Source organism: Peribacillus sp. SIMBA_075 (assembly GCF_046534585.1).
In genome coordinates, this window is record NZ_JAWRYN010000024.1 from 1 (window position 1) to 57,671 (window position 57,671).

Here is a 57,671-nt window from a genome sequence, read left to right on the forward strand (position 1 = left end):
AAAAAAGGTAGATTTCCTCAGAATAAACTGAGAAAATCTACCTCTATTGGCCCGGAAGGGACTTTTTCAGTGCCCTCCTCTTAATTGAGAGGTTTTTTTAGGTTGAAATGTGGAGGTGTGAATTGGTTTTATTTACTTTACTTTGGGCTATGTTGATTCAGCTAAGTAAAAAGCTAGGCCGTAATTGCCATAAAGGAATGAATATTGGATTGTTCGATGGGAATATAAGCTAGTTTGGTCTCCTGGCAAGAACAAGATTGATGACCCTAGGCGTGTGCTATCATGTATAGTTCAATCCTACTTTTGATAAGATTCTCTATAAGACAAAATACTAGTTTTGAGAGCAGCATAGTTGCCTATGCTTGCATAGCCATAAAACCAGCCCATGAAAATTCCTGCAACCAAATGGTGTCGATGGCTGATGAAAATGGAAATGAATAAGCCTAGAACCAAAGCGATGGCAGGGATGAATTTTGGAGGAATTGGAAACATGACCTTAATAAGTTGAGTAAGTGTCATGATGGTAGGAATGGCTATCACTGCATCCCAAAAGTTTGTATGGATGGTTGGGAAGTCCATAATGTCACCACCTTAGAAGTTTTCACAATTAATTTTTACCATTTACAAAGGATTTATACCATATTAATTAATGCAATATAAACGATTGATCAATGAAAGTTGATACAACAAGTTTCGAAGACTTTCAGAGTTCAATGTGAAGCCGCTCAATGTATGCTGGCTCTTTTTTGATCATAGTGAAGACAATTAACCAAATATCAGTACCTTTTTTGCTGGACATGCTGTCACCCTTTTCATGGTTTAGAATACGATATGAATGAAGATAACCAGTTAAGAAAGTGAGTCCTAATGATGGAGGTTCTAATGAGCAAGGAAACGTTTATTAAGGAAATTGCTCCATATGCCCTGAAAATTCAAAAGGAATTTAAAATTTTGCCTTCTGTGATCATTGCACAAGCTTGTTTGGAGAGTGGATATGGGACAAGCTTTTTAGCAAATCAAGGAAAGAATATATTCGGTACAAAAGGTGATTTTAAGGGCGAGTCAGTCATTATACAAACAATTGAATACGTCAACGGTGCACCCGTTCAAGTATGGAACAAATTCAGAAAATACCCAACATGGGAAGAAAGTCTAAGAGATCTTGCCAATCTATATGTAAAGGGAACTTCATGGAATAGAAGTTTGTATACAGCCGTCATTGGAGAACAAGATTACAAAAAAGCACTCAAAGCAATATTCGATGCGGGTTACGCCTCGGATCCGAAATATATAGAAAAACTGGCGAACCTAATCGAAACAAGCGATTTAACTAAATATGATGAAAGCATCGAAGAGGTCTATCATATCGTCAAAAAAGGGGATTCCGTATCTGCGCTTGCAAAAGCATATGGTTCTACGCAAATGCAGATTCAACAGTGGAATGGATTGGTCGATCTTAACCTTATTAAAGTGAACCAAAGATTAAGAGTGAAATGAACATTTACAGGGAGCGGGGTTTTATCTCGCTCTTTATTAATTTTATGGTTTCATATTTTTCCTAAAGTACATATATCCAGAAAGCGATACCTTGCCTATCAACCGCCATAAATGAATAATGTTTAAATACTCCTATGAAAACACGCTTCTATTAAAAAAATATTTCAAACCTAGTCTTCCAAATGCATAATGATAGAATTTCGGACATAAATTAAACAAACAAAAAAAAGCGCATTTAGCGCTTTTAATGTATTTGTCTATATAAGCCAATTACTTTTCCAAGTATCGAAACATCTCTTAAAATAATTGGTTCCATATTTGAGTTCTCAGGCTGAAGCCTTATGTAATCCGGTTCCTTAAAGAATCGTTTTACAGTGGCTTCATCATCTTCCGTCATGGCCACGACGATATCTCCATTATTGGCACTGCTTTGTTGTTTCACGATGACATAATCTCCATCATGGATTCCTGCTTCAATCATACTTTCGCCCATGATTTCTAGCATGAAAACATGGTCATCATGTGGAACCATGCTTTCGGGAAGCGGAAAGTATTCTTCTATGTTCTCAATTGCAGTTATCGGCATGCCCGCGGTTACTTTACCAAGTAACGGCACGTTCACGACACTAGCTTTGGGGATATTATTCGCTTCCTCCAAGTTCAGTATTTCAATGGCCCTCGGCTTGGTTGGGTCACGTCTTATCAGACCTTTACTTTCCAGGCGGGATAAATGTCCGTGTACTGTTGAACTTGATGCAAGTCCCACTGCTTCGCCAATCTCCCGGACGGAAGGTGGATACCCTTTTTGGCGGACCTCTTCTTTAATGAAATCAAGGATATCTTGCTGCCGTTTTGATAGTTTAGTCATATGTGCACCTCTTCTCCAATGTTCTTTGCCCCATTATAGCATGGCCCCCAATTCTATACAAACATAAGTTCGAATTTAGTTGTTGACTGAAACAAACGTTCGTATTATAATTTTGACATAACATACGAACGAACATTCGCTTTGGAGGGTTATTTATGAAAAAAATATACAAAAATTATGTATATACGATTCTGTTAGCTGGATCAGTATTCATCTTTTCAATTTTATTCTCTTGTACATTGGACAATGATCAAAAAAAGGATTTCCTTTCTATAGAAGTAGGTGAAGGCGACACCCTATGGGGAATTGCCGAAAAATATGATGAAGCTGATTTGACAAAAAAAGAATTCATTGGTTGGATAGAAGAGCATAATGGAGTCAGGGCAGATTCGATTAAACCTGGTCAAGTCATTGTCATACCGGTTAAAGGGGAAGAACTTGTTCAGAATTTGGCAAGTCAGCAGTAAGCAGTGAAGGTAGGGTATTATGAAGGCAATAATCTATTGTAGGGTCAGCACAGAAAAAGAGTCACAGGAGACATCATTGGCAAGGCAGGAAGATGAATTAGTCAAATTGGCCGAAAAGTTGGATATGGAAGTTGTTTCCATAATAAAGGAACAGGAAAGCGGTTATGAGTTAAACCGGGATGGCATTTTTGACATGATCGAACTATTTAAAGCCAAAGAAGCCGAAGTTCTATTAATCCAGGACGAAACAAGACTAGGAAGAGGGAATGCCAAAATAGCCCTTTTCCATGTCATCCTTAAAGAAGACGTGAAAATCTATACGCTCTCACACGATGGGGAAATAGAGTTATCGGATTCGGATGCCATGGTCATCCAGATAGTCGGTATTGTAGAGGAATATCAAAGGAAATTACATAACTTAAAAATAAAACGCGGGATGATAAGAGCCGTTGAAAAAGGCTACCGCCCTCAAAACAATCTTCAGAACCAAAGGAATTCTACTGGAAGGGAACGTATGGAAATTCCCATTGAAGAGATTATTAAACTCCGGGCCAATGGATTGACATTTGCAGAAATCGCAGCCACTTTAAGGGGCTTTGGATACAATGTATCCAAAGCTACGGTGAACAGGCGTTTTCTCGAACATCAACTAAATATACAGGAAAGTCAATCATAGAACTTGTAATTTCGCTTTTTTTTTAATACCATGACAATATCCGCAGATTACGAAGGAGCGAAATTATGCTATCAAAAGAAAAAATAGCCCGTATTAATGAACTTTCTAAAAAGGCAAAGGCTGAAGGTTTAACGGAAGTCGAGGCGAAAGAGCAAACCCAATTAAGAAGTGAGTATTTAGAAACATTCAGACGGTCCATGTCCGATACGTTGGAGCACGTGAAAGTCGTTGATCCAGAAGGAAATGACGTCACTCCTCAAAAGATAAAGAATATTAAAGAAAAAAGAAACTTACATTAATGCTTGGACTATTATCATGAAACACCCCATTTTAAGCTTTAATGATTAAAAAGGGAGTGCATTCATGTATGTATTCTCCTATTTAGCTTAATCTAAATAGGGGACTTCTTTAATTTCCAGAAAATATTGTAATATCGGGGTTGTAAATAGTGTTTTTAGTTGTGATATTATGCTGGTCACTATAATATAAAGAGGTACATTACAGGAAGGGATGTTTTACGATATGTTAGATAAATTAGATGCACTTTCTATCAATACGATTCGTACATTATCGATTGACGCAATTGAAAAGGCTAATTCCGGCCATCCAGGCATGCCCATGGGTGCAGCGCCGATGGCGTACAAATTATGGACTGAATATATGAATCATAACCCGAAAAATCCAGATTGGTTTAATAGAGATCGCTTCGTTCTTTCAGCTGGTCATGGATCTATGCTGTTATACAGCCTTCTTCATTTATCGGGCTATGGCTTATCTATCGATGATTTGAAAAGCTTCCGCCAATGGGGCAGTAAAACTCCAGGACATCCCGAATTCGGACATACCGCTGGGGTAGATGCAACGACAGGTCCTCTTGGACAAGGTATTGCAATGGCAGTCGGAATGGCAATGGCAGAACGCCACTTGGCAGAAAGCTATAACCGTGAATCTTATAATGTGGTCGATCATTATACATATAGCATTTGTGGGGATGGAGATTTAATGGAAGGTGTTTCTGCAGAAGCGGCTTCATTAGCAGGACATCTGCAACTTGGAAGACTTGTCGTTTTATATGATTCTAATGATATATCCCTTGACGGCGACTTAAGTCAATCATTTAGTGAAAGCGTAGCAAACCGGTTCAAATCTTATGGATGGCAATATGTCCGCGTTGAGGACGGGAACGATCTTCAGGAAATTGCCAAAGCGATTGAAGAAGCGAAAACCGATGAGGCACGTCCAACATTAATCGAAGTGAAAACGGTTATTGGTTACGGTTCACCAAACCGTTCAGGTAAATCTGCTGTTCACGGCGCTCCGCTTGGTGCAGATGAGCTGAAGTTGACTAAGGAAGCTTATAAATGGACATTCGAAGAGGATTTCCATGTTCCAGAAGAAGTTTATTCTCACTTCAATGAATCTGTTGTAGAGGCAGGCGCCCAAAAAGAAGAAGCTTGGAATGAAATGTTCAAAAATTACAAAGAAGCACACCCTGAGTTAGCCGAGCAATTGGAGCTGGCAATCAAAGGTGAACTGCCTGCTGAGTGGGATCAGGAAATTCCGGTTTATGAAGAAGGAAAAACATTAGCTTCCCGTGCTTCAAGCGGAGAAGTATTGAATGCAATTGCCAAAAAGGTCCCTAGCTTCATTGGTGGTTCTGCAGATTTAGCAGGATCTAATAATACTGCCATCAAAGGTGAGACAGACCTATTACCTGGTAATTACAGTGGCCGTAATATATGGTTCGGTGTACGTGAATTCGCTATGGGTGCGGCTTTAAATGGAATGACCCTTCATGGTGGATTAAAAGTGTACGGAGGTACATTCTTCGTATTCTCTGATTATTTGCGTCCTGCCATAAGAATGGCAGCACTGATGGGACTACCTGTAACGTATGTCTTCACCCACGATAGCATTGCTGTAGGGGAAGACGGACCGACACATGAGCCAATCGAACAATTAGCATCATTGCGGGCAATGCCCAACCTAGGGGTAATCCGTCCAGCTGATGGCAATGAAACGGCAGCAGCTTGGAAAGTGGCTATGGAGTCTACAAATAAACCGACTGCCCTTGTACTGACTCGTCAAGGGTTGCCAACAATAAAAGATACTTCCGAAACTGCTTATGAAGGTGTTTCAAAAGGGGCTTACATCATATCCGCTGCTAAGAAAGAAGAAGCGGATGCATTACTACTTGCGACTGGTTCTGAAGTGAACTTGGCTGTGGAAGCACAGAAAGCTTTAGCGAACGATGGAATTGATGTTTCGGTAATCAGCATGCCATCATGGGATCGATTTGAAACTCAATCTAAAGAATATAAACAAAGTGTAATCAATCCAGCAGTGAAAAAACGTCTAGCTATCGAAGTGGCTTCACCGTTTGGCTGGGATCGTTATGCAGGTGATGAGGGTGAAATATTGGCCATCAATCATTTTGGAGCTTCTGCACCAGGCGGTAAGATCATGGAGGAATTTGGTTTCACTGTAGAAAATGTAGTTGCTCGTGTTAAAGAAATGCTTAAATAATAGTAATGGGGAACTGACACCAACTAGTTTGGTGTCAGTTTTTTTATCGAACCTTCTAATTGTATGTTGAAAGTGCTCTTATTCTCTGGGATAGCATCCATTCGACAAAAAAAGAAAAAAATTTCTCCAGCAAACAACATATCTTTTTAGTTTGTCAATATATAATGAGAATAAATAATTTTCGTTTAAATGTGTCAGTTAAAGGGGAAAGTCATCAAGGGTAGGAAATAATGGAAGGTCCTGATGGTAAGTTGTTCTGGTGACCAAAATAGGAATGCTAGGAGGCGTTGGCTGATGAGAACCTATCAAATCTTTTTAATCGAAGATGAATTTGCCCATCATTATTATGGAAGAGAAAAGCTATTTTTCAATTTGTTTTTGGAGTATATTCAAGCAAGGGGCAGACTGAAGAGTATTTTGCAAAAACAAATCGAATTTGTCACCAAAACAGTCCCCATTATCCAGTTGCAGGTAGCAATTGAACAACGTTTACAAAAAAAGATGAATTTTTGGTCTCAAAATGGAAAATACTATTTAGAAAAAACAAACGGATCAAGTAAAGCCGTGTTAATCATCCAGGATGAGTCCATTACGCTTAAAGCTGAAGGAGACTATGAAGCGGAGACGGCTTTCTTTGAATGCATTCGAAAATATGAAGCGAGTTTTCTAGCCATTGATTTTGAACACGAAAAATACGGTTGGTTAAAACCGATAAAAGAAAGAAAATTTGTCTAAATGGGGGACTTTTCGGTAGCGGGTATTGTATAATAACCTTTGGTCTAGTACACTGATGTTAGACAACACGAAGGAGGAAATAGTATGTGGGTTTACATTCTAGTTGGCGTACTGGCATTGATTGCTGGAGTAGTGCTGGGATTTTTCATCGCTCGTAAATACATGATGGATTACTTAAAGAAAAATCCGCCAATTAACGAACAGATGCTGAAAATGATGATGATGCAAATGGGTATGAAACCATCCCAAAAGAAAATTAATCAAATGATGAGCGCCATGAATAAACAACAAACAAAATAATAAGCATGAAATACCGCTATTATAACCTTGTTTTTATAAAAAGATAGGATAAATGTAAAGTTATAACGATAAACCACGTAAGGATCGAACCTTCAATTGATTTAAGTGATAATTAAGTTTATCTTCCTTTTTAAACGTAAAGCCACTTTTCCTGGACGAGTTTCAGGAAAAGTGGCTTTTATTTTCGAGTTTGAATATCATTGGTAACAATTTTTAGAATCGGAAGCAATAAAGGTTTTGAAACTAGAGTAGAAGCAATAGTCGCCATGAACTTGTGAACAAAAATAGCTTGAACAACAATACCTGGAGTCAATAAATTCAGTAACCTACAAAATATCACTGCTAGTCAGGGCTTCAGCACCACTTTAATGCATCCGTCTGTCCTTGTATCGAATACTTGATAACCATGTTTAGCTTGATCGATTGGAAGTACATGGGTTACGACATCGCCAGGATCAACCTTTCCTTCAGATATAAGGTTATAGAGATAGGGCATATAAGGGATAACAGGAGCTTGTCCGGTCTTGATATCCACGTTTCTTTGAAATATATCCCCTAACGGAAATCCGTTATAACGCCCTCCGTAAACACCTGTTATTTATTTGAATGGTTCCAGCTTTACGCACGGCTTGCGAGGCAATTACAAGACCACCCATGGCACCTCCATGCAGCTTAAGGCCAGTTGCTAGATATTCCATAGGAGTCATTTTACCGCTCATGCCAGAACAGTCAATTACGATGTCGGCTCCGCCTTTGGTTATTTCTTTGAGATATTCCCCTACGTTTTCATATTGTTCGAAATTAACGATTTCGACTTTATTTGTCCGTTTAGCATGTTCCAAACGATAGTTGAGATGATCGAAGGCAATGACCCTTTTCGCTCCTTTGAACCAAGCGAATTTTTGAGCGAGTAATCCAACGGAACCGCAGCCCAAAATGATAACTGTATCACCAGGTTTAACTCCTGCATGGTCAACGCTCCAAAATGCAGTTGAAGCTGCATCTGCGAGTAATACCAATTTTTCATCTTCTACCTCACAATCTTCCGGAATCTTAAAAGGTGTGAAATTTCAATAAGGAACCCGCATGTATTCTGCTTGTCCTCCCGCATACCCACCAGTTGTTTCTGAATATCCCAAAAAACCACCCATTTCGCCATGAGGGTTTGAGTTATCGCACTGACTTGTAAGGTCGTTCTCGCAATACCAGCAGCTTCCGCAGCTAACGTTAAAGGGGATGATAACACGATCTCCCTTTTTTAACTTATTTACACCTGGACCGACTTCCTCGACAATTCCCATTGGCTCGTGGCCAATAACATAATCAGTTGGCATATTTGGAATCATTTGATGAATCAAGTGCAAATCCGAACCGCAAATGGCTGAAGTTGTAACTTTTACGATAATATCATCTGAATTTTTGATATGGGGGTCTTTAACATCTTTGACCTGCACGTTTTTATTGCCCTGGTAAGTTACGGCTTTCATAAAACTTCCTCCTCTATTTATTTGGCGTTGCGAACATCCCGAGTCTATCTGTATCGTTAGGAAATAACCTCATCCGAGCGATGCTGATTGCCATTTCTGCTGATTTCAAATCCAATTCAACTTGCTTTCCTATATCATTTGGATAAAGCCAGCCTTTACTTATCATTAAATCGGATATTTCGGCATGTAAATCAATGGATTGCTCCATTTGCCGGTATAGGGCTTGTCTCAATTCTGGACTCATTGTTTCCGTTATAGCTATTGCATACGTATGAATCCCGCTTTTGATTGACAGTAGGAAATCGAGGGCAAAAGAAGAATCAGCCATTTCAGGCATATGTTCAGCGCCTTGGGGATCTAAATAATCCATTTCCATAACGTTCACCTCATTGTATATAGTTTGTTCGGGCACCTTGGTAAAAACTTTTCAGTTCATTAATGGCTATTATGGATTGCTGTACGTCTTTTTCCATTAGTGCCTTTAAATCATTATCGAAACAAATTCCTTGCATTAATTTGGATTTCATCAAGCTTATTGTTTTAAAATTTATTATTTCATGCGTCTCCATGGTCTCATGAAAGGCCAGTTTTTCATTTTCCATCCAATCACCCCTTAAGTGTATGTAACAAAAGTAATTTTCCCTATTCAACTCATTGGTATACAGGGGGTCTAGGTTTTACCTTCTTTAAGAAACAATGAATAAGACCATTTGAACAACGAAAGATAAGTAAGTGAATGTAAATGAAAGGAGAGATACTTTTAATGGGAAAGTTAGGACTGCATGAAACGTTAGAGTTGCATGAAATATTGAATTTCAAAAGCCTTTGTCTATCCAAAAGTTCTATAATGAACGGATTAGTTCGAGATACGGAATTAAAAAACATTCTATTACAAGACATCAGCAGCGGCAGAGAGCAAATTCAAAGATTACAGGAAATTCTGGTTAATCAAGGAGAGGGGAAATAATGACCAACTTTTTGCAAAATATGGCGGGTATGAGTGGAATGACCGATCAGGTGATTGCAACTGACTTTCTGATTTCTGCCAAATCAGGAATTAGAAATGCGGCATTCGCTATAACTGAAACAGCTTCACCTGAACTGAGGGCTGCATTACGGGAACAGCTAAAGTCCGCTGTAGAAACACATGGGATCATAAGTGATTATATGGTTTCAAAAGGTTATTATCACCCTCAGGATATGGATGAGCAAGCACAGGTGAATCTTAAAACGGCTAATACGGCATTGGATCTTTCTCAACAATAAGATTTTGACGAGCTTTTGGATGGTTCCACTTTCCAAAAGCTAACTGATGAAGTGCCCTCTATCTTTTGATAGGGGGAAATTTCATTGCGATAATAAACATATCAACAAAAGTTGAGTTTTTTGTGTTGACTTTATCAACTGTAAATATTAAAATTACAGTAATCTCCTTGAGGAGGATGCAAAAAGTGAATAGTGATTTTACAATAGCTGTGCATAGTTTGGTCTATTTAGCTTATCTACCAGATCATATGGCTAGCAGTGAGTCTATCGCAGAAAACGTTTGTACAAATTCGGCAAGGATTCGGAAAATGATGAGCTGCTTACGGAATAAAGGATTTGTTAAGACTAAAGAAGGTGTGGGCGGAGGCTATATTCTGGACTGTAACCCTGAAGAGGTGAGTTTGGCAGATATTTATATAACGGTCTCGCATGGAACCTTGAAGCCAAAGTGGTGTACAGGTAATCCGGAGAAAAAATGTGTCATATCTTCCAATACCCAGGTAGTCATGGATCAAATCTTCGATGAAGCTGAGTTATATTTTGAAAAATATTTAGAAGATATTACTCTCAGCACTTTTTTGGAAAAAATTAAACAATGTCCGTGATGTTGATTTAGTTTTTTCTTTTGTCTTTACTGTACATTTTATTTTTACAGTTAATAATTGATAACAATAGAATATAAAAGGGGTGTTAAAAATGGCCGGAAATAATCAGTTAAATAATGGGGATTGGGTGCAGGGAAGATCAAGAGATGGAGAACTTATCCATGGTTACATTGAAACGGTAAGCGCGAATCGAGAAATCGTTAAAGTGAATGTGGTGGAAAGTGACAATGAAAAAGCGGTCGGGAAATCGATTTGGATTCCGAGTAAATGGACTGAAAAGCTGCCTGATCTAGAAATCAGTAACGAAAGTCATCTTTTGGCATTAATTGATTTGGCTTTACTATCTAAGGATGAAACATGGTTTATGGAGTTATCCGGTAAATTGGAATCGATTAAAATCCATCCGAAAATAAATATCAGGAAATCCGAGTTTCTTATCCCGGGAAATAGAATCGGGAAACTTGATTTAAATAGATGATGAGTCAAAAACCATAATATATCGGATAATACAAGGAGGACATGATCATGACAATAGAACATGTAACAGATGATAATTTTGCTAGTGAAGTCAAGGAAGGTTTAGTACTGGTTGATTTTTGGGCACCGTGGTGCGGACCATGTAAAATGATTGCCCCAATCCTTAATGAAATTGATGTTGAAATGGGTGATCGGGTTAAGATCGTAAAATTGAATGTGGATGAAAATTCAGCTACGACAAGCGATTATGGAGTGATGGGAATTCCGGCCCTTATTCTTTTCAAAGATGGAGAAAAAGTAGATCAGGCAATTGGCTTACAGCCTAAAGAAGCCATTGCGGCATTGATTGAAAAGCATGCATGAGTAGTATGTGTTAAATAAAGGCTCTTTTCGTAAAGATTGTTGTTTTTAAAACGAAACTATTTAAGGTTGATTGGAGCGGAAGTGCGAGACTCCTGCGGGAGCAGCGGGACAGGTGAGACCCCACAGGCGTTTACGCCGAGGAGGCTCACCGCCCGCTCCAAGGAAAGCGAGCATCTGGAGGGGAAATCAACCACAACTCACTACCTGGTAAATAGCAACAAAGTATGTGAAAACAGCCTAAATAAAAAAAGGACTTATACCGACCAATACCTGTAAAGGGTTGGTAACAAAATGGAGGATTACTAAATGAATTCTAAATTTACACCATTATTTGATTCGTTCAATCTAGGAAAAGGGATGGAAGTGAAAAATCGGTTGGTGATGGCGCCTATGACAAATTTCTCTTCGAATCCTGACGGGACTGTAACCGATGCAGAAGTTAACTATTATGAACGTCGGTCTGGCGGGGTAGGCATGGTAATAACAGCTTGCACATACGTGACGGCCAATGGTAAAGGTTTTCATGGTGAATTTGGCGGAGATACGGATGAAATGATTCCTAGTTTACATCGTTTGGCTTCTGCGATTAAAGCAAAAGGTGCAAAAGCAATTCTACAAATATTTCATGGCGGCCGTGAGGTTCCACCGGAATTAGTACCAAATGGTGATGTTGTAAGTGCAGGCAATATTCCGTCGGAAGGCGAAGGGAAACCTGTTCCACGTCCACTAACTGAAAGAGAAATTGAATCGATCATTCTCGATTTTGGTGAAACCACTCGACGAGCGATTGAAGCTGGATTTGATGGTGTTGAAATTCACGGTGCCAATGGTTATTTACTCCAGCAATTCTTTTCACCGCATTCAAACCGTCGTGAAGACAAGTGGGGCGGATCGCTTGAAAAACGTCTGACTTTCCCATTAGCGGTTGTGGACGAAGTGAAAAAGGCTGTTGCTGAATATGCCAAAAATCCGTTCATCGTAGGATATCGCTTTTCACCGGAGGAGCCTGAAACACCAGGAATCACCATGGATGATACACTTGCATTGATTGATGGGCTTGTATCAAAAAATATTGATTATCTCCATGTTTCATTAATGGATTTCTGGTCGAAAGCAAGACGGGGAGTCGAGGCTGACCGACCTCGGATAGAAATTATAAAAGAACGTGTCGGAGATCAAGTTCCTGTCATCGGCGTTGGTTCCATCTATACAGCGGATGATGCAATCAAAGCACTGCAATCAGGGGTTCCGTTAATCGCATTGGGCCGTGAACTTATAATCGACCCTGAGTGGGTACAAAAAGTGGAACAAGGCAGGGAAACTGAAATCGTGACAAAAATAAACAAGGATAATCAGCAGCAACTTGATATTCCAGATCCATTATGGCAAGCGATCATCCATTCTCCAGGATGGTTCCCGGGGATTGAATAGGAGTTGTCTCCGTATTAATTAAACGTTACTATTTTGTCACAAGAATTCGATAACACTCGGAAAAAGTGAACAACAAAAAGAAGACCCTGTCATTATGATGATCAGGTCTTCTTTTTGTTGACATTCACTTCCCCTGCAAGAGGATGCCGGGATGAAAAAAACACGGAGTGGGGCGAATCCACTCCATGTTTTCGTAATGATTAATTTTTCATCTTAAAATAGAAAGGTATCAAGTGAGTATGGTCCAGCTCCGGTTATCGCAACGCCAATCGCCACTGCAAGAATGGCAAGATTATATTCATAACCGTTTTGAGTTGCCCAGTAGCCATTGGCTCCATGGACTTTAACGATCGCAACGAGCATTGTAAGCGCAATTAATATACCTGCAAAGGGTGTAAGGAGACCTAAAGCAAATAAAGCTCCTCCAATAAACTCTGAAAGACCAGCAAATAGTGCCATCGTAACTCCTGGTTTCATCCCGATCGAATCAAACCAGCCTCCTGTGCCTCTCAAGCCATGACCGCCAAACCATCCAAACAATTTTTGAGCTCCATGTCCAACAAACGATAACCCGATTACTACACGTATAACTAATAAACCTATACCAATCATTTATGATGCCTCCTGAAATTTTATTTTGATTAAAGATATCTTTAATTCGAGATTTGATTTTAAAAAAAACATGGGTTTTTATCTCGAGTTAAAATATCTTTAATTAAAGATAATGTAATTTGAGTGTTTTGTCAACATAATTTTAATTTACATTTGAATGATTGCTGTGGGGAAAAGGGAACGAGGTTTCTATATTAAAGGGAGATGTGATTTAAGTAATTACTCGTGATTTTCACACTTTTACTCGTGATAAGTACATGGAATTCAATTTTATTTACGAGGGCGCCGACCTGAAAGTACAATTAAGGAATTATTTAAGAACACAGGCCGCTCATTACTTAAGATGTTTAAATAAGGCTGTTTTCACATACTTTGTTGCTATTTACCAGGTAGTGAGTTGTGGTTGATTTCCCCTCCAGATGCTCGCTTTCCTTGGTGCGGGCGGTGAGCCTCCTCGGCGTAAACGCCTGTGGGGTCTCACCTGTCCCGCTGCTCCCGCAGGAGTCTCGCACTTCCGCTCCAATCAACCTAAATAGTTTCGTTTTAAAAACAACAATCTTTACGAAAAGAGCCTTAAATAATGAACATTTGCAATATGATTGGTTTCCCTTATATTAAAGGGTGGAACTAAGGTAGGAAGTCTTTTGACTATTAATCCGGTTGGTGCTTCCATCTTAGCTGGATTTCCTATTGTTCCTGTTGTGACAAACTAGAACCGACACACGATGTTAATGTTGAAATGTGCATCCTTTTTAATGCAAAAACAGGCAGTGCGCCCGTAGCGTTTGCCTGTTTTTTATATAGAAAGAAAAGTTTATTCTTATGTATTCGAATGGAGAAAGAATCGAAAAAGGAGAGATTGACCGGTAAAATAAATCATATAATAACATGGGTGGTTATCAATGGGAGATGAACGGGATTAAAAACCTGTACCAGTTTTATAAAAAAGTTCATTATATTTATTTAATAATTGATCAAGTTGCTGGCTATATTCAACGGCAACATGGGAGTTTAAACCATCTTTAGCGACAATCTTGATAAGTTCATTTCTCTTTAATTCAATCTGTTCGAGAAATTCATTCTTTTTAGCCATTATATTTCCTTTCTGGCCCCAACATTTTTTCATGGTACCCTTTATTTATGTGTTCTGTTGTAAAATTTGTATGAATATAACAATTATATCGGCTCGGACTAATGAATTCAAATAAGTTAACTTAATGAAAATTAAGCAGTGGCCCCCTTCTCCTTTAAATGTTTGGCATTTAGTTGTCATTAAATATTCACAGTTCCATAAATGTATTTTTTTATCTTATTTGTTACAATGTTTATAGGTTGACATACATAGGAGTGAGCTCATTTGAATGATATTAATATGTTTTTAGCTTTTGGGGCGGGCTTCTTGAGTTTTATTTCGCCATGCTGCTTACCGCTCTATCCAGCCTTTTTATCTTATATCACTGGTATGAGTGTTGGTGAAATCAAATCCGAGAACGCCATGCTCCAAAGTAGAAGTATGCTGCATACTCTATTCTTCCTTCTTGGATTTTCTCTAGTTTTTATTGCAATTGGTTTTAGTACGACCTTTTTAGGTTCTTTTTTCTCGGAATACAAAGAACTGATTCGTCAGATTGGTGCGATCCTGATTATTATTTTTGGATTATTCATTGTAGGAATCTTTCAGCCGAAATCTTTGATGAAGGATAGTCGTTTTGAATTTAAAAACCGACCTGGCGGATATATAGGTTCGATTCTTATCGGACTTGCTTTTGCGGCTGGATGGACGCCTTGTGCTGGCCCACTATTGGGTGCTGTCATCTCTTTGGGTGCGACTAACTCTAGCGCTGCCATGAGTTATATGACTGCCTATATATTAGGCTTTGCCATCCCGTTTTTCATATTATCCTTCTTTGTCGGAAAATTGAAATGGATCAAAAAGTACAGCCAATACATCATGAAGATTGGCGGATATTTAATGATTGTAATGGGTGTGATTTTGTTTTTTAATTGGATGACCAAAATAATAGCAGTCCTGTCTAGACTATTCGGTGGCTTTACGGGGTTTTAGTCCATAATAAGTTATTTTTTCAAAATTATTCTAATGGGAGTTTCCTTGATTAGGTTTTATTGTGCTGTTCGAAATTTGATTCGAACTGGTGACGATGGATATTACCATGCCAATCATGAAGAAATTAAGAAGAAAATTTGGGCTGCAAAGGATATAATTATATGCTCGATGGGTCAGCAGAAAAATGGTTGTTGTAGCTTGGGCGAAAGATTTTTATCGTCAAGCCTTTTGTCGAGAGCAGGGTATTAAATGCCATCAATAGGTCGCTAAATTAAAAACACGCTCCTTGTTTATCTCAAATAGGTAATATATACTTTGTTTATTCATTGAAGTCATATATAATTTTTAATGGTACTTACCTATTTTTAATTAAAAGGGATGGTTTGATGATATATATATCAACAGGTATAGCGATTGTGATGGCTATGGGTGTTTTCATGTTACGGATGAAGGAAACGAAAAAACCAGTGAACGAAAAGAAAATCATCTTACCGCCGGTGTTTATGAGTACGGGTGCTTTGATGTTTATTTTTCCAATGTTCCGGGTCACTCGATATGAATTATTGGAGGCTCTTGTTGCAGGGATGTTGTTTTCCATCCTATTAATTAAAACATCCAAATTCGAAGTTAGAGATGAAAAAATTTATATCCTGCGCTCTAAAGCGTTTATATTCATATTGATTGGTCTCATGGTGATACGGCTGGTGGCGAAACTGATGCTGGGAAGCACGATTGAAGTCGGCGTCTTGAGTGGTATGTTTTTCTTACTTGCATTTGCTATGATCGTTCCATGGAGAATTGCCATGCTATATCAATACAAAAAAGTCAAAGCTGCCAGTTTAAGTGGAAGTAATATGGTGTGATACATGTAAAATAGGATCAAAGGGATAATCCAGGAAACCTGAGTCGATATCATAATGACTCAGGTTTTTTGAGCTTTTCGAGGCTGAATCATTGGCGCAGGAAGAACCCTAGTGATAACATGGCTTTAACCACATTTAAAGGAGATGTTGATAAAATGGTAGATGAGGTCATTTTAAATGATGTTCCACTGCATGTTACTGATTTTCTTACTGAAAATGTAAAGGATTCTGAAGGAAGAGAAATCAGAAAAGTCAGTTTTAATTTCAAGGTTACAAATAGTGAATATCATGATATTACAACACTGCTTTATCAAATGGTATTTGATTTAAAGATTCCTCAGTCAAACGAGGAATTTCGAGCAGAGATCTTTAACTATGCGACTTCGGTCACGAATCTATATGAAGAAAATGCCGTAGGGGATTTTTCACTGGTCTTGCTGGAAGTGAACGATCCGGAATGATTACATTGCCAGTCTTGTAAAGATATGGGTTACTGTCTATAATAATAGTGACGATCATTCTATACATATGAGGTGGTACTTTGCTTAGTGGATGGTTTTTATGGTTTATTCTATTTTGGGTAGCCCTTTTAATTATTTTGATGAGCATAGGTGGCTTTTTCATGTTTCGAAAGTTCCTGAAAAGATTCCCCAAAGAAGACGGGAAATCCGATATGGATTGGGAAGAATACTATTTGGACCAAACAAAGCACTTATGGTCAAATCAACAAAAGGAATTACTCGAAGATTTAGTGAGCCCTGTACCGGAACTTTTTCGTGATGTTGCACGCCATAAAATTGCGGGGAAAATCGGAGAGTTGGCGTTAAAGGAAAAAGTGGGCGATATTACGGAAGATCTAGTGATACGCGGCTATATCATTGCCACACCAAAACGTGACCATAAATTTTTACAAAAAAAATTAGCTGAAAGAAAAGTGAATATGGGTCCATATGAACACTTATTCAGCTAATGATGAAAAGGGCAGACTCTTTTGAGTTTGCCTTTTTTTATTCTGAATAATTGAAAAGAATGGGACAGTGTGGTAATAATTAGAACGTTTGTACCCAAGCCATGCTATTCTTTAAATTTTTGATATAATAATAGTAAGTAAAAGTGAGGACGGAGTGAAACTATGAAATTTATCCATACGGCTGATTGGCATTTAGGGAAAATCGTACACGGGGTACATATGACAGATGACCAAAGGCATGCCCTTTTGCAATTCATAGAAATTGTTGAAGAAGAAAAACCTGATGCGGTTGTGATTGCCGGTGACCTTTATGATCGTTCGGTTCCGCCGACTGAAGCTGTGGAGCTTCTTGATGAAATCCTTTATACGATTAATGTGAAAATGAATACACCAATCGTTGCAATATCGGGAAACCATGATTCTGCGGAAAGGCTTGCATTTGGTTCATCATGGTATCGTCATAGTCAGTTATACATTCATGGGAAATTGACAAAAACATTTGAGCCGGTTCGCATTAAGGGAGTGAATTTTTATTGTGTTCCATATGCAGAACCTGGAACGGTTCGCCATCTTTTTGAAGATGAAAGTATCCATTCCCATCAAGAAGCGATGAAGCGGATAACCGGAATGATTGCAGAGACTTTCAATAAGGATGAACCGAATGTCTTCGTAGGACATGCTTTTGTATTAGGCGGAAAAACGAGCGATTCAGAGCGAGTTTTGTCAGTAGGTGGTTCCGGATGTGTTTCATCAGACTTATTCGATGCGTTCGATTATACGGCACTTGGACATTTACATAGTCCTGACGCGATACGTCATCCAAAGGTGTTTTACTCTGGATCACTATTAAAATACTCTTTTTCTGAGGCCAAGCAAAATAAGTCGCTTTCCATTGTCGATATGCAAGAAGATGGTAGCTTCGATATACGCTATCGATCTTTGGCGCCCAAGCTGGATATGAGGGAAATATCCGGAACGATGGAAGAGTTACTAGATTCCGCTTTTTATCAATTGCAAAAAAAGGATGACTACTTGAAAATAACATTAAATGACGAGGGGTCACTCATCGATCCGATTAATCGTTTGCGCCAGATTTACCCGAATGTACTTCATCTGGAACGAAAATGGGATTTGACCGACCTTAGAAGAAAAAAATCCTTCTCTTCTGTAAAAGATGAACGGAAATCAGAATTGGACTTGTTCGAAACGTTTTATCAAGAAATGACAGATCGGGACTTTGATTCTCAAAAGCAAGATTTGATGGTTTCGGTAATTGAAGCCGTGAAGAAAGAGGAGGCTTTGAAATGAGACCCCATATTTTAACGATGCAGGCATTCGGACCATATGCAGGGAGGGAAACCATCGATTTTAATTCCCTTGGAGAACGGACCATGTTTGTCATCTCTGGAAAGACAGGCGCAGGGAAAACAACGATATTTGATGGGATCAGTTTTGCGATTTATGGAAAAGCCAGTGGTGAAGACCGAAGCGGGCAAGATTTACGGAGTCAGTTTGCTGAAGATGATGTGATGACGGAAGTCTCGCTGCAATTTACCCTGCGTGGGAAAACGTATTGGGTGACCCGGTCACCGCAGCAGGAACGAAAGAAAAAAGCAGGAGAAGGAACGACAACGGTTGGAGCAAAGGCTGAATTATATGAGATATTGGCTGAAGGAAAAAAATTGCTTGGTGCGAATGTGCGTGAGGTTGAGGAAAAAATCAAATTACTCATTGGACTTGATGCCAATCAATTCCGGCAAATCCTGATGATTCCACAAAATGAATTCCGAAAACTGTTAACTTCCGACAGCAAAGATAAAGAACAGATTCTCCAAAAATTATTTCATACTGAACTTTATAAACGAATCGAAGAAAAATTAAAAGAAGAGGCTACCATCCTTAGAAAGCAAAGTGAAAAAAGCGCTCAGAGGAGAATTGAATTAATGAAAGGCATCCAGCCTGGTAATCATGTAGAATTGCAGGCACAATTGGAAGCGGAGGTGCCTAACGAACAGCTGATCTTACCACTGTTACAGGAAGTCATTTTGGCAGCGGCAGAAAAAAATGAGGATGTAAATAAACAAATACAGGAAAAGCAAAAAGCTCGTGATCAAGTAAATCAAGAACTTTCAAAAGCTGTCGATTTATTAAATCGATTTTCGGAAAAAGAAAAACTTCGAAAAGAAAAAGAGGCCCTTGAAGAAAAGCTGCCAGAAATGGAACTAGTGAAAGTCCAAATGAAAATGGCACACAAAGCGGCATCACTTGAAAAGCAGGAACAATACTATTTGCGAATTGGCAAACAAGTGCAAGATGCGAATGCCGAACTTCAAAAGTTAAGCGAGCAGTCCGAGAAGTTACGAACTGAGCGCATTGAGAAGCAGGATTGCTATGATAAGGAAATGTTGAAGGAAAATGAAAGAGAGCAGGCAGTCCGAGCTGTTCATCAGCTTGAGCAGGTAAAAGAGGCTGTCATGACTTTTGCAAGCTTAAAAGCACAGGTTACCTTAGATGAAAAAGAGTGGCAAACTTGTAAACGACTTCGTGAAAAAACTGTTTCGGAACATCTGTCGGTCGAAGTGGAAGCTGAGAAAGTCGCTCAAGAAAAAACAGAAGCGGAAAAAGCGGCTGTTCTTTATCGTGATCAGGAAATTGAAGCAGAAAGAAATCATTCAGCTTTATCGAAAATTAAAAAGCTTCAAGAAGTTCTTTATGAAATCCAGAATACGAAACGAGTGCTGGATGAAAAGAATAATCGGTTCCAGGAGTTACAAAGAATACACATTCAGGAGAAGGAAAAACTGGAAACCCTGAACCGAAACTGGCGATCAGGCCAAGCGGGTATGCTTGCTTCCATGCTGCACTCTGGAGAAAATTGTCCTGTGTGCGGTTCACAAAGTCATCCAAAACCAGCACAGATGCATGAGCATATGCCGACGGATTTGGAGATGAAAGAGCAAGAAAACAAGCTGAAAACGGCGGAACAACAAAAAAGCCAAGCCGAAAGTGAATATTATCAGGCGAAATCCAAATATGACGCATTGTTGGAGTCTTCACAAGAGAAGCTAAGTGACTTACAAAATGACATGCCGGAGTTTAGGAATGAAGATATTAATGAGCATTTGCTGCAGTTTGTACAAAAAGGAAAAGTGCTGCAAGAACAGCTAAAAGAATTGATGCGGAAAAAGTCAGTATTAAATGATCTGGAAAAAAGGTTGCTGGATTTAAAAGAGAAAGCATCCGAGCTAAAGGAAAATCTGATTTCTTTAGAGAGAAAAGAGGACCAAGGGAAAACCAGGTATATTGAAAACTCGACAAAACTGACAGGATTAACCGATTCCCTGCCAGACGGAATACGGACAGAGGAAGAATATAATGTAGCTTATCTAATGGCTGTAAATACGCAGAAACGCTTACAATCGGCCTTGGAAAATGCACAAAAAAACCTTCAAATGGTGAAAGAAAAAGAATCGGCAATCAATGCAAAAAAAGAATCCCTAAGTGGAAATATAGAGGCATTAAATCAAGAATTGAAAGAGGAACGGGAAAAGTTAATTACGGATATGACCAATCAAGGCTTTTCCAATTATAAAGAATATACAGCAGCCAAAAAGTCGGAAGCGGCTCTTGGGAGTTTAGAGGACCAAGTGCTGCAGTATAATCAAAATTGGCAAAGTGTTTTAAGTCTGTTTCATGATTTGGAAATGAAGTTAAAAGATGTAGTCAAACCGGACCTTGAAGGATTGAAAAAGACATTTGATTTCATAGATGCAGAATTGGAGTCGCTACGCCAAAATCAGAATGAATTACATGCCGAAAAAAGGACTAATGAAGAAATCGAAAGGAAATTGGCGCATATCAGGGAAGATCAGAAAAATCTGGATGAAAGGTACAGTATCGTCGGTCATCTGTCTGAGATTTCCAAAGGTCAAAACTCCTTCAAAATAACTTTTGAACGTTATGTACTGGCAGCCTTTTTAGATGATATCTTAAAAGAAGCCAATTCAAGGCTGCTGAAAATGACAAGCGGAAGATATCAGTTATTGCGAAAGCTTGATCCTACACGAAGGAATATCCAGAGCGGTCTGGAGTTATCTGTGTATGATCAATATACAGGACAAGAGAGGCATGTCAAAACCCTTTCGGGAGGAGAGAGCTTTAAGGCATCCCTTGCACTTGCTTTGGGTCTTGCGGATGTCGTCCAGCAGAATGCAGGCGGGATCTCACTCGAAACGATGTTCATCGATGAAGGTTTCGGTACCCTCGACCCTGAATCTCTTGATCATGCGATTGAAGCATTAATGGATATACAAAGCACCGGGAGATTAGTCGGGATAATTTCTCATGTTCCAGAATTAAAAGAAAGAATAGATGCCCAGCTCCAAGTCATCTCGACACAAAAAGGGAGTCGTACGTCCTTCTATTTTGCTGGATAAATCAAGAAAAAAAGAATGGCTAAGGAGTGAAAGTGGCTCCCATGCCATTCTTTTTAATTTTTAGGAATGAACTACTCTATGTTAATATCATCAGCTGTTTTTCCGGGGGAAAACTTATGGATGCGAATCACCAATATTGGATTTGAGAATTCAGCGGTAATTCTTCGTGAGCAAATCGAAAAGGGGAAAGGGATTTTTCTCTGTGTGGGTATTGTATCCGCTTTTTTTTCAAGTAATGGCTTATGAGAATCATCAACGATGATCGATAGCTCATTATCACGTAAACAAACTTTAATATCTTTCACATCATGATTTTCCAAAACCGCTTCCACCATATACTCATCGTCACTTTCGTATATATCAATTGAAAAAAGTTGATGATCCAACGCACAAGTTTCCGGATCCAGAAAAAACTTTTTTACCCATTCATCAAACTTTTCAACCTCATTCATTTGCAATCCATGTTGATTGTCTTGCATGTTGATACCCCCGGTTTTCCTTTGTTGTATTATATGTTGAATTATGAATGTGGTGATTGATAAAGTGAAAATGGATGATGGAAAGATACAGGAAAACGTGGTTCAAAAAATGCAGGAATATCAATGTATAAAAAGTATCCAACGATTTTTAGAAAAGTAACCAAAGCACAGGAACGAGGGCTGTGTGTGTATTAACGGGAATCATAAAGTAGAAGGAAGCTAACAGTGATGAAAAATTCTAAATGAGTTGGTCATCTCTTTATTTACTTGATCATTTTGATCTATAACGCGTCACCTCCATCTTAATATTCAAAACTAGGCTTTACTGCTGTCGAAATGAACAAGCTCAATCCTTGTTAGTACAGTTATAAATATCATAAGGAATGTAATTTTTAAATAACTCACCGCCGCCTCGTATTGGAATCTTAATGAAGAAAATACGCCCTCTTATCACTTCCCGATATAGTGGAAATTGCTGTTGTTGCTGTAAAGGCACCATAACCCAAAAAGACGCTCTTTAAAGCGCCCGATTGCTTGCATTTAATGATTGAAAGAGATCACGATATTTGTAGATTAGCTTTTCATAGGATGTCGACTTCTTACTCTTTTTCTTCTGATTGGTCAAAATAGCAAACCTTACTTTAGGGTGAAAAAGGTGGAGGGGGGCGCTATTAATCGATCAAAGAAGTGTGGAAACAATTCCTCAATTGCTGCTTCTCTCCTTTTAATAAAACATGAGAATGGTAGCTTTATGGCACTCTTTTGCCTAGCGGCTTTTCCGTCCATCTTTCACCTGCTTCCAAGATGATTAATTCTCGAAAAGTAATAGGGCTTGGCAGCTGTTTCCCTGCGATGCTTCCTCCGATAATTATTGCTTTCTCCAATATGATTCGTCCCCCAATCCCGCTGCAAGTATTCGTGTTCTCTCGATAAAACTACTTTCCTTATAGGTGAACATCAAATGAAGTCCCATCCACCAATAATTCGTGAGACTCACCATCTGCTATATCGTCGGTAGTGAATGAAAAGGACTTGAGCCCGTCGATTTTTTCTTCGGAATCGATTAATAAGCCAATTGTGCCTTTTCTTGTTTCTCCTGGTTGGTAATCTAATCGACTTACTTTTTTTGTCCCCATAAAAGTATCCCCGGAGTGGATGAAATTTTTAGAAGGCACATTATATGTAAGGTCATCATTGAAAGTAACATGTTCCATGCTGAAGAACTGCAGTTCCTTGGGACCTTTATTTTCCACAGAATAAGTTATTTCAAAATAAGTTACCTCTTTGCCGATATCCGTTTTAGACCAGGCAGACTGCTGATCGATTTCCTCCATGGTTAAATTCTCTTTATAGTATATCGAATAGGCTTCTTCAAAACTCAATCCCGTATAGGATTTGAGCTCCTCCTTTACTTCATCTGTGAGTGAAGAAAATTGAATCATGCGGATATCCTTGATTGTGATGGCCATTGGAGCCAATTCAAATGACTCATTTATAGACTTCGTTTCTAGTAATGTGAGTGTTCCCCAATCTTTTTGGCGGACCTTATCGCCGACTCTTTCAAGATGGGTCCCGCCATATTCCTGTACCTCAGGAATTTTGGACTCCTTGGCTTCTGCATTTTTCCGTTTTTCGGTCTTATTATCGCTGCCGAAATAATTGAAGGCTATAACACTTGAAAAAATAAGCAATAATCCAGCAATTATTGAAATGGTCCATCTTTTACGAATATTTCATCACTCCTTAAACTATCGATGCCATAAACTATAATATACCTTTTTTTCGCAAATGAAGGAAGAGTACCCATCTTGTTGCCGAAAATCGACACAGTTTGAGTTTGCATAAAAAATTAACTGCATTCATGTTGCAATATAATTATTTCTCTTTTTATTAAAGCATTGTTCTTTAATTAGACTACTGGGGCGTTATATCTTTTTATCAAAAGCGAAAACAATGTAAAAAGGAGAGAAAAACCAACAAGGGGCTTTTTGAGATATGTAGGGGACATAACGGGCCATCCTCTTAGCGGAAGCAACAGTCTTCATGAGCAACGGCTTTATTAATCTATGCGTAAACTTGCCGATCAGGAACTATTCTTCTTGTGCCGTCAGCGATTTTAGGCGTTTTTTTTGGAGGAATCCGGATTCCAGGGCATCTGACGACAAGATGGTCTCGCACAACATAATCTGGTGGGAAAAAAGAAAAAAGCCTTGGCAATTCACCTGGGGTACCATGGTCTTTCTGCCTTGATCTCTCCATCACCATCCTTTGGTGTGTTTTCGCGAGATTTCTCAGCTATAGTACAAGCGATTTTATATTAAAGTCATATCATATTACAAGGGAAAATCCTAAGAAACTGAGGACATGCTAGGTAATGGATCAATGGATGATGAAAATGGCTTAGGAACGAACAAATAGAAAGGTCTTTACTACCTGGATTTAATTTTTGCTTTAGTTTCCAATATAAACAGCCAGAACTAAATCTTTTGTTTAGGCTCTTTTCGTAAAGATTGTTGTTTTTAAAACGAAACTATTTAAGGTTGATTAGAGCGAAGTGCGAGACTCCTGCGGGAGCAGCGGGACAGGTGAGACCCCACAGGCGTTCTCACCGCCCGCCCCGCGGCAAGCGAGCATCTGGATGGGAAATCAACCACTCACTACCTGGTAAAAAACAGCCTTTGTTTATTATTGATTCTTCTATGTACTTGTTTTTTCATCTATCTGGAAATCCATCTCACTAGTCACAAATTTTTAAAAAAAGGAGACGCATATGGAATGTGGCCAATTAACAATGGTAAGGAAAGGATACATCAGCCGAATAAAAGAAAACTACTGTCCCAGCAAGAGATAAAAGCCATTGAGTCTTGGGTATCTCAAATGTGGACATACCAATTTTATAAAACCGCAAGACAAATAGTGTCTACTGCTAGTAAAACGCTAAAATTCAAGTATAAAATGATTGGGTATGGTTTAAACCGAGTTGTCTATGATTTAAATAATGGCTATATATTAAAAATTGCATTATCAGAAGTAGGCTTAATAAGCAATGCAAATGAGGCCTATATATATAATAACTGTAATAAGGAAGTCAAAAAGTATCTATGTCCGGTTAAAGAGTATGGGCTGGGCTGGATTATCATGAAGAAGGTGGACACGAAAGTGTCAATCAGGGAATATACGAAACTGATCAAGTTGGAATTGAAATTCCTGAGGTACGGTATCATTCCAATAGATTTGCGTTTAGATAATGTCGGATTTAATGAGAATAATGAAATGGTTGTCATTGATTACGGTCTATTCACCATGGATCTCATAAGTCCTTTTCTGCGAAGGTTAGTTTATCCAAGGGCAAATGATAGATAAATAATGGCTGCAAATGGCAGTATTTTTTGAGAATCCCAATGTGAATAATAAAAATTTCATTTACAAATTTAACCTATTTGAACCATTTCACCGCGAGCATATTAATGGGTATTAAATTAAACAAATTATAATATATTTAGGTAAAGACCTCGCTAGAATATTTAAATTGAAGTTTTCACAAGGAAGTGGTGGTCTTTAGATTTTGGGTAATAATCTTAAAAAGCTACACGAATTTGCTTACTTATCTTCACCAATAACAAAGTTGGGTGCTCCACATGTAGGGTTAGTTCTGCAAGTAAAGGTTCTGACAAGTGTTGTTTAATTACATTTGGATAGTTGTAATTTCACCTGGTAGAGAAACACAGGTATTTCGGAAAAGGGTACGCCAACACCTAAAATACTAGCTAAAACCATGCTAGTAAAACCATCAATTATTGAAAAAAGTCGTTACTCTTTAAAGTCATGTCAAGACAAGGAATTTCCTATAATCAAGCATACAAAACCACCTTAATCAAGTATTCATCTGAAAGGTGGTTTTGTTATGCCATTCTTAACCATTTTCCACTTAATGACCTATGTTTTCTAAATAAGGGAGTTCATTTTAAACTATAGCTAAATTGAATTTTCTTAGGTTCCATACAGTGAAAATGGAGAAAGTTGACTTATCAAGTTGTACCAACAAATGCCCGCTTGAATTCCGGTCGAGCGATTCGTGCCGATACAAACAAGCACTAAAGGGTCTTGCTATCATTCGTCTCTTATTTTAAAGCTAATAAACTTCTGTTCCATCATCTCATTCATCGCATATTTGACGCCTTCTCGACCAACACCGCTGTCCTTCCAGCCGCCATAAGGCATATTATCAATCCGATAAGTTGGGATATCATTGATGACGACTCCACCTGTTTCCAAGCGTTCTGCCGCATAGAAAGCACGTTCTATACTTGGTGTCATCACTCCTGAGTTCAATCCGTAACGTGAATCGTTTGCATCCTTGATGGCATCATCCAGCGTTTCGAATGGGAAAATACAGACGATTGGACCAAATACTTCGAAACGAAATACCTTTGAATCACGATTTACATTGGTTAAGACGGTAGGCACTAGTACATTGCCTTCCACTGTACCGCCGCACTCGATTTTTGCTCCTTCCTGTACTGCCTCGTCTATCCAACTTTGTAACCGTTCCAATTCTTTTTTTGAAATGACCGCTGTAATATTTGTATTTTCCTCCAAGGGGGAACCGATGACAAGCTGTTTTGTTGCACTGACGAATCGATCTAAAAATTGTTGGTACAGTGATTTGTGGACATAAATTCTTTGGATCGAGATACACACCTGCCCATTATTCGTAAATGAACCCATCACACTTCGTTGAATAATTTTATCGATGTCAACTCCTTCATCAATGATGAAAGGCGAATTGGATCCGAGTTCAAGGGTAAGCTTGCGGAAGCCTGCCTGCTGCTGGATAAGGTGTCCGACCTCTACACTGCCTGTGAAAGTCACTTTTTTTACATGTGGATGGGTCGTCAACGCTTCACTTAAAACATCTCCCTTACCCGGAATGATGTTCAAAACTCCCTCCGGCAGCCCTGCTTCTTGAAAGATATCGGCAAGAACCAGTGCACTCAAAGGGGTTTGTTCGGCAGGTTTTAACACGATCGAATTACCAGCCGCAATAGCTGGACCAACTTTATGGGCGACAAGATTAAATGGAAAGTTAAATGGGGTGATCGCCGTTACGACGCCAATAGGGGTATGAATTGTAAAGCCAAAACGGTTTACCCCACCCACTGCTGCATCCATCGGAATTTGTTCCCCATAATTGTTCTTTGCCGCTTCTGCAGCAAAACGATAGGTCTGAACCGTACGATTCATTTCCTCACGAGCATTTCGAATCGTTTTCGCCGCCTCTAGAGAAATGATTTTCGCAAGTTCTTCACTGCGTTCTTCCATGATTGCTGCAGCTTTCATTAAAATTTCGGCTCGAGCATGCGCCGGGAAGGATCGGTATTTCTGAAAAGCGGCATTTGCCTCAACTATTGCTTCAATGGCATCCGCAGGCTCAGCCTGTCCGATTTGTGCAATTTCTTCATTTGAATGGGGATTAAATAACGGCTCATACGATTTAGCTTCCCGCCATTTACCACCGATCCACAATTGCCACTTTTTCTTCATCTGACATTCCTCCAATACTACATGTTTTATAATTTACAAATATAATCACCCAGTGTTTTCGAGAGCTTTACATTTTCCGAATAATCGACATCCACATCAATCAAGACAATTTCCTGACTCGAAATCGCTTCTTCTAATGCATGAAGCAATTCATCGGAATGGGTTACTTTCACTCCTTTAACACCAAAACTTTTTGCGAAGCTTAAAAAGTCTGGGTCGGTAAATTCAATCGCATTCGTACGATCAAATTTATTCAATTGCTTCCACTCAATTAGGCCGTATTTTGAATCGTGGAAAATGACTATCACGAAGGCAAGGCCCAGACGTTTTGCAGTTGCCAATTCAACCCCATTCATTAGAAATCCACCATCCCCTGTAACCGCAATGACAGGTTTATCAGGTTTTGCCAGTTTTGCCGCAATCGCACCGGGAATGGCAATCCCCATCGATGCAAAGCCATTAGAAATGATAGTGTGATTAGGCTTTTCCGGTTGATACATCCGGGCCATCCATAATTTATGTGCACCCACATCAGAAATGACAATGGCATTTCCCTTTTCCGCCTTTTTCAAATCAGCGATAATCCGCTGAGGGATGATAGGGCTTCCTGATACATCATCTGAAGAATGGAATTTTTCAATAATTTGAGACCTTAATCTTTTCACTTCTGGCCAAAGCTCTTTTTTTACTACATCAGTGGTCAATGCTTCAAGTGACTCTGTTACGTTCCCGACCAATTCAGCTTGAACGGGGTAATAAGCATCAACCTCAGCCGGTCGAGCATCAATATGAATAATCTGATTCATTGCCTCATCGTTCCAATACTTTGGCAAATATTCGACGAAATCATAGCCGACGGTGATAATAAGATCGGCCAAATCAAACCCGCATAGAACATAATCCCTTGCTTGCATCCCAACTGTAAAAAGGGTCAACGGATGGTTAGAAGGTAAAACTCCTTTGGCCATGAACGAATTCACAACAGGAATTTGTTTCTCTTCAGCAAATTTACGTAAGGACTCCGTAGCTCCATCGCGGATTACGCCATTACCAGCTAGAATAATAGGCTTTTTAGCGCGATTTATTAATTCTACAGCTTTTTTGATTTCTTCTTCGGCCGGATTGGATCTAGGGATTGGTGTAACCGGAAGTGGTTCACCTTCTGTATCCATCATTGCCACATCTTCCGGGAGCTCGATATGAACAGCACCCGGCTTTTCAATAACTGCAGTCTTAAATGCTTTACGGATAATTTCCGGAATCGTATGAGGCACCTTAATTTGTTGATTCCATTTCGTTACTTCCTTAAAGACTCCAATAATGTCCACATATTGATGCGACTCCTTATGAATTCGATCAAGCCCCGCCTGACCAGTAATCGCAACAACAGGGGAATAATCCAAATAAGCACTTCCTATCCCTGTTAATAAATTGGTTGCACCCGGTCCCAATGTACTCAAACAAACGCCAGGCTTTCCAGTTAGCCGCCCATAGATGTCTGCCATAAATGCTGCAGCTTGTTCATGGTGGACTAAGATAAATTTAATATCAGAGCTTATTAGAGAATCAACAAGATCCGTATTTTCCTCACCAGGTATCCCGAAAATATACTGAACACCTTCATTCTCTAAACATCTTATAAACAAATCAGATGCCTTCATACTATTCCCTCCTCGACCATTGATTTCTTCCCTATATGTTGGCTTTGCCTACATGAAATTATGTAATTGAGTATTAAAAATCTTTTCAATAATATTCGCTCCATTGTATAAAGAGATTCAAGTTAGAGTAAATTAAACAAAATAAAATCATTACTAGGAGGGGTAAAATGGATATCGCAAGTCGTTTAATTATCATTTCATTTATTACTATTGCACTTGTTGTAATAGCACTTGTCATTTTTCTAGTCTATTTATTAATATTAGACCGAAATCAGAAGCATCACGCTATACTACGGAATTATCCAGTACTAGGGAGGGTCCGCTATTTTTTAGAAAAAATCGGACCGGAATTTCGGCAATATTTATTTAACGAGGATACTGAAGGGAAGCCATTTTCAAGAGATGATTATGAACATATTGTAAAAAGCTCAAAATATATGCGGGATGTAATCGGGTTTGGTTCAAAACGTGATTTTGATGAAGAAGGCCTTTTTGTTCGGAATGCTATGTTCCCCAAATTAACCGAAGAAGAAAAATTCGATAGAGAAACAAAGGTGATAACTAAAAGATATATCTTATTGAGAGATCCGCTTCTTATGCAGCGAAAGGAAAAATGGGAGGATGAGGAATCGTCTGCTTACTTATTACATGACCATGATGCCGTAATCATTGGCCCAAATACAAAACATCCATTTAGATTAAAAGGTTTAATTGGGATGTCGGCGATGAGCTATGGTTCATTAGGACATAATGCCATTACAGCTTTATCAGAAGGATTGGCTTTAGCGAAAGGCACATGGATGAATACTGGGGAAGGCGGACTCTCTTCTTATCATTTAAAGGGTGGCGTCGATATCATTATGCAGATTGGCCCAGCCATGTTCGGGGTGCGCGATAAGCATGGCGAAATGGATTGGGACGAGTTAAAGCGGAAAAGTGAAATTCCTCAAATAAAAGCATTTGAGGTTAAGCTCGCCCAAGGTGCCAAAACACGCGGGGGACATATTGATGCTGAAAAAGTTACTCCAGAAATTGCCGAAATTCGCAAAGTGGAACCATTCAAATCGATTGATAGCCCCAATCGTTTTCATCAGTTCAATGATGTACCGACAATGTGTGAATTCATTGAAAGAATCCGCAGCCATACGGGTAAACCTGTTGGATTGAAGATGGTTGTAGGAAGTAATGATAGCGTAGAGGAATTAGCCAAATATATGAAGGAAACCGGCAAAGGTCCGGACTTTATCACTGTGGATGGAGGGGAAGGCGGAACAGGGGCTTCTTATCAAGAATTGATTGATAGTGTCGGTTTGCCGATTAAATCAGCCCTGCCAATTGTTGTCTCCACCCTTCAAAAATATGGGGTACGCGACCGGGTTAAAATTATTGCTTCAGGTAAACTGTTCACCCCTGACAGGATTGCGATTGCTTTGGCGATGGGGGCTGATCTTGTCAATATAGCTCGTGGATTCATGATTGCCATAGGATGTATCCAAACATTGAAATGTCAATCTAATGCCTGTCCAGTTGGGGTAGCCACAACAGACCCAGAATTGCAAAGGGCTCTCGTGATTGACGAAAAGAAATACCGCGTCGTCAACTTTCTCGTGACACTTCGAAAAGGACTATTTCGAATTTCAGCAGCAGCAGGTTTGGATTCGCCCGTTCATTTTCAACCTAAGCATATTAGTTATAAGGATGAAAAAGGCGTCGTGACATCACTGGAAACCATCATTCAGGAAATCAGGCAGCAAATAGGGTGAAATCCTGATTATTCTTTTCTCCTATTAATATTAACTTTACTTTCTGTTTATTATCTACTTGCTGGTTTTGTGAAAAATAACAATGGGATGTTGTAAAATAGTCAGTCCACTATCTGCCAAGAATTCGCCTTTAAAGGAGGGTAAATTGTGAAAAATATGGGATATCAATGCAGGTCCAATGTAGAATTGCAGCAACTTGTTGATGAGGCAAAAAAATTTACCGTTAAGGGAAACGTGGCAAACTATATACCGGCTCTTGAAAAGGCGAATCCTGGAGATTTATCTGTGGCTATTTACTATCCTGACGGAAAAAGATATTGTGCGGGGGATGTAAGTGTCAAAATGACCCTCCAAAGCATTTCAAAAGTATTGACACTTGCTATGGTATTAATGGAAAAAGGAGAGGACTATGTCTTTTCTTTTGTAGGAAAAGAACCTACCGGTGATCCTTTTAATTCCATTGCCAAGTTAGAGACAAATAAGCCATCCAAGCCGTTAAACCCGATGATCAATGCAGGAGCATTGACTGTTACCCACATGGTTTCAGGTGTCAATGTAAATGAGAGGTTTAAGCGTATTTTATATTTTATCCGGGAGTTGACCCAAAATCCTATTATCGATTTTAATGAAGCAGTTGCCAGTTCAGAATACAATACAGCAGACTTAAATCGATCGTTAAGCTATTTTTTAAAGCAGCATAATGTAATAAACGAAGATGTGGAGGACTTAATCGAATTGTATTCGAAGCAGTGTGCCATTGAAATGGACAGTCAGGATTTGGCGAGGATAGGCTGTGTGCTGGCCATGAATGGGAAAGATCAGTTGACGGGAAAGCAAATCATCCCCGAAGACATTGCTCGTATTTGCAAGACATTCATGGTTACCTGCGGCATGTATAATGCCTCAGGTGAATTTGCCATTAATGTTGGCATTCCGGCCAAAAGCGGCGTGTCAGGAGGAATCATGGGGGCTGTCCCTGGAAAATGCGGAATTGGAATTTATGGTGCAGCGCTGGATGAGAAGGGGAACAGCGTTGCCGGGGTAAAACTCTTGGAAATGATGGCGAAAAAGTATTCATTAAGTATGTTTAATACTTAAACAAGGTTTCCTGTTGCACATTTATTACAGATAGTCCTACAGGTCATGTTTGAATTTTCTCATAGAAGCCGTATAGTTATCTTTTTAGAATATGTATGATTTCGAAATGACTTCCCTTATCAAACTCAGTTTTGGGATATTGAATGAAGTTTCAAACTACGCATTTTCATATTGAATCCTTCATGCTTTAGCGAACGTTTAAGGTTATCTGTTACTAAGGTAATCGCCCCCCGGCTTCATTTCATATTTCAAAAATAATAAAATTTGTCCATTGCAGAGATAACAAATCTATTTTTAGCTTGATGGAGATGTTGGGCCCTGCAACAAGTTGTTTTCATATTTAATTTGGTTCATTAATGCTGCGGCAACCTTTTTCTCGCGGGCAAAATGGATAGATTAAGAGTGTTAAAGAAGGAATAGTTAGTGAATAAGTTTTTTGTAGACTAATAAATGAATAAAATAGATGACTTCTTTATTGATACTGGATAGCATTCGATCTAGTATTCGGTAGCTCCCACGTGATGCACGAATAAGCCCACGCATCGCTTTATACTTTCAAAATGTTTCATCAATCTTACACATCGCCATTTTAGGAATATATTCTGAAAAAAAGCCAATTTTCTTTAAGAACAATCTAAGGGTCCCAGAAAATTGTTTATCCTGGGTATATCCAATAGAGGCCATGTCGTCATATCATATGATTTTGTATAATTCCAATTTTTGTATTATTTTTTTGAATATTTAAAAAATATTTGTTGGTTTCTGTAGTTTTATATTAGATTCTGTGGTTCCTGTGATAAATTAAAGCTACTTTTTAAGAGAAAATACTACATTAAATAACAATATCTGTGTTTTTGGGGTTAATGGCATACAAACTTCAAAGAACCGGCAGAAAGAAGCTTAAGAATTCTCACAAATGAAAGAAAGTTAAAAGGAGAAACAAATATGAACGATCTACAAAAGCAAATACTCTTTTTCCTTGAGGAATGCAATAGAGAAAGATGTGTAAGTAAAATTGCTGAAAAATACAATAAAAGTCTTGAAGTGATAAGGGCCGAGTTAGTGATACTTGTGAACAAAAACCTCATAGATATCAAAAAGAGTACGACTGGGAAGATAAGCAAAGCAACGATAAAGCCAGAAGGTAAACAATACTTCAGAGACGCTATTGCAATTGTTACTAAGGAGTCAGTACAAGGGCAAATCAATGAATTGAGACAAAAGCTGTCAACTCTGGAAGCCTCCTTTCTACAAGCACAAGCGAATCCAACTGCGGAGAATAAACGGTCACTACTAAATAATGCGAATACGGTTCAATCAGTGGCTAATGGATTAAACTCATTTTTTAAAGCTGGAATGGATATCTTTAAGTAAATCGTTTGGTTGTTCCGTCATTAGCATCAAAAGAAAGAGTGGCTGATGCCTCCAATTTTTCTTCTGGGAGCTCCTGTACAATCTACATGCACCTGTGGCCAAAACAGGACTCGCTCATTTTGTTTAGGTAAACTGGTTAGAGCAGAGCTGATGAGGTTAACTAATGAGTGTCATACATAAATACTTAAAAACCAAAGTGTACGAATCAGTTGAATAGAACCAAGTGGGTTTTACTGAAAAGGGAGCACATGGATGTGGATGTTTTAAGATTTAAAGAGCGTGAAACAAACGTAATCGGTGTAAATGACACAGTGAAAGATACAGGCGTTCCACGTTACTTGCTATAGAAAAAATTAATATAAAGAAAGCCTACTTCCTTGAATATAAAGTTCGTAGGTTTTTTTTTTACTATGCCTTAAGGAAATCTTCATGTCCTGTAATCACTCCATTTAATATTGAACATAAATTCAAGGGCGATGAAATCCTGAGATTAAGCGAGTATTTGTGAGAAAATCATATTAACCTGAGGTAGTTGAAGAAGAAAAACTGGAAATTCGGTAGGGACATTTGTAAATAAAAAGTGGGGTATGAAAAGATGCTAATGGCAATAAACCGAAAAATTTAATTGTTTTGCTAAAAAGGGGATTGGTTCTATAGTGCAAGTAATAAATTAAAAATTAAACAATCTAAACCCTTTTGCACATTATCAAAAAAGGACAGATTCATTAAAGGGTCAAATCTGCCCAAAAACAAAAGAAATTTATCCATAAATTGATGAGAATTAAATGGAAATCTGTAAGTTGATAGGAAAGATACGACTTTTCCTTCAAGTAAATCATTTTTGTACCAAAACATCTATCCTATATCATATCAATATGTGTTATTTTCCAATGCTCATTCTTAATAAGTTGCTCTAAATTTTCTTTGTCTTCTTTTTTAAAGTAAGTGATCATTTTTTTATGATGTTCATTCATTTGTTCTAATACGGCAAAAAGTTTTTCTTCGTCTTTGCTCAAATAGATTTGTCTAACAAAACTGTTTTGTAAAGAATTAAGAAGGTCTATTAATGTATCGTTTTTACATTTATCAATATATACTTTATGGAATTGATTTTGGAATTGCTGATAATCCGAATAATTTTTTTGTGAAATTGACAGGTCAATTTTTTTAACCAGCTCTTCCATTAGTTCAATATCACTCTCTGTAATATGCGCTAAAGATAATGAGGCTGCTAGGGCGTCCAGCACACCAACAACTTGAAAAACATCAAGCTTATTCTTTGTATCAAGTTCTTTAACGATAAATCCCTTTCGAGGAAAATACTCAAGTAAATTTTCTGAAGCTAATTGTATCAAAGCTTCCCTTACAGGGGTTCTGCTTACTTCTAACTTCTCGCTTAGTGCTACTTCATTTACCTTATGATTAGGAAGCAATGTTCCATTCTGAATTTCTTCAGCAATATGATTATATACATGGTCTTTAAGTGATTGGTATCTCTTTTTGATAGTCCTTCTCCCCTATGCTAAAAATTGATACATTTATTATACAATATACAATATAAAATTGAAAATTCTTAATTTTTGTATAGCATAGGCTTCTAAATTCTTCAATAGCTCTACTGTTTAGTAATTATCGCAGCTCATTATTACCTGCATCCCAATCAGTCCCTAAGTCCACATGAGGCGATGCTGCCATAGAAATTCAGATCTTAAACGAATTGAGAGAACCACGGAGTGTGGGAACAATTGTAGTTTGGGTTTTAAGACTTCTACAAGGATATAGAATATTGAACATCATTAAAACTATACGTGTTAATTGAAAGTATTTTTAAGAGTAAACTAATAAAATATATTGAAAAGGGGAAGAGTCCAGTGTATCATATGTCTTAATACGAATGATATTTCTGATTATTCAGCATATTATACAATATACAATATACAATATAACAAGAAAATATGCTGAGTTAATAGCTCTTCTAACAAAAGCACCTTCATATTAAAATTGGCAAAGAATAAATTTAAGCAGGTGAAAAAAAGGAAGTGGTGACTAGTATAAGAAAAGGAGAGGGTAATTAATACACAATATACAATATACAATATATTAAAACATGTTGTGTTATTAGTTGCTAACAAGAGCACGTTCATAATAAAAATGGCAAAAAATGTAAGAACGTAAAAAAAGAAGCGAAAACTAGTACGGCAAAGGAAGCTATAAAAATACAATATACAATATATTATATAAATCCGAACAACAAAGAGATGTGGTTGACAAAACTATGAAAATTAGAGGTGAAAGAACATGAGTGAGCAAAACTTTAAAGATATACAAGCCGGTACAAAGGCTGTATGGGCAGGAGAAAAAGAATCTCTTGCTTACAATGCAACTCAAGTTCCTGTGGTGCTAAGTGTTGCCTACAATTATGAGGACATAGACGAGTGGCATGAAGTGGCCATTGGAAAAAAGCCTGGGTATATCTACAATCGCATGACAAATCCCACTGTTCAAGCTCTGGAGGAAAAAGTGAGAATCCTCGAGGGAGCTGAGGCAGCAATTGGTTTCTCATCAGGAATGGCCGCTATAAGCAGCACACTATATACATTTTTAAGACCGGGGGACCGGGTTATATCGGTTAAAGACACTTATGGGGGAACCAATAAAATCTTTACCGAATTCTTACCGAATCTCGATGTAGATGTGCAGTTATGCAACACAGGAAATCATGAAGAAATCGAGGCTGAAGTGGCCAAAGGCTGCAAGGTTTTATATTTGGAGTCTCCAACCAATCCGACGATGAAGATCACTGATATTGAGAGAATGGTAAGAGCCGGAAAATCGGTGGGGGCATTGGTTATCATAGACAATACTTTTGCTACTCCCATTAATCAAAATCCCATTCAATTAGGAGTTGACATTGTCATTCATAGTGCGACTAAATTCTTAAGCGGACATGCCGATGCATTAGGAGGTGTTGCATGCGGTACCAAGGAACTGATGAAAAAAGTCTATCATTATCGAGAAATCAATGGAGCGACGATGGATCCTTGGTCAGCCTATCTTATTTTAAGAGGGATGAAAACGTTAAAACTTCGAGTACGCCAGCAAGAAAAGAGTGCAATGGAAATCGCAAAGTATCTGCAAAAGCAAAAGCTTGTAGAAGCGGTTAATTATCCTGGATTAGAAACACATCCCCATCACCATATTGCAAAGAAACAGATGAGGGGTTTCGGCGGAATTTTAAGTTTTGTATTGAAAGGTGAGATGGATGCAATAAAAATTTTATTGCCAAAATTACAATATGCAAATAAAGCCGGGAATCTTGGAGCTGTTGAAACTATATATGGACCCGCAAGAACGACCAGTCATGTGGAATGTACTCTTGAAGAACGTCAAGCTCTTGGTATCCCGGAAGGTTTGGTTCGTATCTCCGCAGGAATTGAGGATACGGAAGATCTTATTTCTGATTTGGAACAAGCTTTTGCCCATTTGGAATCACAACTACCAGTAACGGTAGCTGCAAATAAAGATATTAATAATGGAAGAGGTATGGGATATGACACATAAAATTGCTTTGCTTGGATTTGGTGTAGTCGGCCAAGGATTGGCAGAAATTTTACAAGATAAAGGTGAGTCTTTACGCAGTGAACTTGGCTTTGATGCTAAAATTGTTGCAATTTCCGATGTCATGAAGGGCTCTCTTTATCACCCTGAAGGGTTGGATATCTCTCAAGTATTACAAGTTGTAAAGGAAACGGGAAAGCTGGAGAGTTACCCTGAAACCCCTGGGTTGATAAGGGGATGGGACAGCTTTAAGACAATCCTTGAGAGTAATGCGGATACCATCGTAGAGATCACTTTCACGGATGTAAAGACTGGACAACCTGCCATCGATCATTGTAAGACGGCATTTGAAAGTAAAAAGAACGTAGTAATGAGCAATAAAGGTCCCGTTTCTTTAGCTTACCAAGAACTAGCTGAGTTGGCCAAAAAGAATGATGTGCGATGGGGCTTCGAAGGTACTGTTATGAGTGGAACACCAGCATTGAAAATGCCTCTCGTCTCATTGGCGGGAAATAACATTTTTGAATTGCGGGGGATTTTAAATGGAACGACTAATTATATTTTGACCAAAATGGAAGAAGGATTGAGCTATAAGGATGCATTAATTGAGGCACAAGCTCTTGGCTATGCAGAGGCAGATCCTACTAGCGATGTAGAGGGATATGATTCTCAGTATAAAGCTACTATTCTTGCTAATGTTGTAATGAATATTCCGATGAAACGAGAGGAAGTAGAATGTGTAGGAATTAGTCATCTTACACAGCAAGACATTCAATGGGCAAAGTCTGCAGGGAAAAGGTGGAAGCTTATTGCTGAATGTAAAAAGGATGGTGATAAAGTAATCGCAAAGGTAGGTCCTGAAGCTATACCTCTTACAGATCCTCTAGCTGGGGTTTTGGGAGCACAAAACGCTATTACGTATAACTGTGACTTGGCCGGTCCGATTACGTTGATTGGTGCCGGAGCTGGTCGCAAAGAAACAGGATTCTCTATTCTGATTGATTTAATCAATATGAGCCGTGGGCAATTATGATCTTATATACCACAAGTTATAAGCTGGAAAATTACTTATACGGGGTGATTATCGATGACACTTATTGAAGCGCTTACAAAGAAAAATAAGATGTTTCTTGCTGGAAAATGGGTATCCGGCGAAAAAATAATTGAAGTGCTCGATCCACAGGATAATAGTTTAATTGCAACCGTTCCTGCTGCTAATGAGAAGGATGTACTTCATTCCATTGAAGAGGCAAAAAAAGGAGCGAAAATAGCCGCGGACATGCCAACACATGAAAGAATCGCCATTCTAAATCGTGCTGCCGATTGGATCTATGAGCATAAGGAAAAATATGCAATGACCATCGCCCGTGAGGGAAGTAAGACCATTAAAGAGGCGAGAAAAGAAGTGGTGCGTTGTATCGAAACACTTCGAATTAGCGCAGAAGAAGCAAGGCGAATTAATGGCGAAACGATTTCGTTTGACCAAATGCCGGGAAGTGAAGATCGCATGGGTTATTATTATCGTTTCCCTGTTGGGATTATTGTAGCTATAACGCCTTTCAACGATCCATTAAATCTTGTTGCCCATAAAGTGGGACCTGCTATTGCTTCTGGAAATGCCATCATCGTAAAACCGGCACCCGCTACACCTTTAAGTGCTCTTTTATTGGCAGAAGCCTTTGAAAAAGCAGGTTTACCGCCTAAAGTATTGTCCGTCATTACGGGGTATCCGAGTGATATGGGCGAGAGTCTGATTACTCATTCAGCCATACGAATGATTTCTTTCACAGGAGGTCTCGCCACTGGCCAAGCGATCATGCAAAAGGCAGGTTTGAAAAAGATGAATTTGGAGCTGGGATCGAACTCACCGGTTATCGTTCTGGAAGACGCTGACTTAGAAGAAGCGGTTGAATCGACAGTATCCGGCGCCTTTTGGGCAGCAGGTCAAAATTGCCTGGGAGTGCAAAGATTATATGTTCAAGAAGATATTTATAGGGACTTTGTTGGAAAGTTTGTTAACCGTACTCAACAGTATCGAGTAGGCAATAAACTCTCAGAGGAAACCGACATGGGGCCTATGATTTCAGAGAAAGAAGCAAAGCGAGTTGAGAGTTGGGTTAATGAAGCTGTTGGGAAAGGCGCAAAATTGCTGTGTGGCGGCAAACGTCAAGGTTCTTTTTACTATCCAACTGTTTTAGAGAATGTTCCAGCAGATTGTAAGCTGGCAACTGAAGAAGTTTTCGGACCAGTTGTTACCATTCACAGTGTGCCCGATCTGGATACCGCCATTTTCCAATCTAACAATGTGGATTTCGGCTTGCAAGCAGGCATATTCACTCGTGACTTAAATAGGGCGTTGGGAGCTATACGTGAATTGGATGTAGGCGGGGTTATGGTGAATGACAGCTCTGATTATCGTATAGATGCTATGCCTTTTGGGGGAGTGAAGGGCTCTGGTATAGGCCGTGAAGGAATAAAGTTTGCACTCCAAGAAATGACTGAAACAAAAGTGGTTTGTTTTAAAGTTTCGAGCAAAAGATGATAGAAAAGGTTCATGTGATATTGATAGCTTTATAGGCATCGACCCGAGGTCAATCGTATTGTACTGCATCATATATTTAAAGGAGGAGACTGGATGCTAGACGCCAATAGTACCGATCAAAATCAGTTGAAGCGTTCAATGAAAAGCAGGCACTTGTTCATGATTTCGCTAGGTGGGGTAATTGGAACGGGTCTTTTTCTAAGTACAGGTAATACGATTAATCAGGCTGGACCGGGAGGAACGATTCTCGCTTATTTGGTTGGTGGGCTTATCATGTATCTAGTCATGCTATGCCTTGGCGAATTAACTGTAGCTATGCCGGTAACCGGTTCGTTTCAAACATATGCTACGAGGTTTGTGGGTCCTGCTACCGGATTTACCATTGGTTGGCTCTACTGGCTTACATGGGTAGTTACGGTAGGTTCGGAATTTACTGCATCCGGTCTGCTGATGAAGAGATGGTTCCCTGAAACTTCCGTCTGGATGTGGAGCGCACTCTTCGCGATTATACTTTTTCTGCTGAACGCCTTTTCTGTAAAATTTTTCGCGGAAACTGAATTTTGGTTTGCCGGCATTAAAGTAATTACTATTATTTTCTTTATCATATTAGGTGGAGCAGCGATGTTTGGCTTCATTCCTATGAACGGGAGTGCAGCTGCTCCGATGCTTTCTAATTTTACCGGGGAAGGGGGCCTTTTTCCAAATGGACTCCTTCCGATATTTATAACCATGATTTCCGTGAATTTCGCCTTTTCAGGAACAGAGCTTATCGGCATTACTGCTGGAGAAAGTGAAAACCCGGAAAAAGACATTCCACTAACCATTAGAAATGTAATTTGGCGGACTATGTTTTTCTTTGTTGGTGCCATATTTGTGCTATCTGGATTAATCTCCTGGAAAGAAGCGGGAGTGATTGAAAGTCCGTTCGTTATGGTTTTTGATAGCATAGGGATACCTTATGCAGCTGATATCATGAACTTTGTTATTATTACTGCTTTACTGTCAGTAGCAAATTCCGGTCTCTATGCATCTACCCGTATGTTATGGTCCCTTTCAAACGAGAAGATGATAAATCCTTTCTTAGGAAGGGTAACGTCAAAAGGAGTTCCGTTTAATGCTTTGATTGTAAGTATGGCAGTAGCCTGCTTGTCATTATTCTCTAGTGTAGTTGCACCGGATACAGTTTATATGGTGCTTGTGGCTATATCTGGATTTGCGGTTGTTGCAGTATGGATGGGAATTGCATTATCACAGTATGTGTTCCGTAAACATTATCTTAAAGCGGGTGGCGATATTAAAGATTTAAAATTTCGTACACCACTTTACCCTTATGTGCCCATAGCCGCTTTTGTTTTATGTTTCGCTTCTATTGTAGGTCTTGCTTTCGATCCGAGCCAACGGATTGCCCTGTATTGTGGAATACCATTCATTGCTTTATGCTATCTTGTCTACTATATAAAAAATCGGGGAAATAAGAATCAAATAGATTCTTATGGTGAATCAGATCAATATGTTGAGAATATTAAGTAGAGAGGGGCTGGCATTAGAAACCTACTACCGATACTAATAGGTCAATTTCGTAAAATGAGAAAGAATAGAAAGAATTGCAAAATCCCCGGTTTGTTAAGCTATTAACCAAATAAGAATTTCAATTGACTCTACTCTGGTCAGACCTCTCTCTCTCGCAGGAAGGTCGGGCCTTTTTTGTCCATATTCATCGCTTAGACTCTACTCAAAATCTGTTTAACTTAGTTAACAGACAAGCCATTTGTCCGATTTTGGGCTATATTGAAGAACTCAATGAATACTGATGATTTTAGCGTTAGTAAGGCTCTTTGGAACTGTCGGGGAGTTTGGTGAAAACTGAGAGTGAGGTCTTTAAGGGACTGGTAACTTGCAGCGGATTTTTACGAAAGATGCTTTTCTAAGACAAGCAATTTCTTTTAATTCGTCCACGTATTCTTGCCAAATGTGACGAGACACTACTTTTTGATGATCTTTACTTTCCGTACTTTTGTATGTCTTTCACCATGTAATAAATGAAAGAGAAACATATGTCGGCCTCCATTTTACGAACCAAATGGTTCTCAGGCACCAATTGATCTAACGTAATCATTTCAAGTTGATTGGAACGGGTGTGGACTCTTTCGGGAAAAGCGAGTGCCCTACTTTCCACACTGATTTCAATCTCCGAATTTTTTTAAAAAGCAATTATAAACACTATATTTTGTTTTTATAAATGATTTTGTTTACATCGTATCTTACTGTTTTATGACCCTCTATTATTCCTTTCCGCAAAGGCTATAAGCATAACATCTAAATACCTATCAGAAATTTGTAAGCCGATTTTAATGCTAGTTTAGATTAGTAAAAGGGAAGCATGTTACAAAGGGCTTTTTGTGCAACATGCTTTTATTAGCCAGTTTAAAGAATCATAACTGATGACACAACGCTTGCCACTTTTTTATCATCTTGAAATAAATCAGCGAGTAGATAAGCTGTTTTTTTTCCGATTCGATCTACTTTTGCTTCAACCTGTACGTCTCCTAATCTTACTGGCCGATGAAAGGTCGTATGTAAATCAATAGATGCGAATGATTGTCCGATACTTAATTTAGAAGAAATAGCATAAGCCATTATAATATCTGCCGCAGAAGTGACAAATCCACCCATTGCTACACCGTTTCCGTTTATAAATTTTTCATCCACTTTCCATACACCCCTTGCAATTCCTTCCTGGGCATAATTTGCTTTAATCTGTAACGTTAAATCACAATTCGGAGGCTGTTTTCCCTCTGTTAAAACTTGTAAAAGTGCGTTTCCTTCAAATGATTTCTCCATAAAACTGCCCCCTTAAATAAGTTAATACTACAATACAGAATATTCTAACATATCCAATGGTGTTAAATGACATTGAAGTTGTTAAATTTACAAATAAAGTAATTTGGAGAATAATACGAATCACTTTTGATTGAAACATATTAATCGCTGATTAAAACTCTAAAAGAATTTTACAGTATAGGAAGGCAAATTACGGCTTTTACCTTAGTTTTATTAAATTTGCTTTTTACACTTAGCCGATTAGAAGACACATATCCCATCAAAGTAAATATTCAATGATCTCCTAATCTCTATTGACTATGAGAAGGAATTTCTTCTTATAGTCATTTTTTGTAGACCAAAATTTAAATACTATCTGAATGAAAAATTTGCTGCTTAGATCTGATAGTTATAATTATCTAAAAAATCAAAAAATACTTCTTTTTCTAATTTTATTATGATAATGTGTACATAAAGTATTTGATTCAACATTTTTTTAAAAAGAAGTATTTAATTCACCAAGGTAGGAGATATGCTATGGAACAGCCATCTTTTAAATTATTAGTGAAAGAAAAATTTCACCATTTATCGGGAGGTCAAAAAAAAGTTGCCGCTTACCTAATTGAAAATTTGGATGAAGCCGCCTTTAAAACTGCTTTTCAAATTGGGCAAAAAGCGGAGGTTAGTGAAACAACGGTCATTCGGTTTTCCTATTCATTAGGATTTGAAGGGTTTAGTAAAATGCAGGCAAGAATTCAAAAACAGCTACTGCACCAAAATCAAATAGATATACCCAATAGGGATACCAATCTCCGCATTGATGACAATCAAGATCCATTTACCAAAGTGATAGAAAATGAAGTTCATATTTTAAGACATCTATTAGATCATACGAACGTTCAGGATATATGGAAAGCAGTCGATGTCCTGATACAGGCTGACCAAATATTAATTGCAGGACATCGGATTTCCCATGCCGCCGCCTATTGGTTCTCCTATACGCTAAGTTCATTAAGGGAAAATGTAAGTTTATGTTCGCCAACAGGTGACTTCTATGAAAAGTTCTGTAACCTCACTAACAAGTCAGTATTAATTGTTTTTTCCTTTCCAAGATATGCGAATGAAATAGTAAAAGTTGCGGAGTGCGCAAAAGAACAAGGGGTTTGTTTAATTGTCGTTACAGACCGCCTCCTGTCACCTGTTGGTCGTATCTCTGATATTGCACTGACAACTGAAGAAAATGCAGAAACCGGAACCAATTCAATCGCTTCCGTCATTAGCTTATTGGACTTGGTTATTGCAGGCATACATGAAAAAGACGCAAAACGGATTCATACCCATCAGCAAAAATTAGAAAGGCTATATTCAAGTTATGAAGTGTTTAATGAATGAGTTTTTAATAAAGTTAAAATTCATTTAAAGGAGGTAAATCAATATGAACCCAATTCAATATATTGATCAGCATCAAGAATTATTGAATCCCAGGCCTCTCAAAAAGGGTTGTGGCATAGAGGACTGATATGGATGCGCTTGTTCAGGAAGTAAATGGAGTTGCAACGGCCAATCAGTCATGTGGACACGATCCACATAGCACAATCGTTTTATATTTATATTTAGCGTTGGCCATTGCCTCAGCGGAATCCGCCCTAAACTTACTCTCCGATTTATATTTCAGCCTGCGGAAGAAAAAGGAGAAGGCGCTCTTCAAATGATCAATGATGGCGCATTTGAGAATGTTACATATTTACAAGCCCTTATTGGAACGAAAATTTTAATTAACACAGTAATACTGGTGGCGGAAGAAGAGAAGTTCACAATAAAAATTTAATGAAGAGGTGTTTCATGAAAAATACCGCACTCGGATCACAAACGGATGTCCAAGCAGCTTCTGATGGAAAACAACTGGAGCGCAAACTCAAACCAAGGCATCTTTCCATGATTGCAATCGGCGGAACCATTGGAACAGGGCTATTTTTAGCAAGCGGTTCCATCATTCATACTGCGGGTCCTGGAGGAGCTGTAGCCGCCTATATTATTGCCGGGATCATGGTTTTCTTTCTGATGACAAGCTTAGCGGAAATGGCCGCCTTTATTCCTATTACAGGCTCTTTTAGCACATATACATCAAGGTTTGTCGATCCAGCTTTGGGATTTGCGATCGGATGGAACTATTGGTATAACAATGCAATCGTAGTCGCTCTGGAATTAGCAGCTTCCTCCCTGATCATGAAATTTTGGCTCCCTTCTGTCCCGGGCATCATTTGGAGCGCATTATTTCTTGCAATCATATTTGGACTGAATATCTTATCGGTAAAAGGATATGGAGAATCAGAATTCTGGTTTGCCATTATAAAGGTTTTAACGATAATCATTTTTATAGCAGTAGGATTATTAATGATTTTTGGAATAATGGGCGGTCATGCAGTAGGTTTTGAAAATTTCACCAAAGATGAAGCTCCGTTTAAAGGTGGCTTTTTATCCATTATAAGTGTCTTTATGGTGGTTGGATTTGCTTTTCAAGGCACCGAGTTAGTAGGAATTGCAGCCGGGGAGAGTGAAAACCCGAGAAAAAATATTCCAAAGGCTATTAAGCAAATCTTCTGGAGACTGCTCTTGTTTTATGTATTGGCGATCATTGTGATTGGATTTCTAATCAGCTATAACGATCCGCGTTTGTTAAGCTCAGATATTGAAGATATTGCGGTAAGTCCCTTCACTCTAGTTTTTCAAAACGCAGGGCTTGCTATCGCTGCCTCCGTTATGAATGTGGTAATTCTTACTTCTGTTCTTTCAGCAGGCAATTCCGCCATGTACGGAGCTTCTCGCGTCCTTTGGGTGCTGGCGAAAGAAGGAAAAGCCCCTTCGTTTCTAAGAAAAGTGAATGCAGGCGGGATTCCAGTGAACGCTGTGTATTTTTCTACAATCGTTGGGATGGCAGCTTTTCTAACCTCTCTTTTCGGTGAAGGCACTATTTATACTTGGTTATTAAATGCTGCAGGACTATCCGGCTTTATATCCTGGTTAGGAATTTCGATTACACATTATCGATTCCGGAAGGCGTTTATTGCACAAGGAAGAGATTTGAAAGATTTGCCTTATGTATCAAAATGGTATCCATTCGGTCCAATATTAGCCACAATTTTATGTGTTACGGCTATCCTGGGACAAAATTATTCTGCTTTTTTCGGCTCTGAGATTGACTGGTATGGAATATTAATTTCTTATATAGGGCTTCCTTTATTTCTCCTGGCTTTTCTAGGCTATAAAATCGTAAAGAGAACAAAAATGATTCCATTGCAAGGAGCTGATTTCAGTAATCGGGAATGATTTCTTTGTCAAAAAGATAGGGAAGTACTACATTTTATTTTAAATAAGGGGTAAAGTGCCTAGCCCGACAAGCGATCAGCCGTTTAACTAACTTGACCAGCTTTTGGTTGTTTGGGCAATCAAGGCGCTTGGGATTTTCTTAGGAGGTTGACCATGACGAAAACACAGGAAATTATAATTCGTTCCCTTCATCGAATTGAAGAACTTGAGGAAGTGAGAAAGCTAGAATGTAACATTTGGGGGGGGACTGATTCAATTCCCTCACACCAAACCATAACAGCAGTGAAAAACGGTGGTTTGGTTTTAGGAGCTTATTGTAAGGATCAGCTGATTGGATTTCAATACAGCTTTCCAGGTTTCAATGGTAAATCAGCCTATCTTTGTTCACATATTCTAGGCATAGATGAGCAATTTCGCAACAAAGGAATAGGGGAGAAGCTAAAACTAGCACAACGTGAAGAAGCGATAAAGCTCGGCTATTCCCTTATTACCTGGACATACGATCCGTTAGAAAGTATTAATGGGTATTTAAATATAGGCAAGCTTGGTGGGGTCTGTTCTACATATATCGCAAACTGCTATGGTGAAATGGAAGATCTATTAAACAGTGGAGTTCCTTCTGACCGCTTTCTTGTCGAATGGCATATTGGCAAGAAGGAGACAACGGATTCTAGAGGAAGGGGAATCGCGCTGGACTTAGTATTAGTAATGGAGAACTCGCTTATTCAATGGGATACCATTGAAAAGGGATTGCCTGTTCCTTCTTTCACTCTTGGGCTGCCTGAACCAGAATGTGATACAGCTTTTGTGGCCATTCCAAAGGATTTTCGAACAATAAGAGCCACAAATATCCAAGCGGCCAATGAATGGCGAATGAAATCCAGGGACGTTTTTAGCGATTTATTTCAGCAAGGATGGCAGGTAACAGATTTTATAAAGAAATCAACGACAGAAATTCCAGTTCAGTTTTATGTACTAACAAAGAAATAAGCAGGTAGATTTAATAAGAGCCCGTAATTTCAGGCTGCTGTCAGCCTATTTAATAAAAAATTGGTAAGACTGTGTCTTTTACAGGTTTATCACAAAAGGAGAGTTTCCAAGTGAAAATTAAACAAGTTATTTTAAGGCATCTTAAGCTAGACTTGCTTGAACCTTTTACAACTAGCTTTGGGACGGAATACAATAGGGATTTTATCCTTGTAGAAGCAAAAAGCGATGATGGCATTTCCGGTTGGGCTGAATCGGTTGCGATGCTCGACCCCCTGTATAATGAAGAGACCTTAAAAACAAACTGGCATATACTCGAAGATTATCTAATTCCAATTATTCTAAAAAGTGAAATCCAGCATCCTGATGAAATCTCTGAAAAATATTTCGCCCATATTCGCGGCAATTATATGGCAAAAGCCGCTTTAGAGGGTGCTGTTTGGGATTTGTATGCGAAAAAGAAAAATGCTTCTCTCTCGAGTGTGTTAGGTGGAACAAAAAAGAAAATTGAAGTGGGGGTAAGCATCGGAATTAAGGACTCGATTGATTCGACCCTGGATATGATTGAAGCTTGTCTCGGTCTAGGCTATAAACGGTTTAAACTTAAAATAAAACCGGGCTGGGATGTTGAATTAATAGACAAGGTCCGGAAAGTATATCCTGAAATCCCTCTAATGGCAGATGCAAATTCAGCTTATACCTTACAAGATATAAACCGGTTATCCGCCTTGGATGATTTTAATTTAATGATGATTGAACAGCCGCTTGCCTATAACGATATCATTGACCATGCCGATTTACAGTCAAGGTTAAAAACACCTATTTGCTTGGATGAGAGCATTCACTCATTAGAAGATGCTAGAAAAGCTATTAAATTAGGCAGCTGTAAAATTATTAATATTAAGATTGGCCGCGTCGGAGGCTTAACTGAATCTAAGAAAATCCATGATTTATGTCTTAAACATGAAATTCCACTATGGTGTGGGGGGATGCTGGAATCAGGCATTGGAAGAGCGCATAATATTGCAATCACTTCCCTGCCAAACTTTACCCTTCCTGGAGATACAGCCGCTTCCTCCCTCTACTGGGCAGAAGATATTATTGACCCTGAAGTTACCGTAGAAAACGGAACGATCACGATTCCAGAATTGCCCGGAATTGGCTATGAACCAAGTTTGGGAAAAATCAATAAGTATACGATAAACAGTCAAACATTTAATTTAAGTTAGAATAGGTCGGTAGACAACATCTATCTCCTTATTGTAAAGGCCTGTTCCCAAGAGGGGAGCAGGCCCTTAATTTTTTGAACTCTTATTTCATCCACTGGGTTTTCCGAAAGCGTCAAACTTTATCAATAGCCCGTTCGTAAAAGTACACTTTTGCCAACGGATAAAAATCTATCAAAATCGTTTTATTTAACATTCGTGAAAGTGTGTTTATAGCTTCATTTTATTACATAAAGTGAACGGTTAAAGAATGATATGAATAGGAAAAGGGTTTAGAATTACACATTCTAAACCCCTTTACCCCTGCTCAGCATAAAAAACGTCTTATATTCGCTAATATGGCGTTTTTTATCCCACAAAGTTCATGGGTGAAAAGTTCCGAATTCTAAAACCTGAGTTTTTTTTGATTGCAGAAATCGTACTGTATGATATACCTCTCATTGTAGTTTTTATAAAAATGATAAACCGAAATGAATGCTTGATTTTGGTTTTGGTGGAAGAAGGACAAATTATTTAAAAGTAGAATTTATATAAAGAAAAAATATGTAAGGGAGGTATACCAATGACTGTATCATTAATTCCAATTTCTAAAGATAAAAAGCATATTTTACAGAACTTGTATTCCCTTTATTTATACGACCTCTCAGAGTATACCGGCAGTTTAGAGATTTCATCTAATGGTTCCTTTGAATTTGATTCATTTGATTTAATTTGGGAGAGAGAAGGTTTATCCCCTTATTTACTAAAATAGGATACAACAATTGTGGGATTCTTATTACTATTGGAAAGACCTTTTTTAGAAAAAGACTATGATTACAGTATTAATGATATTTTCATGTTGAAGAAATACCGAAGAAAAGGTATCACAATAACTTTGTTAAAAGAATTGTTTGAACAAAAAAAGGGGAAATATTATGCGCTTGAATTAATTAGTAACAAACCTGCCATTCTATTTTGGAAAAGTGTTTATAGTAAACTTAATATAGCCTTTGAAGAAAAGAAACAGAATGTTGATAATGAAGAATGTTTAATTCAATCCTTTCAAATATTTTAAAGCTTATTAAACCACTATTAATCCTTATTGAATGAATGGGTGCGTCAGCATTCCCATGGTTTGGTATTTTGCAGCTTTGAAAAAATAGGGCTCCTCTGTAAGATAAGAATTTTCGATAAACACCGTGTGGGTCTTGCCCAATGATTACATATGGCTAGAGCAGTGAATTTCTGTGGAATTGTAGCCGGAGATCCATTTGCATTTGAAAAATAATGAAGATAGATTCGCTAGTTTATTAAAATGGATGGATAAGCTTTAATGATTAAATAAACTGGAGGCAGCAATCGTGGGAATGGAACCAACCCCTTAGTCCTCTTTACCTAACTGCATGTAGGTTGACAGAAGGATTGCCCACAACACAGTTTATTTTGAGAACCTCGTATAACTTTTTCTATTGAAGGAGGAATGAATAATGGTCATTATGGCGGTTGTCGTGAGTTGAATCTTGATCATAGAAGAGATGGGACCTTTATATTTCATTCTTACTCTGATTATTACTTTGCATACTTTTCTTATTCACTTTATGAGCAGGATACCTCAACAAGGCAGTCGAATATTCATTAGTATAAAGCCGGCCTCATTTTCGAGAGGCTGAATTGGAGGGTGAATATGGAAAAGCACGGACTGGAACAAGTTATAAAAAATGCAGATAGGGCAATAAATAACGAGGACTTCGATCAATTGATGGATTTCTATTCAGAGGATGCAACTTTAGTTGTCAAACCTGGAACATTCGCAAAAGGGAAAGATGAAATACGTCGGGCATTCGTTGCTATCGCTGATTACTTTAATCATAGTTTAATCGTCAAACAAGAAAAGATGGCAATAATCGAAACGGGTGATACGGCATTGGTTGTGGCAAAAGCCCAGCTTAGTGCCAATCAAAAAGACGATTCCGAATTCTCTATGGAAAGAACCGCGACATATGTATTTCGGAAGGATTCCATTGGTACCTGGCGCTGTATAATCGACAACTCTTATGGTGCTGAAATAATTGAAGAATTAGTGTAATTTGTGAAAGCTGCCGAATTAGGTGGCTTTTCATTTTTTACTAAGAGGATCACTAAAATAAATATCGTGTACTAATTGCATTTTAGCAACCCAAAAGAAGCCCAGCGCGTTCTTTCCGAAGTCGTATGAGGAAATTTACAAATACAGTTAATATGGGTAGTACAGTGCCAATAGATCACTTTTTCCTAATGGGTTCCAATTCCTTTTAATCACCCTTCAAAATATAAAAGACTCATAAATTATTTACCAATATATTGATTAAGGAAATGTTCTATTGCTGTATACGCAGTAATTTTATTATTTAGTTTTACGATGGAATGACCTTCATTTTTAAAGTGGATAAACTGTACAGGATGATTTCGTGCCATTAATTTTTTTACAATTTGTTCAGATTCTTCTATTGGGACCCGTGGATCATTACACCCGTGGAGTACTATCAGCGGACTGGTAATCCGGTCAGTTTGATTCAATGGATCAATCAAATCATAAAAGTTTCCGTCCTTTTCGATAGTTCCATATTCAGCTTCGCGAAGTTTGCGTCGCCACGGACTGGTATTTTTAAGAAAAGTTCTGAAACTTGAAATCCCAACGAGATCAATCGCAGCAGACCATAATTCCGGGTAATGGGAAATGGCTGCAAGAACCATAAAGCCTCCATAGCTCCCTCCCATAATGGCAACTCTATTAGGATCAGTGCTTCCCTCTTTCTTTAACCAATCTACTAATGAAACAAGATCTCTTACGGAGTCCATTCGTTTACGAACATCATCAAGATGAGTATATGTTTTTCCATATCCTGTACTTCCGCGAACGTTGGGAGTAATTACTGCATATCCAAGGCTTAGAAAATACTGCAGAACTGGATTGAAAACCGCCCGAATTTGGCTTTCAGGACCCCCATGAACATATAGAATAACTGGAATTTTTTCTGTCTGGGTATTTGGCTTGAAATAAAATGCAGGTACTTGGAGATTGTCAAAAGACTTAAATGAAATAAGAATAGGTTCAATTAATTTATTTTCCAAAAGCTTTGACTGAAGAGATTGAGTAAGCCGTTCTGTCTTCATTTTTCCTAGATCAACCTGCCATATATCAGAAGGATAGGCAGGCCCATTGAAAACGTAGGCTAACTTTTGATTGTCGGGTGAAAAAGTTAGGCTAGTTAACACCCCCATTGGTGTCTGCCATGTATAAAGGGCACTTGATTTTAAATCTAAAAGAATGCCTCTTGAAATACCTCCTTCATTAATTGAAAAAGCTAACTTTGATTGATCTTTACTCATAGCGAGGCCTTCAAAGTCCCACTGTCCCACCTCCAGCCAGGTGATATTTTTTGTTGAAAGATCCATGATCGCGAGCCCAAAAAATTCCTGATCTTGATTTGTTAATAAATAGAGATGATTTCCATCCTTGCTGAAATGAGGGTTTTTATAGCTTGCTTCACCCTGATGATCTGTTAACCAGTTCATTTCTCCTGTGCATAGATTCAGTAAACCTAAATCGTTATCCAACTGGGAATTTGTTTTCCGAATCAATAACGATTTACCATCAGGAGACCACATGATGGAGGAATAGAGACCATCCTTTGACAAAACCATTTGTATTTCTAATGTTTCGACATTTTGAATATAAATATCGAAAAAGGCAGGATGTCGACGATTGCTTGACCAGGCAATCCATTTTCCATCAGGTGAGTGACCCCCATATTCATGTTTATGTTCAGCTGAGTTGGTAAGCGGAATCAGTACACCATCACTCTTGAGTAAAAACAGTTGTTGCTTCTCATTTCCGCCAACATCCATTCCGATAAATAGGCCGCGCTGTGATGAACTGTTTAAGTATTTAAAAAAAGTGATTCGTTCATTAGTAAAAGAAGTTTGGGTTGGTTCTCTTATATCGAAACCCTTTGTCCAAACCTGCGGTAAACCAGAATAATCAGCAATAAAGATTATCTTATTACTTTTAGGACCATAAATAGGGTTACTGACAGTACCAACACACAAATATGATTTGATGCCAATTTCTTTCATACATTCCTCCTTAAAATATGCTGAAAAAAGAGAGGTATTGGTATAGCCCAAATAATAAAAAAGCTGAGTCAAAATGATCTAATTACGTCTCACAACCATTATATTTAGATGCATTATATATCATGCAATTAATATCTTGGCTATGGGTGCCAAAATCGTTGCGAACAAGATTTTCTGAAAAGTTTAAAAAGGTTTTTCCATATTTCTTCCAAAGGAGTGAGCTATTTTAGGTTTTAATCATCAGTCCAGAAGGGAAACCCTGCTAGCATTTGGTGTCACAAAAAGTTTATTGGAATTTTTGTGACACCCTTTGTTTTTTTTATATTTATAATACAGTCGCCTGTTATTGAAACCATCGATAAAAATTCCAAATAAGGAGCATGAAGATCATGTAGCCGAAAAGGGAATAAGAATGATGCCATGCTTCGCTATGAGTAAGCAATCCTAAATTCTCAGCAAACGGTTCGGAAACACCTATACAAAGTCCAATCAAAATGATAAACAGGATTCTTGAAAATGTAGTCAACGTTTTTGCGATCCATAAAAAGAGCGTAGTAAAGATTGGCAATATCAATAATGTAAAAGCGACATTGATTGTAAATATATCTGGGAAAGGTCTTGCTGGAAAGGCATACATTTGTTTACCGACAAACAGTAAGTCTAAATAAGTCCCGATGAAACAGGAGAGAACTATGGTGGCAACAAAAGCCCGAAGGTTACTCGTCTTCTGCTTCTTCTCGGAGTAGGAGGTTTTTTTTTGCCAGAATGGCAAGTTCAATTTTTTCAAGCGTTTTGCAGTACTCATCATAAACCTCCCCATCTGTATTTTCTTCCTTATCGATTAAGTAGTCCATGATTTTCCAGTCCTCAAACCAGTCTTTGCTTTCTTCCTCTTCATGATTAATATCTTTCCAGGAGTATATTAATCGCGGACTGTATAAACGATCCGCACCTTTTCTTAATTGGCACTTTTTTGTTCGACGTTTATAAAATGCACGGGGGAATGATTCGTTTATATCATTAAACAAATGCGGCCAGTAGTCTTTTCGCGAACCGGTATGTGGATGATCATGTGCCCATTCTACTACTCCTGATAAGATGTTCTCACTGCTAAACAGCTGTGAGTATAATCGCTTGCCCAGCAATATTCGCTCATGTAGGGAGGTGAAATGCTTCATTGTATTCCCGACTAGCGATGTTTTTTGTTTGGTTTCATCCTTATAGAATGGAAAAAGAATATGGTTAAAGCGAAAAAAATCATAAAGTTTGAATCCAATACTATTTAGTACGGTCTTTTTAAAATGGGTATTTTGAAAGACACTTTTTTCTAAATAGCTTTGTTCATTAATAACGGTGGCAATGGCTAACATATAGTGGTCGCCTTTTCTCCAAAAATGGTTCCACAACGTTTCCATAAAAGTTGATACATTGAAAAATGGTAGAAGATGAAACAGTCTTTTTGATCTTTTGACACTTTGTTCATACAACAAAAATTGTGGGTACACATCTTGGAAGATTAACCAGTTCCCTCGTTCCAGAAAAGAAAAGAAGATAAGTTGATCTTTTTCCGATAAAAGTCTTGTATATAACTCCCCTTTTAAATCCGTCATATTCCAACCGCCATTACGCGATACCATATGTCCAAGTAGTGCCCAGTGTATTTCTGGGTAACGGAGATAAAACTGAAAATAGGCATGTGTTCGGGTCACATTATTACTGTTGTGTTGTCTTGTTCGTTCTTTAATTTCATGTATCAACATTGTCTCTTCTCCCGTTAATTCCCGCGGTTTAACAGAAGCCTGTTTTTTACCTTTTTTCTTTAATTCATCTTTTACATCTAAAAGAGAATAAGGAATCGTTTTGGAAAAGCCGTTCCATTCCCTTTTCCTATCGTTGTGTTGCATCCTACTTCCTCCCATAAACACGAATGTTCTTCTTTTAAGGCCCAATAGGTTTTCGTGATAACCATCAGATGTTCAAATTTTTTTAATTTTAACCTTCTAGTAAGGATTTTTTAAATGTATTTTAACAATGCAGCTACCATCAGTTTATTATGGATGTTAAGAACAAATGATGATCGTTTTATCGTACAAGAGGTAGCGCGCACATTTTAATGTTATTTGTACTATGAAAATCATGAGTATTTAAAGGATTCAAAGTGGACGCGAAGGGAATAGATGGATTGGTATGTGTGCATGTAATCTTTCAAGGTGATTCTGATTTTTTCTAGGACTTTGTGGGACCATATATGAAAACAAAGTACTTCAGGAAGGAGTTCTATGAAAAATATTGTATTGATTTCCTTATTTCTCACATTTGTGTTCGCATCTCCCGCATCTCATGCTTTCGGTAAGCAACTAGAAGTGCCCATCTTGATTTATCATTCGATTGACGAGTTTAATGGGCAGGGTTCTAAGGAGTTATATGTAACCCCGAAGAATTTCGAGAAACAAATGTTGTATTTGCGAGACCATGGCTTCACATTATTAACTTTTGATCGGTGGCAAGACATTAATAAAGTAAACAAACCCATTTTCATTACCTTTGATGACGGGTACAAAAACAATCTGAATGCATTCGCAATCTTTCAAAAACTGAAAACCGAACATTTTAAACCAACTGGCACCATTTTTGTTATTTCTGACTTTATCGGTCGTTCCAACAGATTATCGAAATCGGATTTAAAACTGATGGCTGATTCGGGGATAATCTCAATCCAGTCTCATACTGCTACACATCCCGATTTGACGAAAATAAAAAATTATGAATATGAACTGAAAGGGTCTAAAGATAAAATTCAAAAAATAACGGGTAAACCAGTTAATGTTCTTGCGTATCCTTACGGGAATTTCAACGATAAAGTCGTAGCAGAAACGAAGAAATACTATTTGTTTGGACTTACGACAACTCCTGGACCATTTATTGAGAAGGGTATTAAAGATGAACTCTATCTTTTACCACGAACCTATATCAAGTATTCAAGTACTCTTGATGACTTTTCAAAGATAGTTGACAGAGAATGAAGCAGGTAATTGCTTTATTTAGAAAATGGGCACAGAAACAAGGGGAAACATCAAAAAAATGGGGAAATTAGAGGAATTAACACCGTTCATAAAATTTTGAACGGTGTTATGTATGTTTTTAACTTGCATTTTAAATAATTTGTTGGGCCCTTAACTCTTTTGTATATATACTTTGTGAAATTATTTAGTTTGACAATATACCCCTGGAGGTATATTATAAGCTCATAAGTTAGGAGTGAGTAAACTAAAGAGTAAAAAGCACAAATTTTATTTATTGTAATATTTTTACTTATTTTGGTCCCGTTTTTGTATAAACGGTATGTTCCTGTTAAGAGTTGAATGAAGTACAGGATTTTTTTGATATTAGGGCTTCTAATCATAAACGTGACAATGTGATGAAGAGGTTTTCCCTTATGCCTATTTGAAATGTTTTAATGAAGAAATCCCACATGAAAACATTCATGTAATTGCTTCTTATAAATTGGAAGTGAACTTGGGGCTGCGTTTCTTAATTGGAACAGGAATTAGGGTAACCAGTTATGTGACTCAGTGATTGTGTTTGTAAATAGATGGGTGGGCAGAATATGGAATATGATAAAAGTGTCCTTAATCGCTTGAAGCGGATTGAAGGACAAATCAAGGGAGTTATTGGAATGATGGAGCAGGGGAAAGGTTGCAGGGAAATCATCACTCAGTTAGCTGCTGCACGTAATGCCATCGATAGGAGCATGGGCGTTATCGTAAGTGCCAATCTAGAACAATGCGTTCGGGAAAATGTCGAAAAAGGTGAAGGCACTGAACATCTTGTCAAGGAAGCCGTTGAGTTATTGATTAAAAGCAGGTAAAAGAGCACCTGACCTAAAAAAGGAGAGAGTTATTCATGGCTTATATATTACAAGTTGATTTTAAAATGGAAGGGCCATTTGGTCACGAGATGGTGGAAGGGTTTGCTGGTTTAGCTAAAAGCATCAATGATAAAGAAGGTATGATCTGGAAGATTTGGACCGAAGATCGGGAAGCGAAGGAAGCTGGTGGCATATATCTGTTTGAGTCAAGGGAATCAGCCTGTAAGTACTTGACTATGCACACAGCACGTTTAAAAGGTTTTGGCATAGAGGAGGTTAATGGGAAAATATTAGAAGTAAATGAAGGTTTAACTCAAATCAATCATGGCCCAATTAAATAAAAAAATTTATGAAGAATAGAAAATTCTATTTAAAGAGGGTTGACCAACAGTATTTTTCGTCATATTATATACCCTATAGGGTATATAGAAATGAATGTTTTTTTACGGATTATATACCTATACAGGTAATAGAAATAGGCTTAGGGGGAAAAATATATGACCGAAAAGAGAAGAACGACGATCATTTTATTTAGTGGTGATTATGATAAGGCAATGGCTGCTTATATCATCGCAAATGGTGCCGCAGCCTACGATCATAAAGTGACCATCTTCCATACATTCTGGGGATTGAATGCTTTAAGGAAAGATGAGCCGCTGTCATTAAAAAAAGGCTTTCTTGAAAAAATGTTTGCAAAAATGATGCCCCGTGGTTCTGATAAAATGGGTCTATCCAACATGAACTTTGCTGGAATCGGGCCGAAAATGATCAAGCACGTGATGAAAAAACATAATGCCATGTCACTCCCGAATTTAATTGAGTTGGCCCAAGAACAAGATGTGAAACTGATTGCCTGTACGATGACGATGGATTTATTGGGCTTGCAGCAAGAGGAATTAATGGATGGAATAGAATATGCAGGTGTAGCGGCTTATTTAGCCGAAGCAGAGGATGGAAATGTAAACTTATTTATATAAATTGGGGTACCGGAGGGATGAGTTCAAATGGGAACCATATTTAATCTCATCATATTGGGTGTCATCGTTTGGTTTTTATATCAGCGATTTGTTCCGGCAAAGGGGATAAAAAATATTAAAGCGGCGGAGTTAAAAGCTGCGTTGAATAACAAAGGAAGTAAGCAATTCATTGATGTCCGTACTCCTAATGAATTTAGGGGCAATCATATTAAGGTCTTTAAAAATATACCTTTAAACGAACTTGGCAAAAGGGCACAAGAACTTTCAAAAGATAAAGAAGTTGTTGTGATTTGCCAAAGCGGGATGCGGAGCAGTAATGCATGTAAAACTTTGAAAAAACTCGGATTTAATGATGTCACCAACGTAAAGGGCGGCATGAGTTCTTGGCGCGAATAAAAGGAGGATATGATAAAGATGAAAGAAATTTTACCGAATGAAGTGAGTGCATTATTGAAGGGAAACTCGCCAGTCCATATTATTGATGTGCGGGAGGTGGATGAAGTAAAGGCAGGGAAAATACCAAATGCTTTGAACATCCCGTTGGGCCTAGTGGAATTTAGAATGCAGGATCTGGATAAATCAAAAGAGTATATCATGGTCTGCCGGTCAGGGGGCAGAAGTTCAAGGGCAGCGCAGTTACTTGAGGATCATGGATATAAAGTGTTGAACATGGTGGGCGGCATGAATGAATGGGAAGGTCCCATAGAA

General features: G+C 38.3%; 58 protein-coding genes and 2 pseudogenes (1 of these 60 running past the window's edge). 42 read left to right on the top strand and 18 right to left on the bottom strand.

All coding sequences use genetic code 11. The features are described from left to right. Positions 1 to 297 precede the first annotated feature (297 nt). Positions 298 to 579, bottom strand: coding sequence for a hypothetical protein (locus SB775_RS16860; RefSeq protein WP_061462701.1), 282 nt, complete (start codon positions 577 to 579; stop codon positions 298 to 300). Positions 580 to 882: 303 nt separating this feature from the next. Here SB775_RS16860 and SB775_RS16865 point away from each other — a divergent pair, with 303 nt between their 5' ends. Next, entirely contained in the window at positions 883 to 1,497 is a 615-nt protein-coding gene (locus SB775_RS16865) for a glucosaminidase domain-containing protein (protein ID WP_176431944.1), read from the top strand. Between the two features lie 244 nt (positions 1,498 to 1,741). Here the strand turns inward: SB775_RS16865 and lexA are convergent, their stop codons facing one another. Continuing rightward, the gene (gene lexA / locus SB775_RS16870; protein WP_061462705.1) at positions 1,742 to 2,365 is read right to left on the bottom strand and encodes a transcriptional repressor LexA; all 624 of its coding nucleotides are present in this window, start codon (positions 2,363 to 2,365) and stop codon (positions 1,742 to 1,744) included. Between the two features lie 155 nt (positions 2,366 to 2,520). Here lexA and yneA point away from each other — a divergent pair, with 155 nt between their 5' ends. From yneA to SB775_RS16900, 6 genes are all read left to right on the top strand, one after another. Then, positions 2,521 to 2,832: a cell division suppressor protein YneA gene (gene yneA / locus SB775_RS16875; RefSeq protein WP_061462707.1), complete on the top strand. Its 312-nt coding sequence runs from the start codon at positions 2,521 to 2,523 to the stop codon at positions 2,830 to 2,832. Between the two features lie 19 nt (positions 2,833 to 2,851). Next, a complete protein-coding gene (locus SB775_RS16880) occupies positions 2,852 to 3,508 on the top strand; it encodes a YneB family resolvase-like protein (protein WP_061462709.1) in 657 nt (218 codons plus the stop codon). A 65-nt stretch (positions 3,509 to 3,573) separates the two neighbouring features. Then, complete coding sequence (locus SB775_RS16885) at positions 3,574 to 3,807, top strand: DUF896 domain-containing protein (protein ID WP_061462711.1); 234 nt, start codon at positions 3,574 to 3,576, stop codon at positions 3,805 to 3,807. Positions 3,808 to 4,030: 223 nt separating this feature from the next. After that, a complete protein-coding gene (gene tkt / locus SB775_RS16890) occupies positions 4,031 to 6,034 on the top strand; it encodes a transketolase (RefSeq protein WP_410862357.1) in 2,004 nt (667 codons plus the stop codon). Between the two features lie 294 nt (positions 6,035 to 6,328). Next, positions 6,329 to 6,769 (top strand): sporulation inhibitor of replication protein SirA, encoded by a 441-nt coding sequence (gene sirA, locus SB775_RS16895; protein ID WP_061462713.1) that lies wholly within the window; start codon positions 6,329 to 6,331, stop codon positions 6,767 to 6,769. Positions 6,770 to 6,853: 84 nt separating this feature from the next. Continuing rightward, positions 6,854 to 7,069: a YneF family protein gene (locus SB775_RS16900; RefSeq protein WP_034312934.1), complete on the top strand. Its 216-nt coding sequence runs from the start codon at positions 6,854 to 6,856 to the stop codon at positions 7,067 to 7,069. 346 nt (positions 7,070 to 7,415) lie between these two features. On the opposite strand, the pseudogene SB775_RS16905 reads toward SB775_RS16900, so the two are convergent. The 3 genes and pseudogenes from SB775_RS16905 to SB775_RS16915 all read right to left on the bottom strand — a co-directional run bounded on the left by SB775_RS16905 (position 7,416) and on the right by SB775_RS16915 (position 9,158). Next, a pseudogene (locus tag SB775_RS16905) lies at positions 7,416 to 8,556 on the bottom strand (zinc-dependent alcohol dehydrogenase). A 13-nt stretch (positions 8,557 to 8,569) separates the two neighbouring features. Continuing rightward, positions 8,570 to 8,932, bottom strand: a complete 363-nt coding sequence (locus SB775_RS16910; RefSeq protein ID WP_089363235.1) for a spore coat protein — start codon at positions 8,930 to 8,932, stop codon at positions 8,570 to 8,572. A 10-nt stretch (positions 8,933 to 8,942) separates the two neighbouring features. Then, positions 8,943 to 9,158, bottom strand: a complete 216-nt coding sequence (locus SB775_RS16915; RefSeq protein WP_089363236.1) for a spore coat protein — start codon at positions 9,156 to 9,158, stop codon at positions 8,943 to 8,945. 161 nt (positions 9,159 to 9,319) lie between these two features. Here SB775_RS16915 and SB775_RS16920 point away from each other — a divergent pair, with 161 nt between their 5' ends. The 6 genes from SB775_RS16920 (at position 9,320) to SB775_RS16945 (ending at position 12,698) form a co-directional block, all read left to right on the top strand. Next, complete coding sequence (locus tag SB775_RS16920; RefSeq protein WP_061462715.1) at positions 9,320 to 9,523, top strand: hypothetical protein; 204 nt, start codon at positions 9,320 to 9,322, stop codon at positions 9,521 to 9,523. Further along, complete coding sequence (locus SB775_RS16925) at positions 9,523 to 9,822, top strand: spore coat protein (protein ID WP_089363237.1); 300 nt, start codon at positions 9,523 to 9,525, stop codon at positions 9,820 to 9,822. The genes SB775_RS16920 and SB775_RS16925 overlap by 1 nt, the downstream gene beginning before the upstream one ends. Before the next feature lie 185 nt (positions 9,823 to 10,007). Continuing rightward, positions 10,008 to 10,427, top strand: coding sequence for an RrF2 family transcriptional regulator (locus SB775_RS16930; protein WP_061466045.1), 420 nt, complete (start codon positions 10,008 to 10,010; stop codon positions 10,425 to 10,427). A 91-nt stretch (positions 10,428 to 10,518) separates the two neighbouring features. After that, positions 10,519 to 10,905 carry an IDEAL domain-containing protein gene (locus tag SB775_RS16935; protein WP_089363238.1) on the top strand — a complete coding sequence of 129 codons (387 nt, stop codon included), beginning with the start codon at positions 10,519 to 10,521 and terminating at the stop codon, positions 10,903 to 10,905. A gap of 47 nt (positions 10,906 to 10,952) precedes the next feature. Further along, entirely contained in the window at positions 10,953 to 11,267 is a 315-nt protein-coding gene (trxA, locus tag SB775_RS16940; RefSeq protein WP_410862360.1) for a thioredoxin, read from the top strand. 306 nt (positions 11,268 to 11,573) lie between these two features. Further along, a complete protein-coding gene (locus SB775_RS16945; RefSeq protein WP_410862362.1) occupies positions 11,574 to 12,698 on the top strand; it encodes an NADH-dependent flavin oxidoreductase in 1,125 nt (374 codons plus the stop codon). A gap of 213 nt (positions 12,699 to 12,911) precedes the next feature. Here SB775_RS16945 and SB775_RS16950 read toward each other — a convergent pair whose 3' ends face one another. Then, a complete protein-coding gene (locus SB775_RS16950; RefSeq protein WP_410862364.1) occupies positions 12,912 to 13,310 on the bottom strand; it encodes a DoxX family protein in 399 nt (132 codons plus the stop codon). A gap of 919 nt (positions 13,311 to 14,229) precedes the next feature. Then, positions 14,230 to 14,403, bottom strand: coding sequence for an aspartyl-phosphate phosphatase Spo0E family protein (locus SB775_RS16955; protein WP_076368851.1), 174 nt, complete (start codon positions 14,401 to 14,403; stop codon positions 14,230 to 14,232). A 264-nt stretch (positions 14,404 to 14,667) separates the two neighbouring features. Between SB775_RS16955 and SB775_RS16960 the strand changes: the two genes are divergently transcribed. From SB775_RS16960 to SB775_RS16985, 6 genes are all read left to right on the top strand, one after another. Further along, a complete protein-coding gene (locus tag SB775_RS16960) occupies positions 14,668 to 15,375 on the top strand; it encodes a cytochrome c biogenesis protein CcdA (protein ID WP_089363243.1) in 708 nt (235 codons plus the stop codon). Positions 15,376 to 15,761: 386 nt separating this feature from the next. Next, the gene (locus SB775_RS16965; protein WP_089363244.1) at positions 15,762 to 16,238 is read left to right on the top strand and encodes a CcdC family protein; all 477 of its coding nucleotides are present in this window, start codon (positions 15,762 to 15,764) and stop codon (positions 16,236 to 16,238) included. Positions 16,239 to 16,393: 155 nt separating this feature from the next. Further along, a complete protein-coding gene (locus SB775_RS16970; RefSeq protein ID WP_061462734.1) occupies positions 16,394 to 16,699 on the top strand; it encodes a DUF3219 family protein in 306 nt (101 codons plus the stop codon). 80 nt (positions 16,700 to 16,779) lie between these two features. Continuing rightward, positions 16,780 to 17,208, top strand: a complete 429-nt coding sequence (locus SB775_RS16975) for a DUF2621 domain-containing protein (RefSeq protein ID WP_410862366.1) — start codon at positions 16,780 to 16,782, stop codon at positions 17,206 to 17,208. A 162-nt stretch (positions 17,209 to 17,370) separates the two neighbouring features. Further along, on the top strand, positions 17,371 to 18,516 hold the full coding sequence (locus tag SB775_RS16980) for an exonuclease SbcCD subunit D (protein WP_089363246.1): 1,146 nt from the start codon (positions 17,371 to 17,373) through the stop codon (positions 18,514 to 18,516). After that, complete coding sequence (locus SB775_RS16985) at positions 18,513 to 21,644, top strand: AAA family ATPase (protein WP_410862368.1); 3,132 nt, start codon at positions 18,513 to 18,515, stop codon at positions 21,642 to 21,644. The genes SB775_RS16980 and SB775_RS16985 overlap by 4 nt, the downstream gene beginning before the upstream one ends. Before the next feature lie 71 nt (positions 21,645 to 21,715). Here the strand turns inward: SB775_RS16985 and SB775_RS16990 are convergent, their stop codons facing one another. The 3 genes and pseudogenes from SB775_RS16990 to SB775_RS17000 form a co-directional block, all read right to left on the bottom strand. Next, positions 21,716 to 22,123 (bottom strand): Hsp20/alpha crystallin family protein, encoded by a 408-nt coding sequence (locus tag SB775_RS16990; RefSeq protein WP_410862370.1) that lies wholly within the window; start codon positions 22,121 to 22,123, stop codon positions 21,716 to 21,718. A 669-nt stretch (positions 22,124 to 22,792) separates the two neighbouring features. Then, a pseudogene (locus tag SB775_RS16995) lies at positions 22,793 to 23,010 on the bottom strand (glutamate synthase); the annotation flags it as partial. Between the two features lie 57 nt (positions 23,011 to 23,067). Continuing rightward, the gene (locus tag SB775_RS17000) at positions 23,068 to 23,814 is read right to left on the bottom strand and encodes a hypothetical protein (RefSeq protein WP_410862372.1); all 747 of its coding nucleotides are present in this window, start codon (positions 23,812 to 23,814) and stop codon (positions 23,068 to 23,070) included. 1,084 nt (positions 23,815 to 24,898) lie between these two features. Between SB775_RS17000 and SB775_RS17005 the strand changes: the two genes are divergently transcribed. After that, on the top strand, positions 24,899 to 25,486 hold the full coding sequence (locus SB775_RS17005) for a hypothetical protein (RefSeq protein ID WP_410862374.1): 588 nt from the start codon (positions 24,899 to 24,901) through the stop codon (positions 25,484 to 25,486). Between the two features lie 318 nt (positions 25,487 to 25,804). Here SB775_RS17005 and SB775_RS17010 read toward each other — a convergent pair whose 3' ends face one another. The 3 genes from SB775_RS17010 to SB775_RS17020 all read right to left on the bottom strand — a co-directional run bounded on the left by SB775_RS17010 (position 25,805) and on the right by SB775_RS17020 (position 29,328). After that, complete coding sequence (locus SB775_RS17010; protein WP_410862424.1) at positions 25,805 to 25,921, bottom strand: DUF554 family protein; 117 nt, start codon at positions 25,919 to 25,921, stop codon at positions 25,805 to 25,807. 312 nt (positions 25,922 to 26,233) lie between these two features. Continuing rightward, a complete protein-coding gene (locus tag SB775_RS17015) occupies positions 26,234 to 27,667 on the bottom strand; it encodes an aldehyde dehydrogenase family protein (RefSeq protein ID WP_089363251.1) in 1,434 nt (477 codons plus the stop codon). Between the two features lie 26 nt (positions 27,668 to 27,693). After that, positions 27,694 to 29,328: an acetolactate synthase large subunit gene (locus tag SB775_RS17020; RefSeq protein ID WP_410862375.1), complete on the bottom strand. Its 1,635-nt coding sequence runs from the start codon at positions 29,326 to 29,328 to the stop codon at positions 27,694 to 27,696. A 167-nt stretch (positions 29,329 to 29,495) separates the two neighbouring features. On the opposite strand from SB775_RS17020, the gene SB775_RS17025 reads away from it, so the two are divergent. The 3 genes from SB775_RS17025 (at position 29,496) to SB775_RS17035 (ending at position 33,563) form a co-directional block, all read left to right on the top strand. After that, complete coding sequence (locus SB775_RS17025; RefSeq protein WP_410862377.1) at positions 29,496 to 31,091, top strand: FMN-binding glutamate synthase family protein; 1,596 nt, start codon at positions 29,496 to 29,498, stop codon at positions 31,089 to 31,091. Positions 31,092 to 31,247: 156 nt separating this feature from the next. Further along, complete coding sequence (glsA, locus tag SB775_RS17030; protein ID WP_089363313.1) at positions 31,248 to 32,189, top strand: glutaminase A; 942 nt, start codon at positions 31,248 to 31,250, stop codon at positions 32,187 to 32,189. 945 nt (positions 32,190 to 33,134) lie between these two features. Then, entirely contained in the window at positions 33,135 to 33,563 is a 429-nt protein-coding gene (locus SB775_RS17035; RefSeq protein WP_089363254.1) for a hypothetical protein, read from the top strand. Positions 33,564 to 34,423: 860 nt separating this feature from the next. Here the strand turns inward: SB775_RS17035 and SB775_RS17040 are convergent. After that, positions 34,424 to 35,068, bottom strand: a complete 645-nt coding sequence (locus SB775_RS17040; RefSeq protein ID WP_089363255.1) for a GntR family transcriptional regulator — start codon at positions 35,066 to 35,068, stop codon at positions 34,424 to 34,426. A 793-nt stretch (positions 35,069 to 35,861) separates the two neighbouring features. Between SB775_RS17040 and SB775_RS17045 the strand changes: the two genes are divergently transcribed. The 4 genes from SB775_RS17045 (at position 35,862) to SB775_RS17060 (ending at position 41,193) form a co-directional block, all read left to right on the top strand. Then, positions 35,862 to 37,124, top strand: a complete 1,263-nt coding sequence (locus tag SB775_RS17045) for a cystathionine gamma-synthase family protein (RefSeq protein ID WP_061462756.1) — start codon at positions 35,862 to 35,864, stop codon at positions 37,122 to 37,124. Beyond that, entirely contained in the window at positions 37,114 to 38,154 is a 1,041-nt protein-coding gene (locus tag SB775_RS17050) for a homoserine dehydrogenase (RefSeq protein ID WP_089363256.1), read from the top strand. Before SB775_RS17045 ends, SB775_RS17050 begins: the two co-directional genes overlap by 11 nt. Before the next feature lie 54 nt (positions 38,155 to 38,208). Next, on the top strand, positions 38,209 to 39,663 hold the full coding sequence (locus tag SB775_RS17055; RefSeq protein ID WP_410862379.1) for an aldehyde dehydrogenase family protein: 1,455 nt from the start codon (positions 38,209 to 38,211) through the stop codon (positions 39,661 to 39,663). A gap of 93 nt (positions 39,664 to 39,756) precedes the next feature. After that, complete coding sequence (locus SB775_RS17060) at positions 39,757 to 41,193, top strand: amino acid permease (RefSeq protein WP_089363257.1); 1,437 nt, start codon at positions 39,757 to 39,759, stop codon at positions 41,191 to 41,193. Between the two features lie 894 nt (positions 41,194 to 42,087). On the opposite strand, the gene SB775_RS17065 is transcribed toward SB775_RS17060, so the two are convergent. Continuing rightward, a complete protein-coding gene (locus SB775_RS17065; RefSeq protein WP_061462759.1) occupies positions 42,088 to 42,504 on the bottom strand; it encodes a PaaI family thioesterase in 417 nt (138 codons plus the stop codon). Between the two features lie 516 nt (positions 42,505 to 43,020). Between SB775_RS17065 and SB775_RS17070 the strand changes: the two genes are divergently transcribed. From SB775_RS17070 to SB775_RS17110, 9 genes are all read left to right on the top strand, one after another. After that, positions 43,021 to 43,875 (top strand): MurR/RpiR family transcriptional regulator, encoded by an 855-nt coding sequence (locus tag SB775_RS17070; protein ID WP_061462761.1) that lies wholly within the window; start codon positions 43,021 to 43,023, stop codon positions 43,873 to 43,875. A 128-nt stretch (positions 43,876 to 44,003) separates the two neighbouring features. Next, a complete protein-coding gene (locus SB775_RS17075; protein WP_410862381.1) occupies positions 44,004 to 44,195 on the top strand; it encodes a hypothetical protein in 192 nt (63 codons plus the stop codon). Then, positions 44,150 to 44,311 (top strand): hypothetical protein, encoded by a 162-nt coding sequence (locus SB775_RS17080; protein WP_410862426.1) that lies wholly within the window; start codon positions 44,150 to 44,152, stop codon positions 44,309 to 44,311. The genes SB775_RS17075 and SB775_RS17080 overlap by 46 nt, the downstream gene beginning before the upstream one ends. Before the next feature lie 14 nt (positions 44,312 to 44,325). Beyond that, positions 44,326 to 45,810, top strand: a complete 1,485-nt coding sequence (locus SB775_RS17085; protein WP_410862383.1) for an amino acid permease — start codon at positions 44,326 to 44,328, stop codon at positions 45,808 to 45,810. Positions 45,811 to 45,963: 153 nt separating this feature from the next. Then, complete coding sequence (locus SB775_RS17090) at positions 45,964 to 46,800, top strand: GNAT family N-acetyltransferase (RefSeq protein WP_410862385.1); 837 nt, start codon at positions 45,964 to 45,966, stop codon at positions 46,798 to 46,800. A 110-nt stretch (positions 46,801 to 46,910) separates the two neighbouring features. After that, positions 46,911 to 48,026, top strand: a complete 1,116-nt coding sequence (gene menC, locus SB775_RS17095; RefSeq protein ID WP_410862387.1) for an o-succinylbenzoate synthase — start codon at positions 46,911 to 46,913, stop codon at positions 48,024 to 48,026. A 559-nt stretch (positions 48,027 to 48,585) separates the two neighbouring features. Next, positions 48,586 to 48,774: a hypothetical protein gene (locus tag SB775_RS17100; protein WP_410862388.1), complete on the top strand. Its 189-nt coding sequence runs from the start codon at positions 48,586 to 48,588 to the stop codon at positions 48,772 to 48,774. Between the two features lie 12 nt (positions 48,775 to 48,786). After that, on the top strand, positions 48,787 to 49,077 hold the full coding sequence (locus SB775_RS17105) for a GNAT family N-acetyltransferase (protein WP_410862390.1): 291 nt from the start codon (positions 48,787 to 48,789) through the stop codon (positions 49,075 to 49,077). A 609-nt stretch (positions 49,078 to 49,686) separates the two neighbouring features. Next, complete coding sequence (locus tag SB775_RS17110) at positions 49,687 to 50,088, top strand: YybH family protein (protein ID WP_089363264.1); 402 nt, start codon at positions 49,687 to 49,689, stop codon at positions 50,086 to 50,088. Positions 50,089 to 50,327: 239 nt separating this feature from the next. On the opposite strand, the gene SB775_RS17115 is transcribed toward SB775_RS17110, so the two are convergent. The 3 genes from SB775_RS17115 to SB775_RS17125 form a co-directional block, all read right to left on the bottom strand. Continuing rightward, positions 50,328 to 52,118 carry a S9 family peptidase gene (locus tag SB775_RS17115; RefSeq protein ID WP_410862392.1) on the bottom strand — a complete coding sequence of 597 codons (1,791 nt, stop codon included), beginning with the start codon at positions 52,116 to 52,118 and terminating at the stop codon, positions 50,328 to 50,330. Between the two features lie 343 nt (positions 52,119 to 52,461). Further along, the gene (locus SB775_RS17120; protein WP_250211785.1) at positions 52,462 to 52,923 is read right to left on the bottom strand and encodes a CBO0543 family protein; all 462 of its coding nucleotides are present in this window, start codon (positions 52,921 to 52,923) and stop codon (positions 52,462 to 52,464) included. After that, complete coding sequence (locus tag SB775_RS17125) at positions 52,835 to 54,022, bottom strand: DUF2515 domain-containing protein (protein ID WP_410862394.1); 1,188 nt, start codon at positions 54,020 to 54,022, stop codon at positions 52,835 to 52,837. The genes SB775_RS17120 and SB775_RS17125 overlap by 89 nt, the downstream gene beginning before the upstream one ends. Positions 54,023 to 54,397: 375 nt before the next feature. On the opposite strand from SB775_RS17125, the gene SB775_RS17130 reads away from it, so the two are divergent. From SB775_RS17130 to SB775_RS17155, 6 genes are all read left to right on the top strand, one after another. Next, positions 54,398 to 55,141, top strand: a complete 744-nt coding sequence (locus SB775_RS17130; protein ID WP_061462778.1) for a polysaccharide deacetylase family protein — start codon at positions 54,398 to 54,400, stop codon at positions 55,139 to 55,141. Positions 55,142 to 55,725: 584 nt separating this feature from the next. Beyond that, positions 55,726 to 55,986: a metal-sensitive transcriptional regulator gene (locus SB775_RS17135; protein ID WP_410862395.1), complete on the top strand. Its 261-nt coding sequence runs from the start codon at positions 55,726 to 55,728 to the stop codon at positions 55,984 to 55,986. Between the two features lie 35 nt (positions 55,987 to 56,021). Beyond that, positions 56,022 to 56,327: a monooxygenase gene (locus SB775_RS17140; RefSeq protein ID WP_410862397.1), complete on the top strand. Its 306-nt coding sequence runs from the start codon at positions 56,022 to 56,024 to the stop codon at positions 56,325 to 56,327. 156 nt (positions 56,328 to 56,483) lie between these two features. After that, positions 56,484 to 56,963 carry a DsrE/DsrF/DrsH-like family protein gene (locus SB775_RS17145; RefSeq protein WP_410862399.1) on the top strand — a complete coding sequence of 160 codons (480 nt, stop codon included), beginning with the start codon at positions 56,484 to 56,486 and terminating at the stop codon, positions 56,961 to 56,963. 27 nt (positions 56,964 to 56,990) lie between these two features. Further along, positions 56,991 to 57,359 carry a rhodanese-like domain-containing protein gene (locus tag SB775_RS17150; protein ID WP_410862401.1) on the top strand — a complete coding sequence of 123 codons (369 nt, stop codon included), beginning with the start codon at positions 56,991 to 56,993 and terminating at the stop codon, positions 57,357 to 57,359. A gap of 18 nt (positions 57,360 to 57,377) precedes the next feature. Beyond that, positions 57,378 to 57,671, top strand: partial view of a rhodanese-like domain-containing protein gene (locus tag SB775_RS17155; protein ID WP_125162037.1) — the 5' portion only. 3 nt of this gene lie beyond the right edge of the window; 294 of the gene's 297 nt are visible here — the first part of the coding sequence; its start codon is at positions 57,378 to 57,380; the stop codon falls past the right edge of the window.

Excerpts from the sequence above, each read along its gene's own strand:
- SB775_RS16860 (WP_061462701.1), bottom strand. The coding sequence starts at position 579 with ATGGACTTCCCAACCATCCATACAAACTTTTGGGATGCAGTGATAGCC.
- SB775_RS16865 (WP_176431944.1), top strand. The coding sequence starts at position 883 with ATGAGCAAGGAAACGTTTATTAAGGAAATTGCTCCATATGCCCTGAAA.
- lexA (WP_061462705.1), bottom strand. The coding sequence starts at position 2,365 with ATGACTAAACTATCAAAACGGCAGCAAGATATCCTTGATTTCATTAAA.
- yneA (WP_061462707.1), top strand. The coding sequence starts at position 2,521 with ATGAAAAAAATATACAAAAATTATGTATATACGATTCTGTTAGCTGGA.
- SB775_RS16880 (WP_061462709.1), top strand. The coding sequence starts at position 2,852 with ATGAAGGCAATAATCTATTGTAGGGTCAGCACAGAAAAAGAGTCACAG.
- SB775_RS16885 (WP_061462711.1), top strand. The coding sequence starts at position 3,574 with ATGCTATCAAAAGAAAAAATAGCCCGTATTAATGAACTTTCTAAAAAG.
- tkt (WP_410862357.1), top strand. The coding sequence starts at position 4,031 with ATGTTAGATAAATTAGATGCACTTTCTATCAATACGATTCGTACATTA.
- sirA (WP_061462713.1), top strand. The coding sequence starts at position 6,329 with ATGAGAACCTATCAAATCTTTTTAATCGAAGATGAATTTGCCCATCAT.
- SB775_RS16900 (WP_034312934.1), top strand. The coding sequence starts at position 6,854 with ATGTGGGTTTACATTCTAGTTGGCGTACTGGCATTGATTGCTGGAGTA.
- SB775_RS16910 (WP_089363235.1), bottom strand. The coding sequence starts at position 8,932 with ATGGAAATGGATTATTTAGATCCCCAAGGCGCTGAACATATGCCTGAA.
- SB775_RS16915 (WP_089363236.1), bottom strand. The coding sequence starts at position 9,158 with ATGGAAAATGAAAAACTGGCCTTTCATGAGACCATGGAGACGCATGAA.
- SB775_RS16920 (WP_061462715.1), top strand. The coding sequence starts at position 9,320 with ATGGGAAAGTTAGGACTGCATGAAACGTTAGAGTTGCATGAAATATTG.
- SB775_RS16925 (WP_089363237.1), top strand. The coding sequence starts at position 9,523 with ATGACCAACTTTTTGCAAAATATGGCGGGTATGAGTGGAATGACCGAT.
- SB775_RS16935 (WP_089363238.1), top strand. The coding sequence starts at position 10,519 with ATGGCCGGAAATAATCAGTTAAATAATGGGGATTGGGTGCAGGGAAGA.
- trxA (WP_410862360.1), top strand. The coding sequence starts at position 10,953 with ATGACAATAGAACATGTAACAGATGATAATTTTGCTAGTGAAGTCAAG.
- SB775_RS16945 (WP_410862362.1), top strand. The coding sequence starts at position 11,574 with ATGAATTCTAAATTTACACCATTATTTGATTCGTTCAATCTAGGAAAA.
- SB775_RS16950 (WP_410862364.1), bottom strand. The coding sequence starts at position 13,310 with ATGATTGGTATAGGTTTATTAGTTATACGTGTAGTAATCGGGTTATCG.
- SB775_RS16955 (WP_076368851.1), bottom strand. The coding sequence starts at position 14,403 with ATGGCTAAAAAGAATGAATTTCTCGAACAGATTGAATTAAAGAGAAAT.
- SB775_RS16965 (WP_089363244.1), top strand. The coding sequence starts at position 15,762 with ATGATATATATATCAACAGGTATAGCGATTGTGATGGCTATGGGTGTT.
- SB775_RS16970 (WP_061462734.1), top strand. The coding sequence starts at position 16,394 with ATGGTAGATGAGGTCATTTTAAATGATGTTCCACTGCATGTTACTGAT.
- SB775_RS16980 (WP_089363246.1), top strand. The coding sequence starts at position 17,371 with ATGAAATTTATCCATACGGCTGATTGGCATTTAGGGAAAATCGTACAC.
- SB775_RS16985 (WP_410862368.1), top strand. The coding sequence starts at position 18,513 with ATGAGACCCCATATTTTAACGATGCAGGCATTCGGACCATATGCAGGG.
- SB775_RS16990 (WP_410862370.1), bottom strand. The coding sequence starts at position 22,123 with ATGCAAGACAATCAACATGGATTGCAAATGAATGAGGTTGAAAAGTTT.
- SB775_RS17005 (WP_410862374.1), top strand. The coding sequence starts at position 24,899 with ATGTGGCCAATTAACAATGGTAAGGAAAGGATACATCAGCCGAATAAA.
- SB775_RS17015 (WP_089363251.1), bottom strand. The coding sequence starts at position 27,667 with ATGAAGAAAAAGTGGCAATTGTGGATCGGTGGTAAATGGCGGGAAGCT.
- SB775_RS17020 (WP_410862375.1), bottom strand. The coding sequence starts at position 29,328 with ATGAAGGCATCTGATTTGTTTATAAGATGTTTAGAGAATGAAGGTGTT.
- SB775_RS17025 (WP_410862377.1), top strand. The coding sequence starts at position 29,496 with ATGGATATCGCAAGTCGTTTAATTATCATTTCATTTATTACTATTGCA.
- glsA (WP_089363313.1), top strand. The coding sequence starts at position 31,248 with ATGGGATATCAATGCAGGTCCAATGTAGAATTGCAGCAACTTGTTGAT.
- SB775_RS17035 (WP_089363254.1), top strand. The coding sequence starts at position 33,135 with ATGAACGATCTACAAAAGCAAATACTCTTTTTCCTTGAGGAATGCAAT.
- SB775_RS17045 (WP_061462756.1), top strand. The coding sequence starts at position 35,862 with ATGAGTGAGCAAAACTTTAAAGATATACAAGCCGGTACAAAGGCTGTA.
- SB775_RS17050 (WP_089363256.1), top strand. The coding sequence starts at position 37,114 with ATGACACATAAAATTGCTTTGCTTGGATTTGGTGTAGTCGGCCAAGGA.
- SB775_RS17055 (WP_410862379.1), top strand. The coding sequence starts at position 38,209 with ATGACACTTATTGAAGCGCTTACAAAGAAAAATAAGATGTTTCTTGCT.
- SB775_RS17060 (WP_089363257.1), top strand. The coding sequence starts at position 39,757 with ATGCTAGACGCCAATAGTACCGATCAAAATCAGTTGAAGCGTTCAATG.
- SB775_RS17065 (WP_061462759.1), bottom strand. The coding sequence starts at position 42,504 with ATGGAGAAATCATTTGAAGGAAACGCACTTTTACAAGTTTTAACAGAG.
- SB775_RS17070 (WP_061462761.1), top strand. The coding sequence starts at position 43,021 with ATGGAACAGCCATCTTTTAAATTATTAGTGAAAGAAAAATTTCACCAT.
- SB775_RS17075 (WP_410862381.1), top strand. The coding sequence starts at position 44,004 with ATGGATGCGCTTGTTCAGGAAGTAAATGGAGTTGCAACGGCCAATCAG.
- SB775_RS17085 (WP_410862383.1), top strand. The coding sequence starts at position 44,326 with ATGAAAAATACCGCACTCGGATCACAAACGGATGTCCAAGCAGCTTCT.
- SB775_RS17090 (WP_410862385.1), top strand. The coding sequence starts at position 45,964 with ATGACGAAAACACAGGAAATTATAATTCGTTCCCTTCATCGAATTGAA.
- SB775_RS17100 (WP_410862388.1), top strand. The coding sequence starts at position 48,586 with ATGACTGTATCATTAATTCCAATTTCTAAAGATAAAAAGCATATTTTA.
- SB775_RS17110 (WP_089363264.1), top strand. The coding sequence starts at position 49,687 with ATGGAAAAGCACGGACTGGAACAAGTTATAAAAAATGCAGATAGGGCA.
- SB775_RS17115 (WP_410862392.1), bottom strand. The coding sequence starts at position 52,118 with ATGAAAGAAATTGGCATCAAATCATATTTGTGTGTTGGTACTGTCAGT.
- SB775_RS17120 (WP_250211785.1), bottom strand. The coding sequence starts at position 52,923 with ATGAGTACTGCAAAACGCTTGAAAAAATTGAACTTGCCATTCTGGCAA.
- SB775_RS17125 (WP_410862394.1), bottom strand. The coding sequence starts at position 54,022 with ATGCAACACAACGATAGGAAAAGGGAATGGAACGGCTTTTCCAAAACG.
- SB775_RS17130 (WP_061462778.1), top strand. The coding sequence starts at position 54,398 with ATGAAAAATATTGTATTGATTTCCTTATTTCTCACATTTGTGTTCGCA.
- SB775_RS17135 (WP_410862395.1), top strand. The coding sequence starts at position 55,726 with ATGGAATATGATAAAAGTGTCCTTAATCGCTTGAAGCGGATTGAAGGA.
- SB775_RS17140 (WP_410862397.1), top strand. The coding sequence starts at position 56,022 with ATGGCTTATATATTACAAGTTGATTTTAAAATGGAAGGGCCATTTGGT.
- SB775_RS17145 (WP_410862399.1), top strand. The coding sequence starts at position 56,484 with ATGACCGAAAAGAGAAGAACGACGATCATTTTATTTAGTGGTGATTAT.
- SB775_RS17150 (WP_410862401.1), top strand. The coding sequence starts at position 56,991 with ATGGGAACCATATTTAATCTCATCATATTGGGTGTCATCGTTTGGTTT.